At 36.9% G+C, this 54,474-nt stretch carries 55 protein-coding genes and 4 pseudogenes; 37 read left to right on the forward strand and 22 right to left on the reverse strand.

From position 1 onward, the window contains the following. Both AP75_RS14295 and AP75_RS10450 read left to right on the forward strand, forming a co-directional pair. Positions 1 to 231, forward strand: a pseudogene (locus AP75_RS14295) (hypothetical protein); the annotation flags it as partial. A 49-nt stretch (positions 232 to 280) separates the two neighbouring features. Then, positions 281 to 589, forward strand: a complete 309-nt coding sequence (locus tag AP75_RS10450) for a hypothetical protein (protein WP_143755858.1) — start codon at positions 281 to 283, stop codon at positions 587 to 589. Positions 590 to 603: 14 nt separating this feature from the next. On the opposite strand, the gene AP75_RS10455 is transcribed toward AP75_RS10450, so the two are convergent. Beyond that, complete coding sequence (locus tag AP75_RS10455) at positions 604 to 1,449, reverse strand: glycosyltransferase family 2 protein (RefSeq protein ID WP_088264595.1); 846 nt, start codon at positions 1,447 to 1,449, stop codon at positions 604 to 606. A gap of 63 nt (positions 1,450 to 1,512) precedes the next feature. Between AP75_RS10455 and AP75_RS10460 the strand changes: the two genes are divergently transcribed. The 4 genes from AP75_RS10460 to AP75_RS10475 are packed head-to-tail and all read left to right on the forward strand — an operon-like array spanning position 1,513 to position 5,538. Beyond that, the gene (locus AP75_RS10460; protein WP_031501489.1) at positions 1,513 to 2,631 is read left to right on the forward strand and encodes a glycosyltransferase; all 1,119 of its coding nucleotides are present in this window, start codon (positions 1,513 to 1,515) and stop codon (positions 2,629 to 2,631) included. 56 nt (positions 2,632 to 2,687) lie between these two features. Continuing rightward, positions 2,688 to 3,680: an SDR family oxidoreductase gene (locus tag AP75_RS10465; RefSeq protein WP_088264597.1), complete on the forward strand. Its 993-nt coding sequence runs from the start codon at positions 2,688 to 2,690 to the stop codon at positions 3,678 to 3,680. Positions 3,681 to 3,737: 57 nt separating this feature from the next. Then, positions 3,738 to 4,121 (forward strand): four helix bundle protein, encoded by a 384-nt coding sequence (locus AP75_RS10470; protein WP_242589804.1) that lies wholly within the window; start codon positions 3,738 to 3,740, stop codon positions 4,119 to 4,121. Continuing rightward, positions 4,105 to 5,538, forward strand: a complete 1,434-nt coding sequence (locus AP75_RS10475; RefSeq protein ID WP_088264599.1) for a nucleotide sugar dehydrogenase — start codon at positions 4,105 to 4,107, stop codon at positions 5,536 to 5,538. Before AP75_RS10470 ends, AP75_RS10475 begins: the two co-directional genes overlap by 17 nt. Position 5,539: 1 nt before the next feature. Here AP75_RS10475 and AP75_RS10480 read toward each other — a convergent pair whose 3' ends face one another. From AP75_RS10480 to AP75_RS10490, 3 genes are read right to left on the reverse strand one after another with little or no spacing between them, the layout of a single operon-like run. Then, positions 5,540 to 6,538 (reverse strand): glycosyltransferase, encoded by a 999-nt coding sequence (locus AP75_RS10480; RefSeq protein WP_088264601.1) that lies wholly within the window; start codon positions 6,536 to 6,538, stop codon positions 5,540 to 5,542. Between the two features lie 31 nt (positions 6,539 to 6,569). Then, the gene (locus AP75_RS10485; RefSeq protein ID WP_031501491.1) at positions 6,570 to 7,589 is read right to left on the reverse strand and encodes a glycosyltransferase family protein; all 1,020 of its coding nucleotides are present in this window, start codon (positions 7,587 to 7,589) and stop codon (positions 6,570 to 6,572) included. A 52-nt stretch (positions 7,590 to 7,641) separates the two neighbouring features. Next, positions 7,642 to 8,757, reverse strand: coding sequence for an acyltransferase family protein (locus tag AP75_RS10490; protein WP_088264603.1), 1,116 nt, complete (start codon positions 8,755 to 8,757; stop codon positions 7,642 to 7,644). A gap of 185 nt (positions 8,758 to 8,942) precedes the next feature. On the opposite strand from AP75_RS10490, the gene AP75_RS10495 reads away from it, so the two are divergent. From AP75_RS10495 to AP75_RS10515, 5 genes are all read left to right on the forward strand, one after another. After that, positions 8,943 to 9,509, forward strand: coding sequence for an acyltransferase (locus AP75_RS10495; RefSeq protein WP_088264605.1), 567 nt, complete (start codon positions 8,943 to 8,945; stop codon positions 9,507 to 9,509). 1 nt (position 9,510) lies between these two features. Continuing rightward, positions 9,511 to 10,497: a glycosyltransferase family 2 protein gene (locus AP75_RS10500; RefSeq protein ID WP_088264607.1), complete on the forward strand. Its 987-nt coding sequence runs from the start codon at positions 9,511 to 9,513 to the stop codon at positions 10,495 to 10,497. Positions 10,498 to 10,688: 191 nt separating this feature from the next. Continuing rightward, positions 10,689 to 11,678, forward strand: a complete 990-nt coding sequence (locus AP75_RS10505) for a glycosyltransferase family 2 protein (RefSeq protein WP_088264609.1) — start codon at positions 10,689 to 10,691, stop codon at positions 11,676 to 11,678. Then, a complete protein-coding gene (locus tag AP75_RS10510) occupies positions 11,675 to 12,847 on the forward strand; it encodes a glycosyltransferase (protein ID WP_088264611.1) in 1,173 nt (390 codons plus the stop codon). Before AP75_RS10505 ends, AP75_RS10510 begins: the two co-directional genes overlap by 4 nt. Then, positions 12,844 to 13,422: an acyltransferase gene (locus AP75_RS10515; RefSeq protein WP_031501503.1), complete on the forward strand. Its 579-nt coding sequence runs from the start codon at positions 12,844 to 12,846 to the stop codon at positions 13,420 to 13,422. Before AP75_RS10510 ends, AP75_RS10515 begins: the two co-directional genes overlap by 4 nt. Here AP75_RS10515 and AP75_RS10520 read toward each other — a convergent pair. Further along, entirely contained in the window at positions 13,406 to 13,708 is a 303-nt protein-coding gene (locus AP75_RS10520; RefSeq protein WP_031501504.1) for a DUF4298 domain-containing protein, read from the reverse strand. The genes AP75_RS10515 and AP75_RS10520 overlap by 17 nt on opposite strands. A 91-nt stretch (positions 13,709 to 13,799) precedes the next feature. On the opposite strand from AP75_RS10520, the pseudogene AP75_RS10525 reads away from it, so the two are divergent. Beyond that, a pseudogene (locus tag AP75_RS10525) lies at positions 13,800 to 14,171 on the forward strand (glycosyltransferase); the annotation flags it as partial. A 22-nt stretch (positions 14,172 to 14,193) separates the two neighbouring features. Here AP75_RS10525 and AP75_RS10530 read toward each other — a convergent pair. Beyond that, positions 14,194 to 14,436, reverse strand: a pseudogene (locus tag AP75_RS10530) (transposase); the annotation flags it as partial. 86 nt (positions 14,437 to 14,522) lie between these two features. Here AP75_RS10530 and AP75_RS14300 point away from each other — a divergent pair. Beyond that, positions 14,523 to 14,693, forward strand: coding sequence for a hypothetical protein (locus AP75_RS14300; RefSeq protein WP_158212063.1), 171 nt, complete (start codon positions 14,523 to 14,525; stop codon positions 14,691 to 14,693). A 7-nt stretch (positions 14,694 to 14,700) separates the two neighbouring features. Here AP75_RS14300 and AP75_RS10535 read toward each other — a convergent pair whose 3' ends face one another. Both AP75_RS10535 and AP75_RS10540 read right to left on the reverse strand, forming a co-directional pair. Continuing rightward, positions 14,701 to 15,039 carry a carboxypeptidase-like regulatory domain-containing protein gene (locus AP75_RS10535; protein ID WP_088264613.1) on the reverse strand — a complete coding sequence of 113 codons (339 nt, stop codon included), beginning with the start codon at positions 15,037 to 15,039 and terminating at the stop codon, positions 14,701 to 14,703. A 195-nt stretch (positions 15,040 to 15,234) separates the two neighbouring features. Beyond that, positions 15,235 to 17,019: an AMP-dependent synthetase/ligase gene (locus AP75_RS10540; RefSeq protein ID WP_088264615.1), complete on the reverse strand. Its 1,785-nt coding sequence runs from the start codon at positions 17,017 to 17,019 to the stop codon at positions 15,235 to 15,237. 240 nt (positions 17,020 to 17,259) lie between these two features. On the opposite strand from AP75_RS10540, the gene AP75_RS10545 reads away from it, so the two are divergent. The 4 genes from AP75_RS10545 (at position 17,260) to AP75_RS10560 (ending at position 20,682) form a co-directional block, all read left to right on the forward strand. Beyond that, complete coding sequence (locus tag AP75_RS10545; RefSeq protein WP_031502265.1) at positions 17,260 to 18,399, forward strand: acyl-CoA dehydrogenase; 1,140 nt, start codon at positions 17,260 to 17,262, stop codon at positions 18,397 to 18,399. 21 nt (positions 18,400 to 18,420) lie between these two features. Next, complete coding sequence (locus tag AP75_RS10550; protein ID WP_031502267.1) at positions 18,421 to 18,786, forward strand: hypothetical protein; 366 nt, start codon at positions 18,421 to 18,423, stop codon at positions 18,784 to 18,786. Positions 18,787 to 18,863: 77 nt separating this feature from the next. Then, entirely contained in the window at positions 18,864 to 19,922 is a 1,059-nt protein-coding gene (locus tag AP75_RS10555) for a DUF2891 domain-containing protein (protein WP_242589805.1), read from the forward strand. A gap of 19 nt (positions 19,923 to 19,941) precedes the next feature. Next, on the forward strand, positions 19,942 to 20,682 hold the full coding sequence (locus AP75_RS10560; protein WP_158212076.1) for an energy transducer TonB: 741 nt from the start codon (positions 19,942 to 19,944) through the stop codon (positions 20,680 to 20,682). Between the two features lie 50 nt (positions 20,683 to 20,732). On the opposite strand, the gene AP75_RS10565 is transcribed toward AP75_RS10560, so the two are convergent. Together AP75_RS10565 and AP75_RS10570 are read right to left on the reverse strand one after the other, a co-directional pair. Next, entirely contained in the window at positions 20,733 to 21,887 is a 1,155-nt protein-coding gene (locus AP75_RS10565; RefSeq protein WP_088264617.1) for a DUF4349 domain-containing protein, read from the reverse strand. Between the two features lie 156 nt (positions 21,888 to 22,043). Continuing rightward, positions 22,044 to 23,642 carry a peptide chain release factor 3 gene (locus AP75_RS10570; protein WP_031501910.1) on the reverse strand — a complete coding sequence of 533 codons (1,599 nt, stop codon included), beginning with the start codon at positions 23,640 to 23,642 and terminating at the stop codon, positions 22,044 to 22,046. 123 nt (positions 23,643 to 23,765) lie between these two features. Here AP75_RS10570 and AP75_RS10575 point away from each other — a divergent pair, with 123 nt between their 5' ends. The 5 genes from AP75_RS10575 (at position 23,766) to pheS (ending at position 26,860) form a co-directional block, all read left to right on the forward strand. Continuing rightward, positions 23,766 to 24,005 (forward strand): hypothetical protein, encoded by a 240-nt coding sequence (locus AP75_RS10575; RefSeq protein WP_031501911.1) that lies wholly within the window; start codon positions 23,766 to 23,768, stop codon positions 24,003 to 24,005. After that, complete coding sequence (locus AP75_RS10580; RefSeq protein WP_031501913.1) at positions 23,992 to 24,312, forward strand: type II toxin-antitoxin system PemK/MazF family toxin; 321 nt, start codon at positions 23,992 to 23,994, stop codon at positions 24,310 to 24,312. Before AP75_RS10575 ends, AP75_RS10580 begins: the two co-directional genes overlap by 14 nt. 4 nt (positions 24,313 to 24,316) lie before the next feature. After that, complete coding sequence (locus tag AP75_RS10585) at positions 24,317 to 25,150, forward strand: CPBP family intramembrane glutamic endopeptidase (protein ID WP_031501914.1); 834 nt, start codon at positions 24,317 to 24,319, stop codon at positions 25,148 to 25,150. Between the two features lie 18 nt (positions 25,151 to 25,168). Further along, the gene (rdgB, locus tag AP75_RS10590) at positions 25,169 to 25,744 is read left to right on the forward strand and encodes an RdgB/HAM1 family non-canonical purine NTP pyrophosphatase (RefSeq protein WP_088264619.1); all 576 of its coding nucleotides are present in this window, start codon (positions 25,169 to 25,171) and stop codon (positions 25,742 to 25,744) included. Positions 25,745 to 25,849: 105 nt separating this feature from the next. Next, a complete protein-coding gene (gene pheS, locus AP75_RS10595) occupies positions 25,850 to 26,860 on the forward strand; it encodes a phenylalanine--tRNA ligase subunit alpha (RefSeq protein WP_088264621.1) in 1,011 nt (336 codons plus the stop codon). Between the two features lie 101 nt (positions 26,861 to 26,961). Here pheS and AP75_RS10600 read toward each other — a convergent pair whose 3' ends face one another. Beyond that, positions 26,962 to 27,729 (reverse strand): DUF3108 domain-containing protein, encoded by a 768-nt coding sequence (locus AP75_RS10600; protein WP_031501510.1) that lies wholly within the window; start codon positions 27,727 to 27,729, stop codon positions 26,962 to 26,964. A 146-nt stretch (positions 27,730 to 27,875) separates the two neighbouring features. Between AP75_RS10600 and AP75_RS10605 the strand changes: the two genes are divergently transcribed. Then, positions 27,876 to 28,928 (forward strand): NAD(P)/FAD-dependent oxidoreductase, encoded by a 1,053-nt coding sequence (locus tag AP75_RS10605; RefSeq protein ID WP_088264623.1) that lies wholly within the window; start codon positions 27,876 to 27,878, stop codon positions 28,926 to 28,928. Positions 28,929 to 28,945: 17 nt separating this feature from the next. Further along, positions 28,946 to 29,278, forward strand: a complete 333-nt coding sequence (locus AP75_RS10610) for a 2Fe-2S iron-sulfur cluster-binding protein (protein WP_031501511.1) — start codon at positions 28,946 to 28,948, stop codon at positions 29,276 to 29,278. A 100-nt stretch (positions 29,279 to 29,378) separates the two neighbouring features. On the opposite strand, the gene AP75_RS14105 is transcribed toward AP75_RS10610, so the two are convergent. From AP75_RS14105 to AP75_RS10620, 3 genes are all read right to left on the reverse strand, one after another. Then, positions 29,379 to 29,468 (reverse strand): DUF4256 domain-containing protein, encoded by a 90-nt coding sequence (locus AP75_RS14105; protein WP_394335374.1) that lies wholly within the window; start codon positions 29,466 to 29,468, stop codon positions 29,379 to 29,381. Next, on the reverse strand, positions 29,465 to 30,907 hold the full coding sequence (locus AP75_RS10615; RefSeq protein ID WP_088264625.1) for an aminoacyl-histidine dipeptidase: 1,443 nt from the start codon (positions 30,905 to 30,907) through the stop codon (positions 29,465 to 29,467). Before AP75_RS10615 ends, AP75_RS14105 begins: the two co-directional genes overlap by 4 nt. A gap of 139 nt (positions 30,908 to 31,046) precedes the next feature. Beyond that, the gene (locus AP75_RS10620; protein ID WP_088264627.1) at positions 31,047 to 31,652 is read right to left on the reverse strand and encodes an LURP-one-related/scramblase family protein; all 606 of its coding nucleotides are present in this window, start codon (positions 31,650 to 31,652) and stop codon (positions 31,047 to 31,049) included. Between the two features lie 73 nt (positions 31,653 to 31,725). Between AP75_RS10620 and recR the strand changes: the two genes are divergently transcribed. The 5 genes from recR to AP75_RS10645 all read left to right on the forward strand — a co-directional run bounded on the left by recR (position 31,726) and on the right by AP75_RS10645 (position 35,914). Beyond that, positions 31,726 to 32,337, forward strand: coding sequence for a recombination mediator RecR (gene recR, locus AP75_RS10625; protein ID WP_031501512.1), 612 nt, complete (start codon positions 31,726 to 31,728; stop codon positions 32,335 to 32,337). Between the two features lie 80 nt (positions 32,338 to 32,417). Continuing rightward, positions 32,418 to 33,197, forward strand: a complete 780-nt coding sequence (locus AP75_RS10630; protein WP_221404536.1) for a glycosyltransferase family 2 protein — start codon at positions 32,418 to 32,420, stop codon at positions 33,195 to 33,197. Continuing rightward, positions 33,194 to 33,748, forward strand: coding sequence for an acyltransferase (locus AP75_RS10635; RefSeq protein WP_031501516.1), 555 nt, complete (start codon positions 33,194 to 33,196; stop codon positions 33,746 to 33,748). Before AP75_RS10630 ends, AP75_RS10635 begins: the two co-directional genes overlap by 4 nt. Position 33,749: 1 nt before the next feature. Beyond that, entirely contained in the window at positions 33,750 to 34,886 is a 1,137-nt protein-coding gene (locus AP75_RS10640; protein WP_088264629.1) for an NAD-dependent epimerase/dehydratase family protein, read from the forward strand. Then, the gene (locus AP75_RS10645) at positions 34,883 to 35,914 is read left to right on the forward strand and encodes a CgeB family protein (protein ID WP_031501313.1); all 1,032 of its coding nucleotides are present in this window, start codon (positions 34,883 to 34,885) and stop codon (positions 35,912 to 35,914) included. The genes AP75_RS10640 and AP75_RS10645 overlap by 4 nt, the downstream gene beginning before the upstream one ends. Positions 35,915 to 35,975: 61 nt before the next feature. Here the strand turns inward: AP75_RS10645 and secG are convergent, their stop codons facing one another. Further along, positions 35,976 to 36,329, reverse strand: a complete 354-nt coding sequence (gene secG / locus AP75_RS10650; RefSeq protein WP_031501312.1) for a preprotein translocase subunit SecG — start codon at positions 36,327 to 36,329, stop codon at positions 35,976 to 35,978. Between the two features lie 192 nt (positions 36,330 to 36,521). Here secG and AP75_RS10655 point away from each other — a divergent pair, with 192 nt between their 5' ends. The 5 genes from AP75_RS10655 to AP75_RS10675 all read left to right on the forward strand — a co-directional run bounded on the left by AP75_RS10655 (position 36,522) and on the right by AP75_RS10675 (position 44,838). Continuing rightward, on the forward strand, positions 36,522 to 38,366 hold the full coding sequence (locus AP75_RS10655) for a PAS domain-containing sensor histidine kinase (protein WP_088264631.1): 1,845 nt from the start codon (positions 36,522 to 36,524) through the stop codon (positions 38,364 to 38,366). Between the two features lie 13 nt (positions 38,367 to 38,379). After that, positions 38,380 to 38,745 (forward strand): response regulator transcription factor, encoded by a 366-nt coding sequence (locus AP75_RS10660; RefSeq protein WP_031504745.1) that lies wholly within the window; start codon positions 38,380 to 38,382, stop codon positions 38,743 to 38,745. A gap of 266 nt (positions 38,746 to 39,011) precedes the next feature. Continuing rightward, the gene (locus AP75_RS10665) at positions 39,012 to 39,446 is read left to right on the forward strand and encodes a cold-shock protein (protein ID WP_031504747.1); all 435 of its coding nucleotides are present in this window, start codon (positions 39,012 to 39,014) and stop codon (positions 39,444 to 39,446) included. A gap of 159 nt (positions 39,447 to 39,605) precedes the next feature. Further along, complete coding sequence (locus tag AP75_RS10670; RefSeq protein ID WP_088264633.1) at positions 39,606 to 41,933, forward strand: ATP-dependent helicase; 2,328 nt, start codon at positions 39,606 to 39,608, stop codon at positions 41,931 to 41,933. Between the two features lie 190 nt (positions 41,934 to 42,123). After that, positions 42,124 to 44,838 (forward strand): TonB-dependent receptor plug domain-containing protein, encoded by a 2,715-nt coding sequence (locus AP75_RS10675; protein ID WP_031502983.1) that lies wholly within the window; start codon positions 42,124 to 42,126, stop codon positions 44,836 to 44,838. Positions 44,839 to 44,902: 64 nt separating this feature from the next. Here AP75_RS10675 and AP75_RS10680 read toward each other — a convergent pair whose 3' ends face one another. Genes AP75_RS10680 through AP75_RS10690 form a run of 3 tightly spaced genes read right to left on the reverse strand, consistent with a single transcriptional unit; the run spans position 44,903 to position 46,573 of the window. Then, positions 44,903 to 45,286, reverse strand: coding sequence for a DUF3037 domain-containing protein (locus tag AP75_RS10680; protein ID WP_031502981.1), 384 nt, complete (start codon positions 45,284 to 45,286; stop codon positions 44,903 to 44,905). Next, positions 45,273 to 46,049 (reverse strand): HipA family kinase, encoded by a 777-nt coding sequence (locus tag AP75_RS10685; protein ID WP_088264635.1) that lies wholly within the window; start codon positions 46,047 to 46,049, stop codon positions 45,273 to 45,275. Before AP75_RS10685 ends, AP75_RS10680 begins: the two co-directional genes overlap by 14 nt. Before the next feature lie 50 nt (positions 46,050 to 46,099). Then, positions 46,100 to 46,573: a 23S rRNA (pseudouridine(1915)-N(3))-methyltransferase RlmH gene (locus tag AP75_RS10690; protein ID WP_031502979.1), complete on the reverse strand. Its 474-nt coding sequence runs from the start codon at positions 46,571 to 46,573 to the stop codon at positions 46,100 to 46,102. Between the two features lie 30 nt (positions 46,574 to 46,603). Here AP75_RS10690 and AP75_RS10695 point away from each other — a divergent pair, with 30 nt between their 5' ends. Beyond that, the gene (locus AP75_RS10695) at positions 46,604 to 47,605 is read left to right on the forward strand and encodes a YihY/virulence factor BrkB family protein (protein WP_088264637.1); all 1,002 of its coding nucleotides are present in this window, start codon (positions 46,604 to 46,606) and stop codon (positions 47,603 to 47,605) included. Positions 47,606 to 47,607: 2 nt separating this feature from the next. Here AP75_RS10695 and nhaA read toward each other — a convergent pair whose 3' ends face one another. After that, positions 47,608 to 48,780, reverse strand: a complete 1,173-nt coding sequence (gene nhaA, locus AP75_RS10700; protein ID WP_088264639.1) for a Na+/H+ antiporter NhaA — start codon at positions 48,778 to 48,780, stop codon at positions 47,608 to 47,610. Positions 48,781 to 48,796: 16 nt separating this feature from the next. Next, entirely contained in the window at positions 48,797 to 51,001 is a 2,205-nt protein-coding gene (locus tag AP75_RS10705) for a RelA/SpoT family protein (protein ID WP_088264641.1), read from the reverse strand. Positions 51,002 to 51,193: 192 nt separating this feature from the next. Here AP75_RS10705 and dacB point away from each other — a divergent pair, with 192 nt between their 5' ends. Both dacB and AP75_RS10715 read left to right on the forward strand, forming a co-directional pair. Beyond that, positions 51,194 to 52,567, forward strand: coding sequence for a D-alanyl-D-alanine carboxypeptidase/D-alanyl-D-alanine endopeptidase (dacB, locus tag AP75_RS10710; RefSeq protein WP_088264643.1), 1,374 nt, complete (start codon positions 51,194 to 51,196; stop codon positions 52,565 to 52,567). 12 nt (positions 52,568 to 52,579) lie between these two features. Continuing rightward, positions 52,580 to 53,743: a sensor histidine kinase gene (locus tag AP75_RS10715; protein ID WP_088264645.1), complete on the forward strand. Its 1,164-nt coding sequence runs from the start codon at positions 52,580 to 52,582 to the stop codon at positions 53,741 to 53,743. Positions 53,744 to 53,823: 80 nt separating this feature from the next. Here the strand turns inward: AP75_RS10715 and AP75_RS10720 are convergent, their stop codons facing one another. Together AP75_RS10720 and AP75_RS14305 are read right to left on the reverse strand one after the other, a co-directional pair. Next, positions 53,824 to 54,267, reverse strand: a complete 444-nt coding sequence (locus AP75_RS10720) for a DUF1801 domain-containing protein (protein ID WP_221404537.1) — start codon at positions 54,265 to 54,267, stop codon at positions 53,824 to 53,826. Then, positions 54,254 to 54,474 (reverse strand): annotated as a pseudogene (locus AP75_RS14305) (hypothetical protein); the annotation flags it as partial. The pseudogene AP75_RS14305 and the gene AP75_RS10720, both read right to left, overlap by 14 nt.

Raw genomic sequence — 54,474 nt, forward strand, 5'->3', positions numbered from 1 at the left:
GCAATAGAACCTATCATCGGACATTTAAAAACCGATTTTAGGCTGGCAAAAAATTACTTCATGGGAGAAACGGGACCACAAATCAATGCATTACTAGCTGCAACCGCTTGGAACATGAAGAAAATGATGGAACTACTGAAACAGAAAATTATTTTCTTATTTTATAAGATACAAATTATGCTGTTTTCTAATCCTGTTTTTAAATATAAATTAAATAGTGGGTTTTGTTAAGGAACGACTAGATAACAATGATGGATCTATAAAAAAAATATCGGCCGACATGGAATACCAGGAATACCTTAATTTAGTCGAAGATTCAAAAACACTGGTGGACATTAAACCAAGCTATCAAAATGGGCTATCTTTCAGAATCTTTGAAGCACTTGGCTATGAGAAAAAAATCATAACCAACAATAGCTATGTAAAAGAGTTTAACTTTTACAATCCAGATAATATTTTTGTAACCGATTTTGAGAATTTCACTGGACTAAACGAGTTCCTTGAAAAACCCTACTCACCAATTGATGAAAAAATAGTCTATGAATACAGTTTAGAAAATTGGCTTCACAAACTTTTTTCAGATATTTAAAACTATCTTTTATATCAATCTCTATATCTGAAAACTTTATTCAGAAAAATCTGCAAAGTAAGTTCAGGGTTTATCAAAAACATTTTTTTCACCCAGGAAATCTTAGCATTTTTTGCAAATGCCCAATAATTTTTGGCTGCCACTAGCCTTTCCTTTCTCGTTTCTAAATAACTGGTCTGGTCAGCAAAAAGTAGGGCGGAATAGGAAGGACTTTGAAGCATCCTTTGCCAGCTATTGGCTGTAAGGCCATCTTCCAAATATTCTCCAAAAGACAATATATGATCTGTAAAAAGAAGATTATACCTACTCCCAATCCGGCGGTGTACTAACGATTCTCTGCAAAATTTTTCACCGTGAACTTCCGGAAAAGGATATTTTCGGAAAATTTCTGTTCTATAAACAAACTGCATCTCCATTTTTCCAAAGGTATTATGGAAACTTCTTGTAGTAGCAATCCATTCCCTACCCTTATATCTAACTTCATCGGTCTCGGTTCCACGTAAAAACGTGAACCCGGCAAGATTTTTCGTTATTTTGGGAAGGATGTTTTCAAGGATATGCTCCACACATTTCTCTGCAAGCCAGTCATCACTGTCCAATACAAAAAAAAAATCCCCTTTCGCCATTTTCAAACCCTGATTAACGGCTATGTGTTTTCCTCCATTTTCCTGTTTATGGTAACGGATGGGGAACATATTTGTTGCAAATGCCTCTACTACCTCGGCGGTATTATCTGTAGAGCCATCATCTACAATCAACCATTCAAAATCATGACGGCTTTGTTTTCTGAGAGATAAATACACCTCTTTCAACAAAGGTGCCCTATTGTATGTGGGAGTAAAAATAGTGATGGGATACATTTCCTTACAAAGATAATTATTTTTACTTTACAACTAAAATTCCTACTTTTAACAAAAATATAGATGAAGAAAAAAATACTATTCGAATTAGATTTTAAAAACTGGGCTTTTTATTATCTTACTAAAGCATGGGCTGAAGAACTTCGAGAAGAATATGATTTTTATTATTTCACCAATGACAAGTATCGTGTTAAACCTCTTAAAAACATCAGTTCTCAATATTATAAGCTTTATAATTTCCTGAGAAACATCCAATATAACTTTCTTAAAAAGTTCAGCCGGGTCAACCATACACTACAATTCATCCATCCAAGCAAAAAATTCTCATACCCCAAGCACACTCATCCGTACATATATAATTTTGGGGGTGACGAAAAACCGATAGACGACAAACCTGAAGAATTCGATTATCTATTTTCCATGGCCTATTTCTTCCAATATATTGCCGAGCACCCCTTTAAAGGAAAAAAAAATATCGTTGGTATTTTCAACGACTGTTATCCACATCTAGGACCAGAAAAGGATTTAAAAGACAGAACTTTTGTAAACGGCCTCACACGTGAAGAATTTTTCAACAAATATATCAAACACTATGATTACCTTCTAGTAGCCAATAAAAATCTGGAGAACGCATACCTCCCTCTTACGGATAAGGTGCAATACTGCCTCGGCATTTATAAACAAAATGAATTTGGAAAAATACGCGAAGAGCACAATACCTTTACATTGGGATGGACAGGTAACCCAAACCGTTCCGTAAAAGGATTTTATGAAGTCATTGTACCCGCTGTAGAAAAGGTTAAAGCTACCGGAAGAAATATCCATTTGAAAACCGCATTTAATTTCAGCTATGAAGACATGATTACTTTCTATAATGACGTAGACCTAGCCGTAATCGCTTCGGATGGAGATGGGGCACCAACTATGTTTTGTGAAGCTTCATTGTGCGGCATCCCTTCAATCTCTACCCGGATTGGCCTCCCCTCAATGGTTATACAAGATCGTGTAAATGGTCATTTCATTAACCGTGATATTGACGAAATGGCAGATGCAATTATTTACCTATTTGACAACCCTGATGTAATTAAAAAATATGCGTCCCGTATTAAGGAAGACTACCTAAACATTCTGGATAATAAAATACAAATATTAAACTTCAAAAAAATACTTGAAAGAGCTTAATTACACAGCACAAAACTTTCAAAAAATACACATCTTTTTAATCCCTATCTTCTCTGATGGAAAAATTTAAAACTCAACTACAAAACAAAAACATCCTCATAACAGGCGGCGCTGGATTCATCGGCTCAAATCTTTGTGAAACCTTAATTCAATTAGGTACAAAAGTGACTTGCCTGGATAATTTCGCCACCGGATTCATGAAAAATTTAGATGCAGTAATTGACAATCCGAATTTTACACTTATCGAAGGCGACATCCGTGATTTGGAAACATGTAAAAAAGCGTGTGAAAACCAGGAGTTTGTACTTCATGAAGCCGCGCTTGGTTCCGTGCCGCGCTCCCTTAACGACCCTATTACCAGCAACGAGGTGAATGTGAGCGGATTTCTGAATATGCTGGTAGCCGCCAGGGATGCCGGTGTAAAAAGGCTGGTTTACGCTGCAAGTTCTTCCACCTACGGCGACCATGAAGCCCTTCCCAAAATTGAAGAACGCATCGGCAAACCACTTTCTCCCTACGCCATCACCAAATATGTGAATGAACTTTATGCCGATGTTTTTAAGCGGACTTATGATTTTGACACTATCGGGTTGAGGTATTTCAATGTATTTGGAAGGAAGCAAAATCCGGATGGTGCATATGCGGCGGTGATTCCCAAATTTGTGCAGCAACTGATGAAGTACGAATCACCAACCATCAACGGGGCAGGCGATTATTCCCGGGATTTTACCTACATCGACAATGTGATTCAGATGAATTTGCTGGCCTTAACCACCGAAAATCCGGACGCTCTGAATCAGGTCTACAACACCGCTGTAGGCGACCGCACAACCATTAAACAAATGGCTGAACTTTTAAAAGAATACCTCGCTCAGTACGATGACAAAATTGCCGATATAGAAATTCTGCACGGTCCTACCCGCGTAGGCGATATTCCGCATTCCCTGGCATCCATTGAAAAAGCACAGAAAAACCTTGGCTACCAACCAACGCACATCTTCGCCGATGGCCTTAAAGAAGCCGTGGAGTGGTACTGGGGGAATTTGTAAATAGTGATTAGTGGTTTGTGGTTGGAGCATATAGAGAATGAGATAAAAAGTTATTTTGTGGCAGATAAAATTTTGAGTTTTCGGGAGATGGAGGTTTGGCAAAATGCCATGAATTTAGTAGATATTATCTACGCCATCACTAAAAATTTTCCCAAAGAAGAAATATTTGTCCTCACCTCTCAAATTCGCAGATGTGCTATCTCCATTCCATCCAACATTGCCGAGGGATTTCAGCGAAAAAACACCAGGGAATTTATTCATTTTTGTTATATTTCCCAAGGCTCTTTAAGTGAACTGGAAACTCAACTCGAAATTGCCAAGAGACAACAATACCTTTCTGACACAGAAGAAATCAATAACATAATTGTGATGATTAGGAAACAATTGTTTTCGTTAATCAAAAAATTAAAACTCAGAATTGAAAATGAACATAGAAAATAAATACCAACCACAAAGCGACAATCACAAATCTTCAAACAAGAACCACCAACCGCTAGCCACTAAGCACCGCATAACGGTCATCGGCCTAGGCTACGTCGGTTTGCCTTTGGCGAGATTGTTTGCTACAAAATTTCCCGTGGTAGGTTTTGACATCAATGAAAACAGAATCGCTGAACTGAAACAGGGACACGACAGTACCCTGGAGGTTTCCGATGAACTTTTGAAAAGCGTCCTGATTTCAGATGAAGATCAAAAAGACGAAAACACAAAAACACAAAAAAACGGACTAAAAGTCAGCAATGAGTTGAAGGATATTTCCGATTCCAACATCTACATCATCACCGTTCCGACACCCGTTGACAAAAACAACCGCCCTGATTTGACACCACTTTACAAAGCCAGCGAAACGGTGGGTAAAGTGCTGAAAAGAGGTGACATTGTGATTTATGAATCTACCGTATATCCCGGAGTAACAGAAGAAGAATGTGTGCCGGTTCTGGAGAAAGTTTCAGGTTTAAAATTCAATGAAGATTTCTTTGCCGGCTATTCACCGGAACGCATTAATCCGGGCGATAAAGAACATACGGTAGAGAAAATTCTGAAGGTTACCGCCGGTTCTACGCCGGAAGTCGGGAAAATTGTAGATGATCTATACCAATCGGTGATTACGGCAGGGACGCATCTCGCACCAACCATAAAAGTTGCCGAAGCCGCCAAGGTGATTGAAAATTCCCAACGCGACATCAATATCGCCTTTGTTAATGAACTGGCAAAAATTTTTAATTTAATGGGAATCAACACCCATGATGTGCTAAAAGCGGCGGGTACCAAATGGAACTTTTTGCCTTTTAAACCCGGCTTGGTTGGCGGGCACTGCATTGGGGTTGACCCGTATTATCTCGCACAGAAAGCGCAGGAATTTGGCTATCATCCCGAGATTATTTTGGCGGGGCGCCGACTGAATGATTCCATGGGGAAATATGTTGCGGAGCAGGTGGTAAAGGCAATGATTAAAAAGAACCTCAATGTTAACGGCGCTGAAGTGTTGATGTTGGGAATTACCTTTAAAGAAAACTGCCCGGATGTGCGCAATACCAAAATTGTAGATGTCATCGCTGCTCTGGAAGATTTTGGCGTAAAAGTGACGACTTACGACCCGTGGGCAAATCCTGCGGAGGTGCAGCATGAATACGGCATCACCAGCCACCAGTCTTTAGAACCGGGATTTGAGAGACGAGATTTGAGAGACGAAACACACAACCACCAACCACAATACACCAATCACAAATACGATGCTGTAGTATTAGGTGTGGCACATAAAGAGTTTCTATATTTGGATTTCGATGCTCTTCTTAAAGAAAACGCAGTGCTGTATGATGTGAAGGGGATGCTGAAACAGGAGTGCGAGCGGCTTTAAACTACTGCTCAAAACGCCATTTAAAAAGTTTAAAACCAAAACCGACCGGCAGGCTATTATACAAAGCCTGCTTTTTTGTGTCTTTAGAGAATGAACCGGAAAAAAAATCCTTTAGCCTCAATGAAGATAAAGTTTTGTAATTTTTATAACTCTCCTTCCACAGCTCTTCGTTTTTCTGGGCTTTCCAGTTCATCTGAAGGGTAAGGCTTTTAAAAGCTGTGAGGTATTTCAATATCTGCTGTTTTCGCACAGGGTTTTGTTCAGTTTTATAGGCTTTATCAATATGCTGCCCGATAGTGAACCAGTTGTCGAAGTTTCTTTTACCACGGTTGTGAATCACAGATTTCGGATGCAAAAAATAAGTGTAGGTAATTCCTTTATGAACCGCGATTTTATTCATTTTCAAAACTGAATGAAAAGTCCACAACTCGTCTTGAGCAAATAATCCTGGAATAAAATACAGTTTTTCTTTCCTTAGGTACTCGACATCAAATAGCTTATTAACAGCATAAGTTACGAGTTTTCCATCAGAAAATTCTTTGAAAATCAATTCGTTGCCCTCCAGCAATTCATAATCGGTTGTGATGGTGATACAGATATTCTTTTCTCCCGTATCCGATTTCTCGCACTCCAGTTGGGACATGGTCATCTCAGCACCCGTATTTTCTGAAATTCCTACTAAAGTTGCAATGCAGTCTTCAGTAATGGTATCATCACTGTCAAGGAAGAAGAGGTATTTGCCCGACGCAGTATCAATTCCCTTATTTCTTACAACAGAAAGCCCGGAATTTTGTTCCAGATGCAGGATGCGCCAGTTGACAAGGCCGTTTTCCAAAATATATTTTTCAGCAAACTCTACGGAACGGTCGGGAGTCTGGTCATTAATGAGGATAACTTCTATATTAGGATATGTTTGCGAGCGAACAGAGTCTAAACAACGTTCCAGAAATTCTTCGCATTTAAAGATAGGTATCGAAATAGTAACTAGTGGTGAGCGCATTAAAATTTCTCTTATACGTTTTAGTTAATAATTAATCTACAATACATCCAAGATTTTGGTACTGTTTTTTAAACTGCGTTGCCCAGTTTTTCCATTGTTCAGGTTTTGCTCTTGGGTGTGGATTTTCAGTTAGTTTCTTTATAAAATAATCATCTGAATAATCTTTGGGGAAATTCTCGAAAACATCAAAATGATTGTTAAACCAGGCTTCATTCATAATATAATTGAAGCGGTTCACATCAAAATCATGACCGTATTTGTGGTAGGAATTGGTGGCAGAAGATTTAAAAGTGGTTTTCATACATTCCTCTTCAAGAAGCCCGGTGAGATATTTGTTCTTTATGTTTTTACGGTAATGTAAACTCGCATTGATAAGTTGCCGTTTTTCATCAACTTTTTGATCGATGTTTTCCCAAAGTTTCAGCCAGTAGTCTTTTCGGTACATCCCCATCAGAATGGAAATTAAATCGTAATACTTGCCGATTGTGTAATTATCTACCACTTTCAGTTTATAGAGCAGTGAGAAGAATTTGAAATGATTGTAAAAAAAAGCTTCTGACAGTTTTTTCGGAAAAGTGAGAAGTTTCAGTTCCGGATAAATTAAATTTTCACTACCACAGGTTTCTTTCTTCCCATTGGGGATTCTGCCAAGATTTCCCAGTTTCAACAAATCGGTATTTTTAGAAATCATAGCTTGTTGAAGATTTAAAAGATTAACTTTTTTTGTAAACCAAACATCGTCTTCTGTAATGATAAGATAAGACGTAGAATTTTCAACGGCTTTTTTCCACATTTGTACGGGAATTTTAAAACCGTCTATTTCCTTTCCGCTTTGCAGGTTTTCTTCAATCGCCCTGTTTTTCTGCTGATATTGTGAAGAATGCACGATTTCTACTTCAGGATATTTTATCTGAATTTTTTTCAAATAGTTTTCGGGAGTGCCGTCATCCAGAACTTTTATTTTGGAAAAACCTTCACAAAAACGGTAAATGCTTGCTAAACACCTGTCGAGGTAATAAGGCCTGTTAAATGATTTGATAAGAACTTCCATGATTTATTTTATATACTTTCTGAGAAATTTTGTAGTTGGGACTTCGAAAAATTTATACTGAAGAAATGCCCAAAAAATAGACACAATCCAAAAAGCTATGAAATAAAAAAAAGCCCAGATAGCGCCATTTAAGGTCAAAACCGTAGTGTTCCAACAGAAGTTTTCTTTGGGAATCCCAGAAACCAAATGTATGCCCAAGGGAATCCTGTACAATACTGTTTACAAGATATAATGAATAGGATATAAGACTGATATAAATAACAGGTTTATAAATTCCGCTGGAAATGCGTTTTATAGAATTAAGATAAGGCAGATACAGCATAACATTGATTGAAATAAGTGTGAAAGCTCCAAGACATGAAAACTGTGCATAATCTTCACGGTAATATTGTAAGCCTGAAATGTAGATTAATAAAGTTAAGAACGCAGCCAAAACCAAAAACCATGTTTTATAGCGCTCCCAAAATTCTCTGTGGTAATAGAAAATATAAGCAGCGAGGACGCCATAAATAATGGTATCAAAACGATAAATTAAAGAATAACGGATGATTTCAAAAACTGAAGCGCCAAATCTTTCTTTTATACAGAACATCGCCCGGGCAATATTAGAAAAAAGAATAATGAAAAGAATGGAAAGCAGAACCGTTTTATTCTTTGAGAGCAGACGCAGCCGGTGTATGACGAAAATAAGCAGAGCTGTAATGATATAGAACCATTCTTCAATAGCGAGGCTCCACGACCAGCCATAAAAATCCTGCTGTTTGTGTGTTAAATTCTGGGTGAATAGGAAGTATTTATACAGCTGAACATCACTTTTAGGCGGAAAAAAAACAATGAGCAGTAGCAGAAAGAAAAAATAATTAGGAAGGGTTCTGCTCCATCGCTTATTCCAGAAACGCCACAATTCTTTCGTAGAAAAATCAGTTTTTTCGAGAACACCTATCAGTATTCTTCCAATGAGGAAACCACTCAGTACAAAAAAAATACCGACCCCATCAAACAGAAAAGATTTATAAACAGAAATCCATTTTTTAGGGATGTACTGCCCGCTGTGAGTTAGCAAAACAAAAACAATGGCAAACATACGAAGGACGTCTAACCCAAATACTCTGTTTTCATCTATTTCGAGACTGAAATAATTTTTAAAAACATTGCGGTAATTTTTCATAGTATTTTCTGAATAATTAACTCAAACTGCTAAAAGTTGTGCTTAAGGTTTATTGTCCGAAGAAATTTTAAATACATCTTTTTTTGCAAAAATACAGATTTGAAATCCAAATTAATTTACTGCTGCTTTAAAAACTTTACAATTAAACTATTGTGTGTAATTTTGCGAAAAACAAATCAATCTTAATGAAATCTTTATTGTCTTACTTTTTCAAAAAAACCGATGCGTTGCGGAATATTGCGTTTCGCGAATTCAATATGAAGCTCCTTAAGCAGAATTCTGCCAGTACAATTGCCCCAGGCTTCAGGCTGGGTTCAAACAATACCTTTGACATATCTCCCAAAGCCATTTTCGAGCTGCAGGATAACACAACCATCAATCACCATAACTTTATTACGGTAAAAGACAATGCGGTTTTATCCGTGGGCAAAAACACCTATATTACCCGGGCGACAATCTCGTGTCTGGATCGGATAGAAATCGGTGAAAACTGCATCCTGGGCGAAGGTCTCAAAATTTTCGACCATAACCACAAATACACCACCGAACCTTTCTCCGTTGCCAAAACAGATTTTAATACCGCTCCCATAAAAATAGGCAACAACGTTTGGACGGGGGCTAACTGCATCATCCTGAAAGGTGTAACCATCGGGAACAATGTGATTTTGGGTGCAGGCTGCGTTATTTATAAAGATGTGCCGGATAATACCATTGTAATGAATAAACAGGAATTAATTTACAAAAATTTGTAGAATGAAAGAATCTCTTGTTTCTATCATCATCCCTGCATACAATGAAGAAAATTTTTTGGAGGAAACCTTAAAATCTGTTTATTCGCAGACTTATGAAAACTGGGAATGCCTCATTATTGATGACGGCTCTAAAGATAAGACGGCAGAAATTTCAAAAAGCTGGTGCGATAAGGACAAAAGATTTCAATATATCTACAAAGAAAATGGTGGCGTTTCTTCAGCAAGAAATTTAGGAATTGAAAAGTCTAAAGGAGAGTTTATTTGCTTTGTAGATGCCGATGACTGGATTGAAGAAAACTATATAAAAGATTATTTACTGCATTATTCAAATGAAACGACTTTATTAATACAGGATTTTTATAAGGATATAGCCGGAAATGTGGAACTTTCGCAAAATTATAAAAACGAAACCCTCCTACTACCTGAAAACATGGTAAAGTTTCTATCAAACTATTTATACACACAGGGTTTTCCTGTAAATAAATTTTATAGCTCTAATATCATTAAAATGAATGGCTTAAAATTCAAAGAGCATTTGTCCTTTTGTGAGGATGAATTGTTCTATTTTGAATATCTTCAGTATATGGCTGCTATTCAATTTCTTCCCAACGCCAATTATCATTATAGAATTATTGCGGACTCTCTGAGCAACAGCAAAGATTTTAAAAGAACTTTTTCTTATATGAAGGAAGTTTTTAAGGGCTATCCTTTTTTTGAAAAAAACTGTCCCGATAAAAAATTTATTGAAAACTATATAAATCAAAGAAAATCTGCAGTTTTTAATTTATGTTTTAAAAATGCAATTTACCAAAACAATTATACAAGACCACAGCGTATTGAGTTTTTGGCAGAAATAAGACCTTATGTAAAAAAATTCACGCCATTTAATCAGAAGCTGACACACAAAATAGATTACCTTCTCCTCCGGCTTGGATTTTATACTTTATTGGATGAGTTTATTATAAGAAGAACAAAAGCACAAGGATGAATAACATAGAATCAACTTAAAGACAATCATGAAAACAGATATCCTGATAAAATCTTTTAATCGTCTTTTTGGGAAAATTCATAAACAATTTTTAATAATGCCACAGAAGCATGGCATATAATGTTTTCAAATGTAGTTTTTATCCGAATATCAAAAGAAAACAATTATTTTAATCAAGAGCGAGACACCTAATGAAAAATCCTAAAATTTCTGTCATCCTTTCTGCATACAACGCAGAAGCATACATATCAGAAGCGGTGGAATCCGTTCTTAATCAAACATTCAGTGATTTTGAATTCATCATTTTTGAAGACCGCTCAACTGATAGAACATTGGAAATTTTAAAAAAATACAGCGCTAAAGACTCAAGAATTGTACTGATTGAAAAAACTGAAAATAAAGGCTTTGCCGGATTTGTTGAAAATCTGAATTCAGGAATTGAAAATGCAAAAGGGAAATACATTGCAAGAATGGATGCCGACGACACCTGCCACCTAGAAAGATTTCAAAAACAATGGATGTTTTTAGAACAGCATCCGGAAATTTTTATGGTAGGCTCTTCTCTTTCTCTTATGAGCGAAAATGGCACAAAAACCGGCGAACTTATTGCTAAAGACAATCATAAGGTTATTGAATGTAAATTCAATATGGAAAACGCCTTATTCCATCCGGTAATTATGTTCCGTAACAACAGCGCTGTCCGTTATCGGGATAAAATGTATTCTACCGAAGATTTTGATTTTTACCTGCAGCATCTGTCTCAAGGTGCCAAATTTGCGAATCTTCCGGATAAACTTTTGGATTACAGGCTAATCAGCAGCTCCATTTCAAGAACCGGAAACCGTTTGGTAAAAATGCTTTTTCTGGAACAGGCAAAACTTTTTTTTGTGGAAAGAAAGAAATTAGGCAAAGATAATTACGATGATTTTATGCCTGATGATTTCCGGGAAATCCTTAATCCAGACAAAATGCAGCCTGAAAAAACACTGCTTTTCGCATTGGATACCGCTTTGCTCTACGGTTTAACGGATGAAGCTAAGCTTATTTACAGGAAATTAAATTCAGGATACCACTACAAAAACTTTTCTAAAAAACTACTTTTAAATCAGAAATACGGTAAAATCTACTCCTTTTTCTTGATGAAAAAAAGAGCGAAATACGGACTTATTACACAAGCATGATGAAACCAAAAACCAAACTCCTCTTCCGCCACCGCTCCATGGAAATGGGCGGCGTGGAGAAAGTAATGCTGAGCCTGCTCAATAATCTGGACAGGGAAAAATTCGACATGACCGTGTTGCTGAATCTCAATCAGGGCGAACTGCGAAACGAAATACCAAAACATGTAAGAAAAATTGCAGTAGCAAAGGGCAAAGAAGACATGAGCCCGCAAAGATTAAAACAGAAGGCACAACTTGTCATGCGGAGACTGGCACTGGCCTACTTTCGAAAAAATAGAAATAAAGAAGAAGCAAAACTCTTTAATAATGAAAAATTTAATGTAGAAATTGCAATGGATTGGCGGGATTTTGAGGCGGTACTCAGTTCGCCTTATCATTATTCAAAAAAAATAGGCTGGTTCCATTCCGAAATTCAGGTACCCAAACTTCAACCCGTGGTACCCATGATCTTGAAAAGTTTCCCAAAATTCGACCACATCGTATATTGCTCTCAACGCACCAAAGATTTAATGCACAAGCACTATCCTAACCTGAATTATCCGCCGGAAAGTGTAATCATCAACGCTATTCCGATTGAAGAAATTAAGAAAAAATCGGAAGAAAATATTTCTGATTTCACAAAATCGGAGGTTCCGGCTTTTGTTTCCGTGGGCAGACTTCATACCCGAAAAGGCTTTCATAAACTCATGGACGCACATCACCGGCTTTTGAAAGAAGGTTTCAAACACTCGGTGGTGATTATTGGCGACGGAGAAGAGCTTCCCAACCTCCTGGCTCAGCAGAAAAAGCTTGACGTTGAAGAAACTTTTATCCTTGCCGGCAACAAAATGAATCCGTACCCTTACATTAAAAATGCCGATTTCTTTATTATGCCATCCGAATCCGAAGCCTGGCCTCTCGTTATTTCAGAAGCACTCATTCTGCAGAAACCTATTATTGCGACGCGTGTTGGGGATGTGGAACTGATGATTGAGGACGGCAAAACCGGCCACCTGATCCGTTACGACGCGTCAGAAATTTATGAGGCGATGAAGAAATTCTTAACCGACAAAACTTTCGTTCAAAATATCAAAGAAAACCTGATTTACATCGATAATCAATTCGATAATCAAAAAATATTTAATGAAGTTGAAGAAATCATTCTTAATTTAGTAAAAACGAAATCATGAATTTCCTTTACAGAATTATTCTGAAAACCGAAGATCTTGTTCGCCGGACTCGTGACAAAGCTTATATCGAAATATGTAAGTCCCGTGGTTTAAAGGTGGGCAAAGACGTAATTTTTATTGAAGCGCCAAAATTCGGCTCAGAACCTTTTTTAATAGAAATTGGTGACCGCACAAAAATTACCGCAAACTGTACTTTCATCAATCATGACGGAGCAATGTACGTGATTCGCTCGATGGAAAAATATCAGGATGCAAGAAATTTCGGGCGCATAAAAATCGGTAAAAACTGCTTCGTGGGAAATAACTGCACCATCCTGCCGGGAGTGAAAATGGGCGACAACTGTATTTTAGGAGCCGGCTCAGTTTTAAATTCATCGATGCCGGACAATAGTGTTTTTGCAGGTGTACCGGCGAGATTTATCTGTACAGTTGAAGAATATGGCGACAAAGCTTTGAAAAACAATACGATGTATCCCCGGGAATTGGAACAAAACCGAAAAGCACTCGAAGATTATCTCCAAAAAAATCTTCCGCACACCTACAAACCTGTGAAAAATTCTACTCCACGCCCTTAACGCCAATTTTCAACATTCTTATCGACAGTTCGCGGAAATCTCCCAACGTATTGTAAGCCGCATCTTCACTCAAAACACCGTGCGGGAAACCGACTGGAAATTTATTTTCGTTCGCCGCTTCGAAATCTTTGCTCCATTCTTCGCTGTAGTAATAACTATAAAGTTTTTGGTAATTGGGTAGGTTCTCTTCCCATTTTTTCAATAGATTTTCCATTTCCTTGATCAACTGGTCGGTTTGGTTCAAGGCATTTTCCATCTCGGTGATTCTTTCAAGATCAATTTCCATTTCCATTAAAATTTGCTGCAAAAATAAAAATTTAAAAAAGACTAAACGTATATTTGATGAAAATTAAGTTTGCAAAGACGGTTTCCTTAGCATGAAAAAAAAGAAAATCCTCGTCCGAATCGGTTCTCTGCGTCATGGCGGCGCCGAAAAAGTGCTGGTTACTTTTTTGAAAAATCTTCCACCGGATTTGTATGATATTGATCTTTTGCTGAATCTCTATTCCGGGAAATATTTGGTCGACGTTCCGGATTTTGTGAATGTTTTATACTTGAACAAAGGTGAAATGATTACCACGAACCGACTTCAGGATCTTCCTAAAAAAGCTTACAGAAAGATATTTCAAGGAATTTTAAAGAAATTTCCTTCGATTTTGTATTCTAAAATTTTAAAAGGAAAAAAATACGATATCGAGTTTGCTGCGATTCATGGTTTTCGTGACGAAATTTTAAATTCTCCATTAAAAAATTATGTATATCCGTTTTTACTCATATCGCTGTAATATTAGCAATAATGAGCCTTTCGAAAAGTTTGTCACCAAAATATCTTCGGTTTAGCTTATAGATAAACTCGTTGAGATATAGTTGAAGGTACTTTCTTTTGATTTTATGATAATTTCCTAATAGATTTCTTTTGGCGTTACTGATGGTAATATGAACCCATTTTAAGGTTTCATTGGTGGTTTCTTTATCAGATTTTTCCGTGATGTGTAGCTCAACAAAAGCAGACAAAGCGCAAAAAATTTAGAACCAGAGCGGCAATAGAACCTATCATCGGACATTTAAAAACCGATTTTAGGCTGGCAAAAAATTACTTCATGGGAGAAACGGGACCACAAATCAATGCATTACTAGCTGCAACCGCTTGGAACATGAAGAAAATGATGGAACTACTGAAACAGAAAATTATTTTCTTATTTTATAAGATACAAATTATGCTGTTTTCTAATCCTGTTTTTAAATATAAATTAAATAGTGGGTTTTGTTAAGGAACGACTATTTATATTTCTTTGGATTAATGCTTACAGGTTTAATGTTTATTGCCCTTTCTCTCAAGATAATTTCTCTGTTAGATTTAATAAAATCATTGACTTTGATTTCATACGGAATAAATTCGCTAACATAAACCTTTAAGTTGGCGTTTTTGTCAATATTTGAAAAATCAATTTGGAAATTCCCATTCTCATCTGTCAAATCACCAATTTCAGTATTTTCAATTCCAACTCTTGCACGTTGTATTGGCTTCTCAGCTTCATTTATTATTTTTCCCGAAATTAATTGTGAAAAATTAATTGTGAAAATCGACAATGTTAATAGAATTAAAATTTTCTTCATTTTTGAGAGTATTTTTTTTAAATGGCAGTCACACTCAAATTTACACATCTTCCTTAAATTCCCAAATATTTTCAAAAAAGAAAATCAAAATCCAACGAACCATTATCCCTAATTCTCACTTGCTTGTACTTTGTCTTCGCAAAAAGCGGATATTTGCATAAAAAAACACGGTCGAAACCGTGTTTTTATTATTGTTTACGCCTCCTGATCGTGGTCGTACATTTTGTTGTAGAGGTCGATGAATCTTTCTTTCACTGCTTTACGCTTCAGTTTTAGCGTTGGCGTGAGGATTCCCGTCTCAATGGACCAAACTTCCGGTGTGAGTTGGAAACGTTTGATTCGTTCCCAATTTCCTAGTTTGGAGTTCAGGTAATCGATTTCTTTGCCTATTCTTTCTTTTAGTTCAGGGCTTTTCGCGATTTCCTCAGGCGTTGTTCCTACGTTGATTTGTTTTCGCTCTGCCCAATGTTGCACGAAATTGAAATCCGGCTGAATGAGTGCGCATGGCATTTTTTCACCATCACCAACGACCATGATCTGCTCGATGAATTTCGATGCTTTTGCTTGGTTTTCAATAGCTTGCGGAGCGATGTACTTACCACCGGAAGTTTTGAACATTTCTTTCTTACGATCGGTGATATGCAAATAACCTTCTTCATCGATATGTCCGATGTCGCCGGTTTTGAAGAAGCCTTCTTCGGTGAATACTTCTTTGGTCATTTCTTCATTTTTAAAATAACCTTTGAATACAGAAGGTCCTTTCACGGTGATTTCACCATCTTCCTGAATTTTCACTTGGAGATTATCCAAAACATGACCCACGGTTCCTACTTTGATTTTCCCGAAACTGTTTACCGAGATTACCGGTGAAGTTTCCGTTAATCCGTAACCTTCCAGAATTGGGATTCCTGCGTTTTGGAACATTTTGTTCAAACGCGGTTGGAGCGCTGCAGAACCAGAAACCAAAGTGATAATGTTTCCACCCAAACCTTCTCTCCATTTTGAAAATACCAGTTTGTCTGCGATGATTTCTTTTAAACCTGAAGGTTTTCCGATCTCTTTTTTCGCTTTGTTAACGCCGAGTGCCCAAAGGAAAATTTTCGTTTTCAGACCGCCTGCGCTGGTTCCTTTGTCATAGATTTTATCATATACTTTTTCAATCAATCGAGGTACAACGCTCATGATGTGTGGTTTAACCTCCTTGATGTTGTCGCCCATTTTTTCAATGCTTTCTGCAAAATACACCGAATAGCCATTGTATTGATATAGGTAAAACAACATTCTTTCGAAAATATGGCAAATCGGTAAGAAACTCAGGATTCGGATATCTTTATAATCAATACCTTTGATGCGTGGAATTCTTGGGTCGGAAGCCAAGACATTTGAAACGATATTTTGATGAGAAAGCATTACTCCTTTTGGCCGTCCTGTTGTTCCCGAGGTATATATTATTGTTGCCAAATCTTCAGCATTAATGCTGTTGGATAAATCCTCAACTTCATTTTGGGTAGCATCATCATTACCTAAATCCAGGATTTCGTTCCAGTTTGCAGCTCCTTCAACTTTATCAAAAGTGAATATTCCCTTCAAACTTGGTACATTGCTCTTGATTTTTTGTACTTTTTCCAGCAGTTCGCGGTCGGAAACAAAACAATACTGAACTTCAGCATTGTTGAAAATAAATTCGTAATCTTCTGGTGAAATGGTAGGGTAAACCGGAACGGAAACTGCACCGATTTGCGAAATTCCCAAATCCATCACAGCCCATTCTGTACGGGAAGCAGTAGTGATTAATGCAATTTTATCTCCGGGTTTAATGCCCAATTTCAGTAATCCTCGGGATATTTTATCACCAAGATTATTAAATTCTTTGGTTGAGGTTTTCTCCCATTCTCCGTGGTATTTGGTGATGAACATATCCTCTTGCGGATATTTTTCTAATGCATAATGTGCAAAGTCAAAAATTCGTTTTATCGACATAGTAATTTTTTATAAAAGATATTCTAATGTAAACACAATTTAATATTGGGTTCTGGTAAAAATATCATTTTTATTTTAAACAGCAAAAACAATTTTTTTTGACCTTTTTTTTGAAAAAATATGTGAAGTTTAACTCTATAAAAAGTAATTTTTTATGAATATTTTAAAGGTGATATCATTTTAATTTTCAAAATTTTTAGAAAAATTGTAGCTTTACGGACAAACAATTTTAATATTATTATGGACTTTAATTTATCCGAAGAACAATTGATGATTCAGCAAGCAGCAAGAGATTTTGCACAAAACGAACTTTTGCCCGGCGTAATAGAAAGAGACAAAGAACAGAAATTTCCGTATGAGCAAGTGAAGAAGATGGGAGAATTGGGATTTTTGGGAATGATGGTAGATCCTAAATATGGCGGCGCCGGAATGGACAGTGTTTCTTATGTTTTGGCATTGGAAGAAATCGCTAAAGTAGATGCTTCAGCTGCCGTGATCATGTCGGTAAACAATTCTTTGGTGTGTGCCGGATTGGAAAAATTCTGCAATGAAGAACAGAAAATGAAATATCTGAAACCTTTGGCAAGCGGCGAAGTGATTGGGGCATTTGCACTTTCGGAGCCGGAAGCGGGTTCGGATGCTACTTCCCAAAAAACTACTGCTGTTGATATGGGCGACCATTATATCCTTAACGGCACCAAAAACTGGATTACCAACGGCGGAAATGCAACTTATTATGTCGTAATCGCACAAACTGATCCAGAGAAGAAACATAAAGGAATCAATGCTTTCATCGTAGAAAGAAGTTGGGACGGTTTCGAAATCGGACCCAAAGAAGATAAACTGGGAATCCGCGGAAGTGATACACATTCTTTATTATTCACCGATGTGAAAGTTCCTAAAGAAAACAGAATCGGGGAAGATGGTTTCGGTTTCAATTTCGCAATGGCGGTTTTGAATGGTGGTAGAATCGGGATTGCTTCTCAAGCTTTAGGAATTGCTTCCGGAGCGTATGAATTGGCTTTGAAATATGCTAAAACCAGAAAAGCTTTCAGAACGGAAATCATTAATCACCAAGCGATTGCATTCAAATTAGCAGATATGGCAACCCAAATTACCGCTGCGAGAATGCTTTGCTACAAAGCTGCAACCGAAAAAGATGAAGGAAAAGACATCTCGGAAATCGGTGCAATGGCAAAACTTTACGCTTCGCAAGTTGCGATGGATACCACGATTGAAGCCGTACAAATCCACGGTGGATACGGTTATGTGAAGGAATATCATGTGGAAAGAATGATGCGTGATGCGAAAATCACCCAGATTTACGAAGGAACTTCTGAAATTCAGAAAATTGTAATCTCCAGAAGTATCGCTAAATAATTCAAACTAAATAAATTCGCTATGAAATACGTGTGGATGTCTCTTATTGCAATACTTTTGGTTTTGGCAGGTGTTTTTTATTACCGGTATTATTTCGTTTTCGGTGAAGGCGTAAAATCTGGAGTATTAAATTATGCCGTGAAAAAAGGCAATATTTTCAAAACTTATGAAGGAAAACTGATTCAGCAAGGCTTCGGAGCCAATCCGAGAACCGGGAATTTAACCAGCTACGAATTCGAATTTTCTGTTGAAGATGATGCTATTTTCAAACAACTCGAAATCAACAACGGGAAAACCTTCGATTTGCATTACAAAGAATATCACGGAGTGCTTCCTTGGCGGGGAAATACCACTTATATCGTCGATAGAGTAGTGAATATGAAATAAAGAAAAGCGTTCCGATTGTGGAGGGCTTTTTTTGTTTAAATTTTAGTTATTTTTTATACATTTATTCAATGAAAAAAATGAGTCTTTTAGCCGTTTTGTTTTCCTTGAGTTTTTCAGCGCAAGTTCGCTCGCTTACTGATGAAATTGCGTTTCAATTATCCGAAAAACCTGTGCATTGCATCAATCAAGAATATCCTAATAAAACAGCGCATGTTATTAATAATGAGATCGATGTGAAATTGACTCCAAAAGAGTTGCACCCAAGTTTTTATGGCTGTTTTGATTGGCATTCATCGGTTCACGGACATTGGATGCTCATCAAATTACTGAAAGACAAACCTTTTCTCAAGAATCGAGATGAAATTCTAAACATTCTCGATAATTCTTTTCAACCTGAGAAAATAAAATCCGAAGCAGAATATTTCAGCAAATATCAAGTTGCAAAAGGTTTTGAGAGAACTTATGGTTGGGCTTGGTTGCTTCAATTAGATGCGGAATTAGCAAATTGGGACCATGCAAAAGCGAAAATTTGGCATCAAAATTTAAAGCCATTAACCAATGAAATCGTAAAACTCTGGAAAGAATATTTGCCAAAACAAACGTATCCTAACAGAACAGGAGTTCATCCGAACACAGCATTTGCGCTAAGTTTTGCCATAGATTGGGCAAGATCTGTTGGCGAAAAAGATTTTGAAAATCAACTGATCGAAAAAGCCAAATATTTCTATTTAAAAGACGAAAAAACGCCAGCTTATTTAGAACCAGACGGAAGCGATTTCTTTTCACCAAGTTTAGAAATTGCAGATTTGATGACCAGAATTCTTCCACAAAATGAATATGTAAAATGGTTCAATAAATTCTACGAAAAGAGAAGTATAGAAAATATTTCTCAACTTCCAATAATTTCGGATATTAATGATTATCAAACGGTTCATTTAGTTGGTTTAAGTTTTACCAGAAGTTGGTGCATGAAAAATATTGCTCAAGTTTTACCTAAAAATCACCGATACAAAAAAAAATTTGAGGAAACTTCAACCAAGTTTTTAGAAAATGCTTTACCATTAGTTTTTAAAGGGAATTATGGTGGAGATCATTGGTTGGCGAGTTTTGCGGTGTATGCTTTGAGTAATAAATAATAAAAATTTTATGATAATTATGAAAACAAAGAAACTATTCTCTATTTTTTTATTTTTCACAGCATTTTTAAATGCTCAAATTCTAGATGAATTTCCAAAAAATCAAGAATTTTACAAAGGTGGATTACAAGAATTATACAAAGATATCAACACCATTGCTTCTTTGAAAAAACTTTCTTCTTGTGATAAAAAAGAAATTTATCAAGCGAAATTATTATTGACCAAGGAAGCCAAAATAAAATTTATCACCGATTTTGACTCTGTCAACATCAATAAAAATAAATGTGCGTACGATTTCACTTTAGATGTTTTGAGAGAACTGAAACTTAGTGACAAGTGGATTCCTGCAAAAATAAAAGATCAAAATTTTGATTCAGTTGTTAGATTATTTTTTGTTCCTAATCATTTGCTGGATAAATACACAGAAAATTACACTCCTGAAAAACTTTATATTCCTATTACTTACAAAGGTGGAAAAAAAGTGATGGACAAGGATATTCATGATAATTTCATGTCTATTTTTAACGATTATCATGTTAATGGAAACCTTTTTTTAGAATTTGTAGTTGATGAAAATGGTGAAATTATCAACCCTATTGTTTCACCCAAAATAGATAATGAATCATTTAACAAAGATATCGTTCGCTCCATCAATAGAACAAAAGGAAAATGGAATTCTGCTATATTAGATGGCGTTCCTGTAAAATCTAGAATTACTATACCTCTAAATTTTTCAACATCTTTCTATGAAAAATACTAAAAAGGCTGTTCAAAAAATGAACAGCCTATTTTCTATATCTCAATTTTCCATTATTCTTTCGGCATGTATTTAGAAATATCGTCACCGTTTTTATTTTCCTCAGCATTGGTTGGTTCAGTGTTTTGAGGCGTTTCTGCTGATGGTTTTAAGGCCTCTGCCGCTTTTATTTTTTCTCTTTCTAAAGCCAATTGTCTTTGGAATTCTTCTTCGCGTTTTTTGTTATTTCTTTTCGCAATAAAATACCAAAGCCCCACAGCAATTAGGATAATGGGCCAGAAAGGAAGTAGAAAAAGCATCGCATCTCCCAATACGTTGAAACCTTTCATAAAAGCCCCGCTTAAACTGTTAGGATCTTCCTCAACTTTCTCCTTGGCAAAGGCAGTTCCGGAAATATTTTCGTTTTGCACTAAAGTAATTTCGACGTCGCACATTTGCGAAGCGATCCGATCATTACCTTCAGTTTCGGTACTTTTCGATTTCACATCGCCCAATTGCGAGGAAACGTCAGAAACCAAGCTATCAAAATACTGAAGCGGAACTTTTACCGTAGTATATTCTCGCATAATTCCTTCGTTTTGAGTAAAATTTTCCGAAACCAAATCGGCGTTGTTTTCCCTGATTTTTTGTTTTAATAAAGCTTTTGCCTCGTCCAGATTTTCCACCTGAATTTCCAATTTCGCAGTTTTTACCAAAGGCGGATTTACCTTTTTTGGAACTGCTGTCACCGAATTATTTTGATTTTGTGAAGGCGGATTTGGCGCAGGATTTTCCGCAACTTTCGGTTGAGATTTGGTTTGTTGAAGGATTTTGTCGGCGGTTTTCGTTAGAACAGAAATCACATTTCCACCTTTTTCCAAAGACCGATTTGCGGAATCCAAAGTTTTCACCACTTCGGTTCCTACTTTCACATTTTTGGTAATTTTTTCAATCTCTTTGTTGATGGAATCGATCTGCCAACTTCCGGATTTTATGGTGCTGTCGATCGATTTTTTTTGCTTTTCAATTTCCGGAATGATGACTTTTTTGGCAATTCCGTCGGAATCGTTGATGGTTTTCGAGATCGAATCCAAAGTTTTGATGCCATCGTTGGCTTTCGTCAACAAACTGTCGGCTTGTTTGATGCTGTCGGTGGTTTGCTGAATCGTATTTATATCACAAGAAACCAAAGCAACTGCAAGGAAAATGGCAAGAAATATTTTCTTCATGGTTGATTTTAAATTAAAAACTGTGGAGTAGAATCAAATAGTATTCCTTAAAAATGTTGAAAATGCTTAATTGGTTATAAGTGAGTATTTTGCAAAATATTTTACAACGTATTTTACAAAAAAAATCTTCAGATAAACTGAAGATTTAAGTATTGATTATTGATTCTTTCTAAATTCACTGATGAAATGGAGTTTCACATTTGGGAACTTTTCTTGAGTCATGTGGATTGTAAATGATGAATCTGCCAAAAATACCAATTGTCCGTATTTGTCTCTCGCCATAAAACGTTGCTTCAATCTCGCAAATTCTTTGAATTCTTCGGATTTTTCGTCGGCTTCAATCCAACAAGCTTTGTGGATGGAAAGCGGTTCGTAGTTGCATTTCGCGCCATATTCGTGCTCCAAACGGTATTGGATCACTTCATATTGCAGTGCGCCCACCGTTCCGATAATTTTTCGGTTGTTCATTTCGAGGGTGAAAAGCTGCGCGACACCTTCGTCCATCAATTGATCGATTCCTTTCGCAAGTTGTTTTGCTTTCAATGGATCATCATTGTTGATATATCGGAAATGTTCCGGTGAAAAACTCGGAATTCCTTTGAAGTTGATTTTTTCTCCGGCAGTTAAAGTATCTCCAATTCTGAAATTTCCGGTATCGTGAAGTCCGACAATATCTCCCGGGAAACTCTCGTCCACTACTTCTTTTTTATCGGCAAAGAAGGCGTTCGGAGAAGAGAATTTCATTTTCTTGTTCTCTCTTACCAACAGATAATTTTCATTTCTTTTAAAAGTTCCGGAAACGATTTTCACGAAAGCCAATCGGTCGCGGTGTTTCGGGTCCATATTCGCATGAATTTTGAAAACAAATCCCGTGAAATCTTTTTCTTCCGGTTTTACCAATCGGGTTTCGCTTTCTTTTGGCTGTGGTTTCGGCGCGATATCGATGAAGGCATCCAATAGTTCACGAACTCCGAAATTATTCAAAGCAGAACCAAAGAAAACTGGTTGCAAATCGCCTTTCATATAATCTTCGCGGTTAAATTCCGGATAAACCGATTGCACCAATTCGAGTTCTTCTCTTAAAGTTGCTGCAGCTTTTGCTCCGATAACTTCATCGATTGTCGTGTCATTGATGTCATCAAATTTAATCGCCTCACCCACTTTTTGTTTTTTCTCTTCTAAAAACAGTTGAATATTATTTTCCCAGATGTTATAAATCCCTTGGAAATCGCCTCCCATCCCAATTGGCAAAGAAAGCGGACAAACCGTTAATCCTAGTTTTTGTTCCACTTCATCCAAAAGGTCAAATGCATCTTTTCCTTCACGATCGAGTTTATTGATGAAAACGAGCATCGGAATGTTTCGCATTCTACAAACCTGAACGAGTTTTTCGGTTTGTTCCTCGACCCCTTTTGCAACGTCGATAACCACGATTACCGAATCTACTGCAGTTAAAGTTCTGTAGGTATCTTCTGCAAAATCTTTGTGACCGGGCGTATCGAGAATGTTGATTTTATGATTTCGGTATTCAAAAGCCAAAACCGAAGTCGCCACGGAGATTCCTCTCTGTCTTTCGATTTCCATGAAATCGGAGGTTGCTCCTTTTTTAATTTTATTTGATTTTACGGCACCTGCTTCCTGAATTGCGCCTCCGAAAAGAAGGAGTTTTTCCGTTAAGGTCGTTTTACCGGCATCCGGGTGCGAGATGATCCCGAAGGTTTTTCGTCTTTCTATTTCTTTGATGAGTTCTGACATAATTGTATTTGAATGTGCAAAAATCGTGTTTTTTTATGGAAAATGAAAACGAAGTTTGGTAAGTTGAAAAGTTACGCCACTTTTTCTGAGAATTGATTTATATTTGTTGAAAAATATACAGCAATGGATAAGTCTGCCATTATTGAAAAAACCATAAACATCATCAATAAGCTTCCTAATCGCAAAGCAGAAGAAATTTCAGATTTTGCGGATTTTCTTTTGATGAAATATGAAGAAAACTTATTGAAAGATGGTATCGCTGAACTTGTAGAACAAAGCAAAGCTTATGATTTTCTGGATGAGGACGAAATAACCTATTCCGTTTCGGATATTAAAATAAAATATGGAAATGAGGAAAGGTGATATTGTTCTTATCCCTTTTCCTTTTACGGATTTGTCAGGTAGTAAATTGCGTCCTGCTGTGGTTTTATATGCCAATGATTTAGATGTGACCGTTTCTTTCATAACCTCCAATATAAGATGGAAAAATAAGTTTGATTTAGTTTTAAAAAAATCAAATAGCAATGGTCTTAAAGTTGATTCTATTTTGAAAACTTCGAAAATAGCAACGCTAGATAAAGATTTAGTTGCAGGAAAATTAGGAGCCTTATCAGCTTATGAAATTAGTGAAATGAACAAAGAAATGAAAAAAATGCTTCAATTAAAATAGGAAAATGAAAGAAAATTACTCTCAAAAAAAATACATTTTCAACTGGAAAGGCGCGTTTGCATTGGTCGCAGGAATGATTGCTGGAACCTCCTTAATCGCGGTTCTTAATGTTTTTTCGATGATGATATTTAAAAATAATTTTCAATATCAGGATTTTTATTTAATGGTGATCAATGCAGCGGGATTTTTGGGTGCAATTTTCGCTTTCGATTATTTTGTGGCGAGACCGCAAACCGGCAGAAAACTCAATTTCAACTTTTCGCCGACCAATTTTGGAACATATCTTTTGGTTTTCCCGATGATGCTCGGGATGATGTTGATCGCCGAATGTATCACCGCACAAATTCCTATTAGCGGACCATTTTTCGGAGAATATTACGCCTATTTTTCGAAAATGATGGAGCAAATGACCAATGATAAAGCCACCATGATTGTGATGGCGGTGATTATGGCTCCCATTTTTGAGGAAATCGTTTTCCGTGGAATTATTCAGAAAGGACTCATCAATAAAGGCACAAAACCCGTTACTGCGATTGCAATTTCAGCCGTGGTTTTTGGGCTTGTACATGGCAATCCGTGGCAGTTTGTAGGCGCGGTTTTGTTGGGAAGTGTTTTGGGATTTGTTTATTATAAAACCAAATCGTTGCTTTTGCCGATTTTGTTGCATGCTTTCAATAATTTATGTTCCTCGATTCTCATTTTTTATGGAAATACCGAAAGTTTTGCCGATGCTTTCAAAGTTTCCGAATGGATTATTTTGTTCGTAGGAATCGTTTTATTTGCCGTTTTTTATTATTTATTTACCCGAAAATACAGAGTACATTATTCTGAAATTTAATTATACGAATTGATATTTATGAGCCAGGAAATCCTTATTGCAACGCATAATCAGCATAAAAAAGAAGAAATTCAGCAGATTTTAGGAAACGATTTCAGCGTCACTTCATTAGCCGATTACGATTTGCACGATGAAATTGTAGAAGATGGAAATACCTTTCACGAAAATGCTTTAATCAAAGCAAAATATTGTTTCGAAAAAACCGGGAAACCAAGCTTGGGAGACGATTCCGGATTGGTGGTTGAAGCTTTGGAAGGAAGACCTGGGATTTACTCCGCTCGTTATGCCGGAAACCATGATTTTGCAAAAAATATGGCGAAAGTGCTGGATGAAATGAAAGATGAGAACAACCGGAAAGCTTATTTCGTTACTGTGATGTGTCTTGTTGATGGCGATGGAACTCATTATTTTGAAGGCCGAGTTTATGGGAATTTAACCCGGGAAATTCGTGGTGAAAAAGGGTTTGGTTATGATCCGATTTTTATTCCCGATCATCATGAAATCACCTTTGCAGAGATGAAACCGGAAGATAAAAACGCAATCAGCCACAGAAAAAAAGCCATTGAACTGTTTCTCGATTTTCTAAAGCAGTAGCATTTTATTCCATTAAAAAAAAGGGTATTTGCAGAATTTACCTGTGATTTTACGCTTAAATTTACATTGAAAAATTGTATTTTTGCAGCTTACTAAATATTAAAGATGTTAGAAAAGATTGATGAATTATTGGTTGAGGTTGGCAATTTCAGCACGACGAATAAAGATGATATTGAGCAATTCCGAATTAAATACAATGGCAAAAAAGGAATCTTAAATGATATTTTTGCCCAATTTAAGAATGTTCCCAACGATCAGAAAAAACAATTCGGGCAAAAAATCAACACGCTGAAACAGGCAGTCGAGGCAAAACTTGATTCCCTGAAAAATGCATCTTCATCTAACCTCATTCTTGAAAAAGAAGATTTAACGAGACCTGGATTTCCCGCTGATCTCGGTACGCGCCATCCGATTAATTTGGTGAAAAATAAAATCATCGAGATTTTTAAATCTATAGGTTTTGCAGTGGCCGACGGTCCGGAAATCGAAGATGATTGGCATAATTTCACTGCGCTAAACCTTCCGGAATATCATCCGGCGAGGGATATGCAAGATACTTTCTTCATCGAAACCAATCCCGATGTTTTGCTGAGAACACACACTTCATCCGTGCAAATTCGACATATGGAAGAAAACCAACCACCAATGCGGATTCTTTCGCCTGGTAGAGTGTTCAGAAATGAAGCTATTTCTTCTCGTTCGCATTGTATTTTCCATCAAATTGAAGGTTTATACATTGATGAAAATGTGAGTTTTGCAGACTTAAAACAAACGATTCAGTTTTTTACCACCGAACTTTTCGGGAAATCGAAAATCCGTATGAGACCTTCCTATTTCCCTTTCACAGAGCCAAGTGCGGAAGTGGATGTGTATTGGGGACTGAATTCCGAAACCGATTACCGAATAACCAAAGGAACTGGCTGGCTGGAAATTATGGGTTGCGGAATGGTGGATCCTGCGGTTTTGAAAAACGTCAATATCGATGCGGATAAATATTCCGGTTACGCTTTTGGGATGGGAATTGAGAGAATCGTGATGTTGCTTTATCAAATGAGCGATATCCGAATGTTTTTTGAAAATGATAAGAGAATGTTGGAGCAGTTTAAATCGCTTTAATTGTTCTTTAAAAAAATTATAAAGACCGTTTCAATAGTATTGAAACGGTCTTTTTTTATAATTTTCTTTTGCGAATATCTTTTTGCAAAAGGATTTTAAGTTTATTTGCTAAAATTCAGTGGATACTTCACATTTTTATACGAATCGATGCTGGCTTTCAAAGAGCCAACTGCGAGTTCAGCTTTTATCGCTAAAGGAACTAGGTTTTTGTCGTTGCTCACCCACATTGTTACGCCTTCTTTATCCTTGAAAACTCGGCCACTCATGACTTGAGGAACAATTTTCAAAGCATTGATAGTTCCGAATTTTGTTTTAATATTTTCACTTCCTACAATTTTAATCTGGAAAGGAAACATTTCATCATCGATCCACACGTTCAGTTTTTTTACACTTCCAATCTTCAGTTCAGTCGGCTCCAAACTTCTTAAATAATAAAACGCCGAAAGCATATCCTGAATTCCTTTAACAGAGTTTACCACGCGGGAAGTATTTTTTTCTTTATCCGTTAAAATTAAAGTGTGGTTGTTATGATTAAAACTGGTTTCGAAGTGTTGGGTATAAGTTCCTTCCTGTACATTCCTCACATAAAAACTTGGTAAACCGGTGTTATAATTGATGTAACTTTCGTAGTAATCTTCCACTTTAAAGAAAGCGCGAACAGCACCGGTAGTTTTCCCATAACCTTTCACATAGAAATGCGGTTGACCTTTGTAGGTGGTTTTTAAGGTGGTTAAAGTTGCGGTTCCGGCATTCAAAAGTCCGTAGTGAATTCTATAATTTAAATATTCGCCAGATTGGATGTTATCGAGCTTTTGAGAGAATCCCAAAGCAAAAATCATCATACTGAAAGCGATTAACAATTTTTTCATAGTCTTTCGTTTTGCAAAAAATTTGCCACAAATATAAAACATTGATTTGGAAGCAATTTAAAATGACATTTGTCACTCTTATGTAATTCGCTGTTCTTTTATTTTTCTTAAATTTGTGGCACAAAAATTTCTTAAAAAAATCATCAATGATTACAACCGATTTATTAATAATAGGAGCTGGGCCAACCGGGCTTTTCGCAGTTTTTGAAGCAGGTCTGCTGAAAATGAAATGCCATCTTATCGATGCTTTGCCACAACCAGGTGGACAGCTGACAGAGCTTTACCCGAAAAAACCTATTTTTGATATTCCAGGTTTTCCATCAGTGAATGCAGGAGAATTGATCGATAATTTAATGGAGCAAATTAAGCAGTTCCAACCGGGCTTTACCTTGGGCGAAACCGCTCAAACTTTAAATAAACTTGAAGATGGAACTTTCGAAGTGGTAACCAACAAAGGTACCGTTCACCACGCAAAAGCTGTAGCAATTGCAGGAGGATTGGGAACTTTTGAACCTAGAAAACCGACCATCGAAAACATCGCTGATTACGAAGAAAAAGGGGTGGAATATTTCATTAAAGAACCTGAACATTTCCGAAATAAAAAAGTGGTGATCGCAGGTGGTGGTGATTCTGCTTTGGATTGGAGCATTTTCTTGGACGATGTTGCAAGTGAAGTAACTTTGGTTCACCGAAGAAACGAATTCCGTGGTGCTTTGGATTCTGTTGAAAAAGTTCAGGCTCTGAAGGATCAAGGAAAAATAAAGTTGGTGACTCCAGCTGAAGTGACTGGAATTAAGGGTGAAGGAAAAGTTACCGCAATTACTTTGGAAAAAGAAGGCGAGACATTCGATGTGGAAACCGATTATTTCATTCCGCTTTTCGGGCTTACTCCAAAATTGGGAGATATTGCAAATTGGGGCTTAGAAATTGAGAAAAATGCCATCGTTGTGAACAATGCATTGGATTATCAAACCAATATTCCAGGAATTTATGCGATTGGCGATATCAATACTTATCCAGGAAAATTGAAACTGATTTTATGTGGTTTCCATGAAGCTACTTTAATGTGCCAAAGCGTTTACAATATGCTGAATCCGGGTAAAAAATATGTTTTAAAATATACAACAGTAAGTGGAGTAGATGGTTTTGATGGAAGCCGAAAAGAAGCGGAAAAAGCTGTTGTGAAAAAGATTGATTAAATACTAGAATCAAAAAAATGCAGGATATTCAATTAAAAATTACCGACCGAAACGGCCAAACTCACGAAGTTATTGCGCCAACCGATATGTCCATGAATTTAATGGAAGTGATGCGTTCCTACGAATTGGCGGAAGAAGGTACCATCGGGGTTTGTGGCGGAATGGCGATGTGCGCTTCTTGTCAGGTCTATGTAATTAATGGTGCCGAAAAATTGGAAGAAATGGGCGCTGAAGAAGATGCAATGCTTGCTGAAGCGTTTCACGTTCAAGATAATTCCAGATTGGGTTGCCAAATCCAAATCACCGAAAAGATCGATGGATTGGAAGTTCAAATCGCGCCTTATCCATAGAAAATAATTACTTTTTTAAATAACAAAATCCCGAAACTCTATGTTACGGGATTTTTATTTTTAATGATGTACTTTTTTATCCGTTAAGTTTTCCTCGAAATCAGCGAGCAGCGTAATAAGATTCTGCTCCGTTGGGATAAATAAAAACGGTTGCATAACGGAAATCTCCGAAAATTGCGCTAGACCTTATTTTTTAGGAATTTCCTTTAGAATTTCTTTCAAAAATGCCCAAAATTTTTGTGTAGATGGAATATTTGCTTTTTCTTCAGGTGAGTGTGCTCCACGAATCGTCGGTCCGAAACTTACCATTTCCATTTCAGGATAGTTAGCACCGATAATTCCGCATTCCAAACCTGCGTGACAAGCGACTACGTGCGGTTTTGAGCCGAAATCTCTTTCGTAAATTTTCTCCATGATTTTTACTATTTCCGAACCTGGTTTTGGTTTCCAACCCGGATACGAACCGCTGAATTCTACCTCAAAACCTGCCAATTCGAAAACGGATTTCAATTGTTCTGCAACAGCAAATTTTGTAGAATCAACCGATGATCTGGAAAGATTTAAAATTTTTAATGTACCATCTTTCAGCTCGACACGAGCGATATTATTGGAAGTTTCTACCAAATCAGCTACATCCGGAGACATTCGGTAAACACCGTTGTGAGCGGATTTTAATGCTAAAATTATTTTTTTGGAATCTTCCTCAGAAATAGCTTTTTCTGTGGTACTGAAATTTTCAATATTTATTTGCAGATCTTTTTCAACATTTGCAAATTCTTCGAGGATTGAAGCTTTCAAAATATTGGCATTATCGATGAATTCTACTTCATTTCTCACCGAAAATACAGCATTTGCTTCGCGTGGAATCGCATTTCGCAAACCGCCACCATCAATGGATATGAGCTGAATGTTTTGGTTGTAAACACCGGTGTACAACAATCTTCCTAGGATTACGTTTGCATTTCCGAAACCTTTATGGATGTCCATTCCGGAATGTCCACCTTGCAAACCTTTGATTTCAATTTTCACGATTTGTCCTTTCGCATCTTCCAAATTGTAGTTTTGGGAAGCTGTTACGTCGATTCCACCAGCACAACCGATATCGATTTCGTCATCTTCTTCGGTGTCTAAATTAAGAAGTATTTCACCAGATAATTGTCCGGGTTTTAAGCCAATTGCACCGGTCATTCCGGTTTCTTCATCAATAGTGAAAAGTGCTTCCAGAGCGGGATGTGGAATATCCGAACTTTCCAAAACCGACATGATTGCGGCAACTCCCAAACCGTTATCAGCGCCCAAAGTTGTTCCTTTTGCTTTTAACCAATCACCATCTACTTCCATTTGGATTCCTTGGGTTTCGAAATCGAAAAGAACATCATTGTTTTTTTGGCAAACCATATCGAGGTGAGATTGCATCACGATTGCTTTTCGGTCTTCCATTCCCGGAGTTGCAGGTTTTTTGATGATAACGTTTCCTACTTCGTCAACGGTAGTTTCCAAACCAAGATTTTCACCAAAATTTTTAATGAATTCAATTACTTTTTCTTCTTTTTTGGAAGGTCTAGGTATTGCGTTTAATGCAGCAAAATTTTTCCAGACTATTTGAGGTTCTATCTGCGTAATTTCCATTATAAATAATATTTTCCTCAAATTTAAGAATAAAAAAATGCCTGAAAAAAAGTCAGGCAATTATTTATTGAATTTAAAAAAAATGGAGGTTTTGGAAAATTTTATTTTTAAATATCACTCATAGGTTTATTTTTGAAATTTATCCTCGTTCTCTTTCCAAAAGAACCATCATTAATAAAGATAAAACCACTAGTGATTCGTCTTCATCGTCGATATCGATTAACCGATCGAGTTGAAATCTTCGTCCAAACAATGACGGCATTTTCTTGAGGCGGAAATATTCTTTTCCTGCGGAATCTTTCACCGTGTACGATGGATTCAGGAAATATCCGGTAAACATCCCAACAATGGGAATTTCTCCAATAAAACCATCCAAAACTTTCACCCAAGCATTGTCTTCGCTGATTTGGAATTTTAATGCGTTATTTTCGTCCAAAACATCGTAGTATGATTTCCACAAAGAACGCATTCCCTTTCTTGCTAATCTTCCGAAATTTTTCCCGTTTTCTAAATCGGTTATCGAGTAGGAAGCATTAAAATCGATCCATTGGTTAGCTTGAATTCGGAAAAGTTCCCGAGAACGGGTTTCGTCATTGAAAATAATGACATCTTCTTTTAATTTAAACATTTTCTGGCGAACGTATGCCACATAATTTCCGTTTTTATCGGTGATATTGAAATCGCTAGAAAGGGTGGTAATTTTAAATTTGAAATCGAGAGGATAATTTAAATTTTGAAGAATCATAAAGCTATTTTCACCAAAGATAATAAAAGGAGTGAAACTTGCACCTTGAGGTTTTAAATTTTATTTTTGTGGAATGGATTATCCGAGCAAAGTATTAGCAAAAGCAGTAGAAGAAATTTCGGGATTGCCCGGAATCGGAAAAAAATCGGCGTTGAGATTGGCATTGCATCTGCTGAAACAGCCGGAAAGTCAAGCAATTGCTTTGGGAGATGCGCTGAATAAACTCGTTACCGAAATAAAGTATTGCAAAGATTGTCATAATTTCTCCGATGTGGAGATTTGTGAAATCTGCGCCAACCCGAAAAGAAATGAAGAAATCCTCTGCATCGTAGAAGATGTGAGAGATGTGATGGCGATTGAAAATACCGGAAAATACAGAGGAAAATATTTGGTTTTGGGCGGCAAAATTTCGCCGATGGAAGGTATTGGTCCGCATCAACTTCACATTTCTTCGATTGAAAAAAAACTGGAAAGTGGGGAAGTTAAAGAGCTGATTTTCGCACTGAGTGCGACGATGGAAGGCGATACGACGGCTTATTACATTTATAAAAAATTCAAAAATTTTGAGGTTAATTTTTCTACCATCGCTCGCGGAATATCGGTGGGAGATGAGCTGGAATATGCGGATGAAATTTCATTGGGCAGATCGATTCAGAACCGGTTGCCTTACAACGAAAAAGATTAATTTCCCACACAAAATTTATATTTTAGATTGATCGTAAATGGTAGTTTTTAATTTTTAAACAAATTTCAATGGTGATTTCTGTGATAATTCCCGTTTATAATGCCGAAGAAAGCATCGAAAAATGTCTTGATTCGATTAAAAATCAAACGTGGAAAGGCGAGTTTGAAATCATTGTCATTAATGATGGTTCCGCAGATCGAAGTGCAGAAATTCTTGAAAATTACCGAAAAAAAAATCCAGAAATGCCAATTCAATTGATTAATCAGGAAAACGGCGGTGTTTCCAAAGCTAGGAATACAGGACTGAAAATCGCAAAAGGAGATTACATTGCTTTGCTCGATTCCGATGACGAATGGCTTCCGGAAAAAACCGAAAAACAGATGAAATATCTTGTAAATCAGAATTTTGGGGTGGATTTTCTTGCTTCTTTATGGAATGATGAAAAAGTGAGTTTTCCGTATGTGATTGGTAGTAGTGGTTTGGTTATCATTAGTTTAAATAAATTATTGTTTAAAATTACCGGGCAAACTTCTACGGCAATTTTCAAAAGGAAAATTCTTGAAAATACCGGTTTTTTTGACGAAAGACAAAGATATTCTGAAGATGCCAATTATTGGATGAGAATCAGCGAAAACAATTCGATGTTTCTACTTCCTGAAAAACTTGTAATCGCAGGAAATGGCAAAAAATCTTTCGGGTTTTCGGGACTTTCTGCAAATTTAAAAGAAATGGAGAAAGGTATCCAGAAAAATATTTCGGAAATGTATCGAAATAAACGGATCAATTTGTTGGGATATATTTTTTATTTTGTATTTTCCAAATTAAAATATATTGTGAGGCCAATAAGAGCAAAACTATGATGGATAAAATACTTTGGGGAATCAGAGCGTTGTGTTATGCGCCTTTTTTTGGCAAATTTGGGATGCCTTCATATCTTGGGAAACCTATTTTCCTGAAAGGAATCCGGAATATTTTTATTGGAAAAAAAGTGAGAATTCTTCCGCACCTAAGAATGGAAACCCAAGACGGAGGAACCATCGAAATAGAAGATGATGTGGTGATTTCTCAGAATGTGCACATTACTTCCGCTGGTCAACTAAAAATAGGGAAGCGTTCGCTGATTTTAGCCAATGTTTTCATCACCAATATCGATCATGATTACACCGAAATTGGAAAACATGTTGTAAAACAAAAAATTACCGTTAAAAAAACAACCATCGGAGAAAATTGTTTTATAGGAATGGGCGCCGCAATTATGCCCGGAACCGTGTTGGGAAAACAATGCGTTGTAGGTGCTAATTCGGTTGTGAAAGGAACTTTTCCTGATTATTGTGTCATCGTAGGTTCGCCTGCGAAAATCGTAAAAAAGTATAACCAGCAAACCCAAATCTGGGAAAGAATAAGTGGGTAAATTGAAAAATATATTAATTACCGGTGGAGCCGGGTTCATCGGAAGTTCACTTGCACTGAAATTAATCAATCGTGGATATTCAGTGACCGTTTTAGACTGTCTTTCCGAACAAATCCATAGCGCAAATCCTGAAAAGAATTCACCGCTTTACCAACGTATTTTAGGTAAAGTAAAATTCATTAAAGGGGATGTTTCGAATAGGATTGACCTCGAAAAATCCATAGAAAACCAAGATGCCATTATACACTTGGCGGCAGAAACTGGAACCGGTCAGTCGATGTATGAAATCGAAAGATATAATAAGGTAAATGTTTCGGGAACAGCGCTTATTCTTGATGTTTTGGTTAATAAAAAAAACCGCGTCAAGAAGTTTGTTTTAGCATCTTCTAGAGCGGTTTATGGCGAAGGTAAATACCAGGATTCATCTGCGAAGATTGTGTATCCTAGCAACCGAAGAACGGATTTTATGGAAAAAGGAATCTTCGAAATGAATGATGAAAAAGGTGAAATCATGAAGCCACTTCCTACTTCTGAAGATTCTAAACTTCATCCAACTTCGTTTTACGGACTCACAAAGCTGCAGCAGGAACAAATGGTAAAACTCGTTTGTCCAACGATAGCAGTCGATTATATGATTCTGCGTTACCAAAATGTGTATGGAGTTGGGCAATCGCTTGTCAATCCCTATACTGGTATTTTGTCGATATTTTCTTCGCAAATTTTAAGTGGAAAAGACATCAATATTTTTGAAGATGGTTTGCCGACCAGAGATTTTATCAATATTGATGATACCGTAGAAGCTACGATAAGAAGTTTGGAAATGGATGCCGCAAATAACCAAATCATCAATGTAGGAACCGGAATTGCAACTACCGTAAAATCTGTGGCGGAAAATCTTGTAGAAAAATATCAGAAAGATGTGGTTGTTTCGGTTACTGGAAATTTCAGGATTGGCGACATCCGACATAACTTTGCGGATATTTCATTAATGAAAAACCTCTTGAATTATCAACCTAAAGTAAGTTTTTCGCAAGGAATGCAAGATTTCACCGAATGGGTTTTAAAACAGCCGGTTTTGGAAAATGATTTTGAAGCTTCATTGCAAGAAATGAAACAAAAAGGTTTCCTGAAAACATGAATCTGAAAGGAAAAAAAATATTGTTTATTTCTGCCCATTTTTTCGGTTATGAAAAAGCGATTATCGAACGATTGAAAAAATGGGGAGCTGAAGTAGATTTTTATAACGAAAGACCATCGGATTCTCTTTTGTCTAAAGGAATTATCCGCGTAAATAGCGGTTGGTATCAGCGAAGAATAAACCGCTATTATCGCAAAATTTTGGTGGAAATTTCAAAAAAAAAATATGATTTTTTCTTATTAATAAAAGGTGAAAGCATTCCGTTTTTCTTTCTTGAAGCTTTTCGAGAAAAGAATCCGTTGGCTGAGAAAATTTTCTATTCCTACGACGCAGTTGACGAATATCCAAAATTTCAAAAACTCTATCCGTTTTTCGATAAAAATTTCACTTTTGAACCACGTGATGCTAAACGTTTCGGTCTGCATTTTCGGCCTTTGTTTTTTATTGATGATTACAAAAATATCCGAGAAATAAAAGAACAAAAGTATGATATAACCTTTATCGGAACTGCGCATACCGACCGTTACGCAATCGGTGAAAAGGTTCGGGAAATTGCGGAGCGACATCATTTGAAAACGTTTTTTTATTACTATGCTCCCGGAAGAACTGCATTTTTGTTGAAGTGGTTATTCGATCGGCATTTGCAACATTTTGACATCAAAAAACTTAGTTTTACCAAACTGAAACACGCAGAAATTGCTGAAATTTATAGCCAATCTTTTTCCGTTTTGGATATTAATAAACCTTTTCAAAATGGTTTAACAATTCGAACATTTGAAGCATTGGCATCCGGAAAAAAAATTCTCACAACAAATTCAGATATTAAGAATTATCCTTTTTTTTCGGAGGAAAATGTGATGATTCTGGATCGGAGAAATTTGAAAATCAATAAAGACTTTTTTGAAACCCAATTTTCTGAAATCGATGATGAAATATTATCCAAAATGTCTTTGGATAGCTGGATTGAGTGTTTGTTTCTGCATCATCAGGATCATTATTGGGGAATTAAAGAGCGAAACTTTGAATAAAATCAAAAAAAAAACGGATTAGAATTACTAAGCCGTTTTGTTTGTTGTGTAAAGCGTAATGCTAATTTCCTGCTGGAGCCGGAGTATTTACCGGTGCAGTTGCAGGGCTGTTTGTAGCAGGCGCTGTTTGTGGAGCTGGAGCTTCTGTTTTTACCGGAGCAGTTGGAACCGTGTTGCTAGGTTTCCCAGTAAGAATAACACTTAGTAAAATAAGAATTATAATTGCGCTTCCTAAAGTCCAAGTCGCTTTTTCCATGAAATCATTGGTACGTTGTACTCCAAACTGAGCAGATGAGGTTCCACCGAAAGTTCCGGATAAACCTCCACCTTTTGGGTTTTGTGCCATGATGATGATGATTAGTAAGATACTCGCAATCATGATCAGAATCATGAATAATGTAAATATTGTGCTCATTTTTTGTTCGAAGTTTAAGAAGTGCAAATATAATTAATATTTTCAAATATAAAACATTAAAGTAGGTCTATTTTCGTTAGCAGCAAATGTCATCCAGTAACTATTATTTATGAAAAGAAATTTTATAATTATTTCTTATCGGACATAGGATATTAGTGGTCATCAGCCTATTTTTTTTATAAATTAGCAATTATGAAAAATTTTCTTCAGCACCAAGTGAGTTTTGAATCTTTAACTACACTTTTTGGTCAAGCACCGATCGCATTAGCAATGTTGATGGGAGAAAATCAGGTGGTAGAAATTGCCAACCAGCAGATCCTGGATTTATGGGGTAAAAGCGAGTCCGTTATTGGGTTGCCACTACTGGAAGCACCTCCCGAAATTAAGGATCAAGAGTTTCCCAAGATTTTGCAGGAAGTTTATCGATCAGGAAAGCCCTATAAAGGAAACAATATGCTGGCTAAATTAGAGAAAAATGGTATTTTGACTGATTGCTATTTCGATTTTCTGTACTCACCAATTTTTAATGATGAAAAAATTATTGGAGTCAGTGTGGTTGCTACAGAAGTTACTGATAAGGTTCTTTCTGAGAAGAAATTATGGGAAAGTGAACTCCGTTTCAAGGAACTAGTAGAATCTTCGGATTATTCCACGGCCATTTATAAAGGAGAAGATTTAATTATCGAATTTGCCAATGATCAAATGATTAGAACTTGGGGAAAAGACAAAACGGTAATTGGTAAGACCTTACAGAATGCTTTGCCGGAACTTCAGGGGCAACCATTTATTGATATTCTAAAAAACGTTTACAGAACAGGAATACCCTATTTCTCACAGGAAGATCGTGTAGATTTATTCGTGGATGGGGTTCTACAAACTTTCTATTACAATTTTTCCTACAAACCAATGCGTGATGTCGATGGAAAGGTATATGCAATCATTAATGTAGCCGTAAATGTAACAGAATTGATCAATGCTAGGAAAATAGCAGAATCCGCCGAAGATGAATACCGAAATTTTGCCAACGCAATGCCACATATGGTTTGGAGTGCAGGTCCTACCGGGAAATTAGATTATGGAAATGCTAATCTGTTGAGATTGCTTAATTTAACGATTGATGAAATCGACAAATTTGATTTTACTAAAATCGTTCACCCGGATGATTTGCCTAGCGTTGCGAAAATTTGGCGAGATATTTCGGAGGATCCAAAACAATTCGAGTTGGAGTACAGAATGTTCGACCGCGAAAAGAATGAATATATATGGTATCTTACCACGGGAACTCCATTTTTCAAAGATGGTGAATTTTGCAAATGGATTGGAACCAGTACCGATATTACTGAATTTAAAAATCTAGTGAAACAGAAAGATACATTTCTGGGAATCGCTAGTCATGAACTAAAAACACCCTTGACTTCCCTAAAATTGTATGCCCAAGTTTTGGAACGAATGCTCAGAAAAACCGGCGATGAAAAAAATGCTGATTTCGCTAAAAAAATGGATTTGCAAGTTGTGAAACTCACTTCGTTAATCGGAGATTTATTGGATGTAACGAAAATTAATTCAGGAAAAATTCATCTTAATCAAAGCAGCTTTGATTTTGAAAAAGTGGTTTTGGAAACTGCGGAAGAATTGCAAATGTCCACAATACACAAAATAGAAATTTACACAGAAAAAGGAGGTACAGTTTTTGCTGATAGAGAAAGGATAGGGCAAGTGATTACCAATTTGATAGCAAATGCCATAAAATATTCACCCCATGCCGATCGAATAATTGTAGAAACTCAACATCAAGAAAATAAAGTAATTTTTACAGTAAAAGACTTTGGAATTGGAATGCCGGAAGACAAAAAAGACCGTGTTTTCGAGCAATACTATCGGGTAAGTGGCGATGAGGAAAGCACATTTCCGGGATTAGGATTGGGATTGTATATCGCCGCACAAATCGTGGAACGCTCTGGCGGGAAAATTTGGGTCAATAGTGTTCTAGGTAAAGGTTCAACGTTTTCATTCTCGCTGCCCCTATCACAAAGTTAAATATTCAAAAAAAATGAACTCAAAAAAGATTGTAATTGTAGATGATGATGTAGCCATTTTGGATTCCTTGGGAATTATGCTCGATTTTGAAGGCTTTGAAGTCAATGCTTTCGAGCGAGGATCCGAGATTTTCACTTATGTAGAATCTGTCTCTAAACCAGACATTATTCTTCTCGATATGTGGCTTTCCGGCGAAGATGGCAGAGATATTTGCAAAAAATTAAAAGAAAATGAAACCACGAAAAATATTCCGGTGGTGATTATGTCTGCAAGTAGAGGACTGGAACAAACCGCGCTTCAGTCCGGAGCCAATGCATTCATCGCAAAGCCTTTTGAAATTGATGAAGTAATGGATCAACTCAATAAACTTACGACTTGATTTTTTTAAATTAATTAAGTCAAGCTCAAATCGGGTTATATAATCTCATCGATTGTCAAATAAAAATTGTATCTTTGCACTATAATTTATAAAAGGCTGCTGCCTTTGCTTACTCTATTACCGTTTAGAATTCTACATTTTTCTTACTCAGTTATCGTTTTTTCGCAGTTGCTTTTATACATTATCACCCGCAGATTTTTCGGTAAGCAGGTGCCAATGATACAACCGAATAGCAACTAAAACAAACTTAAATACGATAATAATATATGGCAGATTCTTTCTCAAAAAAAGAAAACTTCAAGAAAAAGCTTCAAAAACAAAAGGAGAAAAACCTTAAGCGTGAAGAACGCAAAACCAATAACAATAAGGGAAAAGGTTTAGAGGAAATGTTTCTTTATGTCGATGAAAACGGGCAACTTACAGAAACCCGTCCCCATGATCAAAACCGCGAAGGAATTAATCTCGATGATATTCAACTCGGTGCAGCTCCGATTCCTGTGGAAGACAAAATCCAATCCGGAATCATCACTTTCCTTAGCGATAAAGGTTACGGCTTCATCACTGAAGACAGCACGAAAGACAATATTTTCTTTCACGAAAACAACTGTGCACACCCTGTGAAAAAAGGAAACAAAGTTTCTTTCGATAAAGAACGTTCCCCGAAAGGTTTTTCCGCGGTGAATATTCAACTCATCAAATAATTATTGTGAAAACAATAATCAAAATAATTCTCATTGAAAGCTCCATATTTGGAGCTTTTTTGGGATTTTGATTAAAATAATTTAACAGTTCGGACGCAGATCTTCACTTTGACTTCCGTATATATTTCACTAAATTTGTGACCCAAAATTTTTGTTCTAATGGATTATTTGAAAGGTTTAAATGAAGCACAATATCAAGCCGTAACCACCCTGGAAGGTCCGCTAATGGTACTCGCAGGCGCAGGTTCCGGCAAAACCCGTGTACTCACCATGCGGATCGCCCATTTAATCACCAATCTCGTTGATCCATTTAATATTCTTGCGCTTACCTTTACCAACAAAGCAGCTAAAGAAATGAAAGAGCGTATTGGAAAAGTGGTCGGACAAAGTGAAGCGAAATCTCTTTGGATGGGAACTTTTCACTCGGTTTTTGCAAGGATTCTTAGAAGTGAAGCGCACTTATTGGGTTTTCCGTCAAATTTTACGATTTACGATTCTCAAGATTCGCTAAACGTCATCAGAAAAGTGTTGAAAGATAACAATATCGATGCGGATTTATACAAACCGAAAAAAGTTCAAGCCAGAATTTCCAATTACAAAAACAATCTCATCACGGTGAAAGCCTATTTCGGAAATCCCGAACTCATCGAAAATGATGAACGTGCGAACATGAAACATATGGGATTGATTTATCAAAAATATGTGGAAGCTTGTTTTAAAAACGGCGCGATGGATTTTGATGATTTGCTCTTAAGAACAAACGAGTTACTCACCAGATTTCCGGAGGTTTTGGCGAAATATCAGGATCGTTTCCGGTACATTTTGGTCGATGAGTATCAGGATACCAACCATTCGCAGTATTTGATTGTAAAAGCTTTGGCTTCAAAATTTGAAAATATTTGTGTGGTGGGCGATGATGCACAATCCATTTACTCATTCCGAGGTGCGAATATTTATAATATTTTAAACTTTAAAAAAGATTATCCGGACGCGGTTACGGTTTCGCTGGAACAAAATTACCGATCCACGCAAAATATTGTAAATGCTGCTAATGTGGTGATTTCTAAAAACGTTCAGCAGTTTAAGAAAAATGTATTCAGTGAGAACGAAGAAGGAGATAAAATTAAAGTTTATCGTGCTCTTTCTGATGCGGACGAAGCAAGTTTTGTGGCTTCGAATATTTGGGAAAAACACAATTCCGAGCAAAGAAAATTTACCGATTTTGCGATATTGTACCGTACCAATTCTCAAACTCGTGCTTTCGAAGATGCGTTGAGAAGAAAAAATATTCCTTATAAAGTATACGGTGGACTTTCCTTTTATCAAAGAAAAGAAGTAAAGGATTTAATTGCCTATCTACGAATTTTGATTAATGAAAATGATGGTGAAGCGCTGTCGCGAATCATTAATTATCCTGCTCGAGGAATCGGGGAAACTACTCAGAATAAATTAGTGGTTTTTGCGGATTCGCAGAATGTTTCTGTGTCTTCAGTTTTGGATAATTTAGGAATTTATGCCCCACAATTGGGATTAAACAACGGAATTTTAACTAAACTTTCAGATTTCTGGTCGATGATTAAAGCTTTTCAAGTAATGCTGAAAACCGAAAATGCTTATAATGTAGCGATGGAAGTTGCTAAACGAAGTGGTTTGATTAAATTTTTGAAAGACGATCAAACACCCGAAGGAATTTCACGAGTGGAAAATATTCAGGAATTGATGAATTCGATGCAGGGTTTCATCGAAGAGCAACAACAAATTGAAGATGGTGATCCATCATTATCCAATTTTCTAGAAAACATCGCGCTGTCAGCGGATACACAAACCGATAAAGACGAACAAGGAGATCAGGTTTCGCTGATGACGATTCACCTTTCGAAAGGTTTGGAATTTCCAGTGGTGCACCTTGTTGGTTTGGAAGAAAATCTTTTCCCTAGTTTCATGAGTTCATCGACTAGGGAAGAGCTTGAAGAGGAGCGAAGATTGTTTTATGTGGCTTTAACCAGAGCCGAAAAACAGGCATATTTCACTTATGCAGTTTCCAGGTTTCAGTGGGGAAAAATTACCGATGCGGAACCGTCGCGGTTTTTGAGTGAAATGGATGCTCAACATTTGGAATTTATAAATCCTGTTGCAGAAACTCGTTTTATCAATCGTTCCGGCTTAAAGTCCAGTATTTTTGATGATGAACCTGCCGAACCAAGATTTTTCAAAAAGAAAGAAGAAAAGAAAAGTATTCAAAGAAGTGAACCCTTGCCAGTTTCACAAAAATTAAAACCGGTTGCCACTGCTAGAATTACCAATCCTAGCGGAGCTTCTTCAGAAAATATCGAAGTTGGTGATCAAGTTCGGCATGACCGTTTTGGAGTGGGAGAAGTGCTTTTCCTTGATGGAACCGACCCTGATAATATAAAAGCGAAAGTAAAATTCCAGCATGAAGGCGAGAAAAATCTGATTCTTAAGTTTGCAAAATTGACAAAGATCTAATCTTGTAGGAAAAAGGAATTAGTTAATCTTCTGTAAATCAAACTTAAATGCAATTTTTTAAATAAAAAAGATATTGAAAACTCTTCAATATTTTTTTTATATTAAAAGTCTACTTATTTTGTAGACTAATTTAAATGATTTACTTTTGCAGATCGAAATTTGTAAAAAACATTAATTAATAAATCATTATATGAATAAAAGAAAAACTATTTTGTCGGCTTCGGTATTGTTTTTTCTAGCATCCAATGCCTATGCACAAACCGACAGCACTAGAGTGAGCAATGTAGAGGAAGTGGTTATTTTAGGATCCAGAAATGGAGCAAGATCCAAAATCGACAGTCCGGTTCCTGTAGATGTTTTCAACTTGAAGCAGGAATCCTTGGTATTGCCTCAAACGAATATTTCTGCAATTTTAAATTCAGTTGCGCCATCATTTACCTCAACGATTCAAACCAACGCCGATGGAACAGATCATTTGGATCCTGCTCAGTTGCGAGGTTTAGGACCTGATCAGGTTCTGGTTTTAGTAAACGGAAAAAGAAGACACACTTCTGCTTTGGTGAACGTCAATGGAAGTCCAGGTAGAGGAACAGTTGGTACAGATTTAAATGCGATTCCATCTTTTGCGATTCAAAAAATTGAAGTATTGAGAGATGGAGCTTCAGCGCAGTATGGCTCTGATGCAATTGCAGGAGTAATCAATTTAGCATTAAAGAACGATACCGGAAAGTTGGGTGGCCAGGTTTCTTACGGAGGAAATTTAACGCCAACAGCGAACGATCATACCGGAGATTTTGACGGACAAACCATCCAAGTTGACCTTAATTATGGTAATAAAATTGGGAAAAAAGGAGGTTTTTATAACCTAACCTGGGCATCCACTTTTAGAAATCCAACTTCAAGAGCCGGAACGGAAAGTGGCGCAATCTACAATGCTTACAACGCGATTGAGCAACGAGCATTAAATAATGGTGTAAATCTTTCTTCGCTCTATAGTAATATCAACAACACTGCAAACACGCAGCAAATCATTGATAATATTCACCAATATTCGCAACAGGTAAACTATTTTTCCCAGGAATTCCAGAATCAGATACAAAATGCCAATACAATTACTACTTTGCAAGGTCTATTAAAAGCGAATGTTACGGATCAGGAATTGTCTTACCGTGGTTTGAACCGAAAAGATTTCAATATGCAAGTTGGGCAATCCAAGCTCAATAACCATCAGTTTTTTGCTAATATCGAAATGCCAATAAGTGATACTTGGAAGGTGTACACTTTTGGAGGTTTCAGTTTAAGAAATGGAACTTCCGGTGGGTTTTACAGACGACCAAATCAAAGCAGAACCTTTACCGGGATTTATCCTAATGGTTACTTACCGGAGATCGGAACCAATATTTTGGACCTTTCGCTTGCGGCGGGAATTAAGGGAAAATGGAATGGTTGGAACATAGATTTAAGCAATACATTTGGCCAAAACTCATTTGATTATACCATTAAAAATACCGGAAATACTTCATTACGATTTGCCTCACCAAATGAATTTGATGCAGGTGGACTGAAGTTTTCTCAGAACACCGTTAATTTAGATTTTTCTAAGAATTATGATGTTCTAGAAGGTTTTAATGCTGCATTCGGAGCGGAACATCGTTTTGAAAACTTTCTTATTACTGCTGGTGAAGAAGCATCTTATACCGCTTATGACATCTACGGAAACCCGCAAACAGCATCCACGCCAAACAACATAAAACCAACCGACTTTTTTGGTAATTTGCTTCCAGGCAATTCGCAGGTATTTGGAGGTTTCCGTCCGGAAAATGCAGTGGATAAAAACCGTCAATCTGTTGCTGGTTATGTCGATTTGGAGATGAATTTCACCAATTGGCTTTTGGTAAATGCCGCTGCGAGATATGAAAATTATTCAGATTTTGGCTCTACTTTTAATTATAAAATAGCTTCACGAGTGAAGTTGGCCGATAATTTCAACTTTAGATTTGCAGGTTCTACCGGTTTCCGAGCGCCTTCCATTCATCAAATTTATTATAATGTAACATCAACTTTGTTTAGTGATGGGGTTTTGAAAGAAGTTGGCACTTTCAGCAACGATTCGCAAATCGCGCATTTATTGGGAATTCCGAAGTTGAAAGAAGAAAGTTCCAAATCTGCGAGTGTTGGGTTTACCTATAAAATACCGTCGGCAAATCTTACTTTTACGGCTGATGGATTTTTTACAAGGATCGACAACCGAATTATTCTTACAGGCCAGTTCCCAAGATCGGTTGCTCCTGAATTGTTTGATCAATCCGGTGTGAATTCCGCTCAATTCTTTACCAATGGTATCGATACTGAAACAAAAGGTTTGGATGTGGTAATTTCTCATCACTCACGATTTTCTGAGGCGAAACTCGACAATAATTTTGCCATAAACCTCAACAGAACCAAGAGAGTGGGGGATATTCATTCTTCCGGCGCTTTACAAGCAGCTAATTTAGAGAATGTGTACTTTTCAGAAGCATCCAGGATTTATCTAGAAGAAGCGGTGCCAAAAGTTAAGGCGAGTTTATCGCACAGTTTCACTTGGAAAGACGCTACTTTTTATCTTAGAAATACCTATTTCGGAAAAGTTACCAGTCCGGATATTATTGATGCAAATGGCGATGGAGTGGTATCTTTGAATGAACATCAAACGATTACCGATAAAATCGTTACCGATATTTCTGTCGCGTATCAACTGAATAAAAACCTTAGTATCACGCTAGGTACGAACAATTTATTTGATGTTTATCCGACGAAAAATCTTCCTGCTTCGTCAAATAATGATCAATTCGTTTATTCCAGGTCAACATCACAATTTGGTCAGAACGGAAGATATGTATTTTCAAGGCTGAACTTTAGCTTCTAGATAAAGTTTCAATTAAAAAACGGATTCAATTATATTGAGTCCGTTTTTTTATAATTAAAGATTTCTACTTCACCAATTCTTCAAATAAACGGTTAAAAGTTGCATCTAAATCCTTTGTTTTCCCAGGATGTGGCCGTGAGGTCTGAATCACCGAACTTCTCACGGCAGTCAGCCAGCGGAATCTTTCGGGAATATCCATAGTTCCTATTTCACCACCGGCTTTTTCGCCATTTGCAACATTTTTGAAGTTTTCCAGATTTTTTTTAATATCTTCAAAATCCAATTTGGAATGCATTAACTCAAATTTTTTCGGGCACAAATGAAATTCCATTCGGATGTATTTTTCCTTTTTAGAAAACAATACGAGACCGATATTGAAAAATTCTTCTCTCTCAACCATCGGAACAAGTCTTATTACCGCGTATTCGTAAATTTTATCCTCTTGCATTTTTGGCTTCGTTTAAAAATATTTCAGAATTTTCTAATCTGGTTTTCAGGAAATTAAAATAAATTTCTCGTATTTCTTCTGGCGATTCATCGGCGTCGTTCCATTTTAACCATTCTTCAGGGATTAAATTTACAATTGCCCGGAAAACATCATCATTCAAAACTGATTTTGCAAAGGCATCAGCTTTGTCCAGTTCCGAAGCCTGAGAAAGCAGAACGTGATCTTTTACATATTTGAAAGGTGTTTTCGCTGCGGACTCGAAGTTTTGCCAAGAATGGTGGAAATAAAATGATGCCCCGTTATCGATCACCCACAATTCTTTGTGCCAAAGCAAAAGATTGGTATTTTTGAACGTACGATCGATATTGGTGATGAATGCATCCAGCCATACAATTTTCGATGCCAGTAGCGGATCTATTTTTACGGATGCATCGTAAGCAATTGCTCCGGAAAGGAAATGTAAACCCAAATTTAATCCTTCGGAAAACTTTAGCAAATCCTGAATTTCTTCGTCGGCTTCCGTTCTTCCGAAGTCCACATCAAGGTTCGCAAAAACCAATTCTGGAATTTTCAAACCCAGAACTTCTGTAATTTTGCCACCTAAAAGTTCGGAGATCAGCATTTTAACTCCATGACCAGCACCACGGAATTTTAAAACATATTTAAAATCATCATCAGCTTCCGCCAAAGCAGGCAACGAACCACCTTCGCGGAGTGGAAGAATGTAGCGCATCACCGTAACAGTTCTAAGAGATAAATCCATAAAATCAAAAATACACAAAAAAAGGGAAGTATCGGTTTTGGGATAGCAAATTAGTCGTTGTGATAAGGTTTTCCTTGAAGAATTTGATCGGCACGATAGATTTGTTCAACAAAAAAGAGACGAATCATTTGATGGGTGAAAGTCATTTTCGATAAAGACATTTTCTCGTTTGCCCGTTGATAAATTTCCTCCGAAAAACCATAAGCGCCACCGATAAAGAAAGAAATCCTTTTTACAGAAGCATTCATCCAAGTGTCGATTTTTGAGGCAAATTCTCGGCTGGTAAACTGTTTTCCTTTCTCGTCCAGCAAAATGATGTAATCGGAATTTTCGGTTTGATTGAGGAACAGTTTTGCTTCTTCTTTTTTGAGAAGATCGGGCGAAAGATATTTTGCATTTTTCACATCCGGGACTTCAGTGATTTCGAAATTCCAGTGTTTCGGGAGCCGATTTTGATAATATTTTACAAGCCCGCTGATTTCTTTATCGTCAGTTTTTCCCATGCAAACCAAATTAATTCTCATTTCTTATCTTTGTTCTGCAAATATAGATTAATGGGCATTAAAACTCCTCAATTCATTCTCAAAATTCGTGAATTTCTTGATAGTATTCATATCCCTTTTTTAGGCATTTCGCTATGGAAAATGTTTGAGATTTATGGGCAGGGCGTTTTCAAAATGCAAATTGGTAGAATTGCTGCGAGTATTTCGTGGAGTTTTTTCCTTAGTTTGTTTCCCTTTATTCTCTTTTTGCTGTCTTTATTACCCTATCTTCCGCATTACGACAAGCTTCAGTTCTATATTTTTGAGGTTTTAATGCACAATATTTTTCCTGCACATATTCAGAAAGATGTTTCCGGTTATATTCAAACTTTTATTCTTCCTAATATGAAGAATATCAGTAATTTAACCATTATTTTTGCATTGATTTTTGCGGTGAACGGAACGCATTCTTTGATCAATGGGTTTAATCTTAATACCAATCTTAGAAGAGGTGTTGTAAAGGAATATTTGGTAGCATTTGTAATTACCATTGCGTTTATTTTTCTCATTATCGCTTCGTTATTGGGGATTTATTATAGCGAAGTCGTCCTGAAACTCTTCACCCCTGAAATTAATATTTCCTGGTTGGTAGATAATATGTCGAAAATCATCGGATTTATCTCTTTTCCTATTTTCTATTTTATCTTGCTGGCTCTTTTTTATTGGGTGGGTTGCCTTAAAATTACTACGTTTAAACAAGCAATGCCGGGAGCGGTATTTACCACAGTTTTATTTGTGATTCTTACCTATATTTTCGCGATTTATGTTAAAGATTTTGCCAGATATAATGTTCTTTACGGATCGATTGGATCTATTATTTTGGTGATGGTTTGGGTGAATATCAATATCATTTTGATTCTTTTGGGCAACGAATTAAACATTGCTATTAAGAAAGTTCGAGTCGAAAAAATGATCGCGGATGAAGTAAAATTGAATGCACAATATTTTGATCCGAATATTTTGCCAGATATGGAAGAAGCCGACGAATCGCACACGATTACTGCCAAAAAATAGATTTACCGTAATCCTTTTCTTCTTTTGAAAGAGAAATTAAGCACGGCAAATCCTACAAGACCGGAGAGTAAAGATGCCACTAAAACGGCAAATTTAGCTTCGTCCTGAATCTCCGGAAATCCTTTAAATGAAAGCAAAGCGATGAAAATCGACATGGTAAAACCAATTCCTGCCAAAAGCCCGACTCCGATCATTTGAGACCAAGAACTTTTGTCTGGTAATGTGCTTATTTTCAGCTTGATAAAAATATAGGAAAATAAGTTGATGCCGATCACTTTACCTAAAAATAGTCCCAAAATAATTCCGTAACCGAAATTGCTGAAAAGTCCGTCTACCATTCCGTTTTTGAATGCAATATTGGTATTGGCAAGTGCAAAAATCGGCATAATGATAAAGTTAACCGGTAAGTGGAGTTTTTGCTCCAATTTTTCGAGCGGTGAAATTTCAGTCGTCGAAACATTAGTAGGAATCGCAAAAGCCAGCAAAACGCCTGCGATCGTCGCATGAATGCCGGAATGATGCATAAAATACCACAGAAAAACTCCCGGAATAAGATAGAAAATATGTTTTACGACATTTAATCTGTTCAAAATGATTAAAATAACAACCATCAAAGCGCTCAAACCTAAATAATCCCAATGAATTTGGTCGGTATAAAAAATGGCAATCACTACAATTGCGCCCAGATCATCAACAATAGCAAGTGCAGCAAGAAAAATCTTCAGAGATACCGGTACTTTTTTTCCCAACATCGAAATGATTGCCAATGAAAAAGCGATATCCGTTGCCATCGGAATTGCCCATCCTTTCGCAAAATCGGTTCCTTGATTGAAAAGGAAAAATATTAAAGCGGGAACCAGCATTCCACCAAGTGCAGCAACAATCGGCAATGAAGCATTCGAAAAACTGGAAAGTTCGCCTTCTACGATTTCGCGCTTTATTTCTAAACCGACAACCAGAAAGAATATCGCCATCAAACCATCATTAATCCAAATACTTACCGGATAATTTAGGTGGAAAATTTCAGTGCCTATTTTCGTGTCGAGCAGATTTTGAAAGGCATTGCCAAGTGATGAATTTGCGACCATCAAGGAAACGGCAACGCAGAATATAAGTAAAATACCTGAAGATTGTGAATTATGTAGAAATTTTTTGAAATATTGAGTAATAAGCATTAATTAATTTTTTTTGTTAAAGTCGTTTTACACGCGAAACCCCGTTGATATTTTTCAGTTGTTTGAAAGTTTCCTCTAATTGACTTCTGTTTTTCACTTCTAGATTGATGTTTCCCAAGAAAATACCGTTGTTGGATTCAATCGACATACTTTTCATATCCATGTTCATTGAATTACTGATCACCGCGGTGATATCGTTAATCATTCCCATTCTGTCTAAGCCCTCGATTTCAATTTTAATTCTGTTTTTGAAGCTTTCTTCATTCACCCATTTTGCGGGAAGAACTCGATAATCGTATTGTGCACGCAAGTTAATTGCATTCGGGCAATTATCGTTATGGACTTTTATCCCATCAGAAATGGTGATGAAACCAAAGATTTTATCACCCGGAATTACGGTACAACATTTCGCGAAACCGTAGTTCATTTTTTCTTCATCTTTCCCAAAAACAATCAAATCTAAATTGGTTTCCGGAGCTTCTTCGAAGGCCTCATTTTTGTTGGGAGATTTTCGGAAACGTTGCAAAATATTGCTGAAAAGGCTTTTCCCTTCAGAGTATTTTTTAATGTCGCCGATATCCAAACTACCATTTTGGAAACCTAAAAATAATTCCTGCGAAGATTTTAGGTTGAAGAATTTCTGCATTTTATTGATTTCCTCATCATTAAAATTCAATTTTGCGTGGCGCATTTTTCTTTGCAAAATTTCTTTTCCTTCTTCTACCAAATGATTTTTTTCAGAATTTAAAATCGCTTTAATCTTCGATTTGGCCTTTGAAGTGACCACGAAATCAAGCCAATCTGCTTTGGGTTTTTGGTTTTGTGATGACAGGATATCAACTTGATCACCGTTTTGCAAAACATAAGAAATAGGAACCAGTTTTCCGTTTACTTTCGCGCCGAGACATTTGGTCCCCAAATCGGAATGCACTGAAAATGCAAAATCTAAAGCAGTAGAACCTGTAGGAAGAATCTTTATTTCCCCTTTTGGCGTGAAAACAAAAACCTCTTTGGAGTACAGATTCAGTTTGATATTATCTAAAAGTTCCGTAGTACTCAGCGATTGTTGGTTTTCTAGAACTTCGCGGATTTCGGTAACCCAAGTTTCGAAGTTTTTCTCGTCGCTGTTTTGTCGGAATCCTTCTTTGTACTTATAGTGAGCCGCCACACCTTTTTCGGCAATATCGTCCATTCTTTCGGACCGGATTTGTACTTCAATCCACTTTTTATCAGGTCCTAAAACGGTAAGGTGTAAACTTTCGTATCCGGTCGATCGAGGTTGGGTAATCCAGTCGCGCATTCGCTGAGGATTGCTGTGATAAAGGTCTGTTACGATGGAATAGATTTTCCAGGCAAGGAATTTTTCGTTTTTAGCATCCGAACGGTAAATAATTCGAATTGCATAGTTGTCATATACTTCATCAAAGGTTACGCCCTGTTTCAGCATTTTCCTGTAAATCGATGAAATGGCTTTTGCGCGGCCTTTTATCGAGAAGCTTAATCCCTCATTGATCAACTGTTCAGAAACTTCTTTCTTAAATTCTTCGATGTATTTTTCTCTGCTTTCTTTCGCGAGTTCCAATCTTTCGACGATATCAAAATAGACATCAGGATTGTTGAATTTTAAAGACAAATCCTCCAATTCCGATTTGATGCTATAAAGTCCCAAACGATGGGCAAGTGGCGCATAAATGTAAACGGTTTCCGAAGCGATTTTCTTTTGTTTTTCAGGCGTCATGCTTTCCAAGGTTCGCATATTGTGGAGCCGGTCTGCAATTTTAATTAAAATAACGCGGAAATCTTCGGAAAGGGTAAGCAAAAGTTTACGGTAATTTTCCGACTGAATGGAGATGTTCTGATGGTTCATCACCGAAATTTTGGTGAGACCGTTCACGATATCAGCGATTTTTTTGCCGAATATTTTTTTGAGGTCTTCGTAGGTGTATTCAGAATCTTCGATTACATCGTGGAGCAGAGCACAAGCGATAGAAGTTGCACCTAAACCGATTTCGTTGGCCACAATTTTCGCCACTTCAATTGGGTGATAAATATAGGGTTCGCCGGTTTTTCTACGCTGATCTTTGTGGGCATCCAAAGCAATATCGAACGCTTTTCGGATCAGTTTGTTTTGTTCCTCATCCAAAGTGCGGTACGTATTGGAAATCAAATCCTTGTAGCGAGCGAGGATTTCCTTGTTTTCTTGTTCTAAATCGTAAACCATCTTCAAAAAATCGTTATTTACACGAAAATACGAAATTTATATGAATTTATTGCCATGAAATTGATTAAATCAAGGAATGAAAGATCGTTTTGTTCATCTTTCATAAAAGTGAAAAGGCAGTTTCTATAAAATGTGGATTCTGTGGCACTTTCCGAAGATATTATTCGTTATATTTGAAAATAAAAAAGAAGAATGAACAAATCTTTTCCCATCCTGCTTCTGAGTTCAACCCTTTTTTTTGCTCAGAATATCGCTCAGAAATTGGAGGTTGCTACCAAATCTTTACTCAGTTCGGCTCCCGCTTATTCGGCGAATTTGTCGTTGTATGTTGCCGATGAATCCGGGAATTTTATTTATGAATACAACGGAAATCAGGGACTTTCTACGGCTTCTACCCAGAAGATTTTCACGGCTGCTGCGGTTTTAGAAACTTTAGGAAAGGATTATCAATATACCACAACCGCTTCTTACACAGGGAATTTATCGTCCGGAAATCTCATTGGAAATCTTTACATCAACTCCAACGGAGATCCTACTTTGGGAAGTTGGCGCTACGAAAATTATCGTCCTGAAAATTTTAAAGCAAAATTAATTGAAGCCATAAAGGCAAAAGGAATTACCAAAATTTCGGGTGATTTGATCATTGACGATACTTATTTTGATTTCCAGAAGGTTCCTGGTGGATGGCCTTGGAACGATATGGGAAACTATTACGGAGCCGGAGTTTGGGGCGTGAATTGGCGAGAAAATCAGTTTGATATCAATATGAACGGTAAACAAATGAAAAGTCTAAACATTGATTTGCCGAATGTAAAATGGATAAACGATGTGAAAACCGGCGGAAGTTCTGATCAAAGTTTGGTGTACACTGCGCCGTATTCCGAAGTCGCACTAATCACCGGAACGCTTCCTGCAAAAGCAATTACGGTTTCCGGAGCGAATCCCAATCCACCACTTTCTTTGGGGAGCGAAATTCAGAAATGGTTGAAGGAATCGGGAATTGAATGGAATGGAACTATCACTTCGGTTTCTGTTGAGAAAATCAAGGGGAAAACCATTCCGAATGCGCCTTCAAATAACGTGATTTTAGAATATAAATCGCCGACTTTAGACAAAATGGTTTATTGGTTTATGAGGAAAAGCATCAACTTTTATGGGGAGACTTTCATTAAAACTTTAGGAAAAGCAAAGAAAAATGAAGGAAGTTTCGATGCAGGAATTTCTTATCTGAAAGAATTTTGGAAAAGCAAAGGCATTAATCCTGCGATGATTAATTTCGCTGATGGAAGCGGGCTTTCTCCACAAAATTATGTTTCCGCCAGAGCCGAAGTGCAATCTTTGCTTTGGAGCCGCAAACAGCCGTGGTTTAATGAGTTTTTTGATGGTTTCCCTACACAAGGCAACGGCATGAAAATGAAAAGCGGAACGATGAAAAACACGAAATCCTTTGCAGGCTATCATACCTCCAAAGATGGGAAAAAGTATGTATTCGCCATTATCATCAACAATTATCAGGGTTCTAATATCAGTGATGCTTTATACAAAGTCCTAAATGTTCTGAAATAATCAGCAATTTCAATGAAACGAAGAAGTTTTTTTTCTAAAATCAACAACTGGGTTATTTATATTTTGCTCACCGCGGCAATTGGCGGGGTCGTGATTGCGTCTGTGATTTTGATTGATTTTTTAAGAAAAGAAGAAATCAAGCGGATCGGACTTTTTGCAACCGCAATGAAATACCAACAAGAAGCGCAGATCATCGAAGATCCGATGACGCTGGATTTGTTATTAAAAATCAATGAAACGAACAATACAATTCCGGTAATCGTGACCGACAAAAACAAAAAACCTATAGGTTTACAAAAAAATATTCCGGAAAATATTCTAGATGATGACGCTAAAATGCGTTCCTTACTCAGAAAAATGGAAAGCTCCTACGAACCTATCGAGTTGCAAATGCCCGATGGAAACAACCAATATGTGTATTACATGAACTCCGATGTGCTGAATAATCTTCGGTACACGCCGTATATTTTGGGTTTGTTGGTGATTGCCTATATTTCGTTTTCTTTTTGGTTTCTGAGGACGATTAAAAAAACCGATGAAGGCTATGTTTGGGCTGGTTTGGCTAAAGAAACCGCTCACCAAATCGGAACGCCACTTTCTTCAATGATCGGCTGGATCGAGATTCTCCGCATGGAGAACGAAAATAGCGAAGGGGTAAAAGAAATTGAAAACGACATCAACCGGTTGAAAACCATTTCCGAAAGATTTTCCAAAATCGGCTCGGTTCCGGAGTTGAACGATTTGAATATTAATGAAACCTTACAGCAGAATTTCGATTATCTGAAATCCAGAATATCTACCAAAGTTCGGTTCATGCTCATTCTTCCTAAACAAAACATCCTAATTCCTCACAACCGAATTTTGTTGAGTTGGGTGATTGAAAATATCGTGAAAAATGCTGTAGACGCCATGAAAGGGGAAGGTAAATTGGAAATAGAACTCTTCGAAAAGCATAAAAATATTGTAATCGATTTCAAAGATTCCGGTTCGGGAATGACGGCTTTTCAGGTAAGAAACGCTTTCAAAGCAGGATATTCTACCAAAAGCCGAGGGTGGGGTCTAGGTTTGTCTTTGGCAAAAAGGGTAATCAAAGAATACCACAACGGCGACAGCCGAATTGCGCAAACCGAAGTAGGCAAGGGAACCACTTTCCGGATTATGATGAAAAATCCGTAAGGTTTTTTTCGGAGTTTTGTTTATCAACGTTTGATTTGTTGGAGCAGGTTCTCATTTTATCGTCGCGCGCTCCGCGAAATTTATTTTTTAAACTTACTTTCGTACAGATCAATCCACTGTTGTACACTCATTTTGGTCATTAATTCTCCAATGAGTTCGTACGGAATTTCTTCCAATTTTTTAAATCGGATGCAGCTTTTGCCTATATCCAATTTTTGTTTGCTGTGTATGGGAAATTCCGCTACAAACCAATCCAAAAGTTCAGGGTTAGAATAAATCCCCATGTGATAGAAATTAATCGAGTTTTTTTGCGAAGCAATATAGGCAAAAGGCAATGGCTCGGCAGGTTTACAATGATAACCAGCAGGATAGATTCGATGCGGAACTACATAGCCCAACATTCCGTAACTCATAGCCGCTTCAAATCCTTCGGGTAGATTTTTCAGGATCGTTTTATGCAATGCATTGAAGGCGTCTGCTCTTTCGGGAGGCACGTTATTTAGTCGTTCCTTAACAAAACCCACTATTTAATTTATATTTAAAAACAGGATTAGAAAACAGCATAATTTGTATCTTATAAAATAAGAAAATAATTTTCTGTTTCAGTAGTTCCATCATTTTCTTCATGTTCCAAGCGGTTGCAGCTAGTAATGCATTGATTTGTGGTCCCGTTTCTCCCATGAAGTAATTTTTTGCCAGCCTAAAATCGGTTTTTAAATGTCCGATGATAG

It is taken from the genome of Kaistella haifensis DSM 19056 (genome assembly GCF_000735695.2).
Taxonomy (GTDB): Bacteria; Bacteroidota; Bacteroidia; order Flavobacteriales; family Weeksellaceae; genus Kaistella; species Kaistella haifensis.

Coding starts and splice junctions, on each gene's coding strand:
- AP75_RS10450 (WP_143755858.1), top strand. CDS start 281: ATGGAATACCAGGAATACCTTAATTTAGTCGAAGATTCAAAAACACTG.
- AP75_RS10455 (WP_088264595.1), bottom strand. CDS start 1,449: ATGTATCCCATCACTATTTTTACTCCCACATACAATAGGGCACCTTTG.
- AP75_RS10460 (WP_031501489.1), top strand. CDS start 1,513: ATGAAGAAAAAAATACTATTCGAATTAGATTTTAAAAACTGGGCTTTT.
- AP75_RS10465 (WP_088264597.1), top strand. CDS start 2,688: ATGGAAAAATTTAAAACTCAACTACAAAACAAAAACATCCTCATAACA.
- AP75_RS10475 (WP_088264599.1), top strand. CDS start 4,105: ATGAACATAGAAAATAAATACCAACCACAAAGCGACAATCACAAATCT.
- AP75_RS10480 (WP_088264601.1), bottom strand. CDS start 6,538: ATGCGCTCACCACTAGTTACTATTTCGATACCTATCTTTAAATGCGAA.
- AP75_RS10485 (WP_031501491.1), bottom strand. CDS start 7,589: ATGGAAGTTCTTATCAAATCATTTAACAGGCCTTATTACCTCGACAGG.
- AP75_RS10490 (WP_088264603.1), bottom strand. CDS start 8,757: ATGAAAAATTACCGCAATGTTTTTAAAAATTATTTCAGTCTCGAAATA.
- AP75_RS10495 (WP_088264605.1), top strand. CDS start 8,943: ATGAAATCTTTATTGTCTTACTTTTTCAAAAAAACCGATGCGTTGCGG.
- AP75_RS10500 (WP_088264607.1), top strand. CDS start 9,511: ATGAAAGAATCTCTTGTTTCTATCATCATCCCTGCATACAATGAAGAA.
- AP75_RS10505 (WP_088264609.1), top strand. CDS start 10,689: ATGAAAAATCCTAAAATTTCTGTCATCCTTTCTGCATACAACGCAGAA.
- AP75_RS10510 (WP_088264611.1), top strand. CDS start 11,675: ATGATGAAACCAAAAACCAAACTCCTCTTCCGCCACCGCTCCATGGAA.
- AP75_RS10515 (WP_031501503.1), top strand. CDS start 12,844: ATGAATTTCCTTTACAGAATTATTCTGAAAACCGAAGATCTTGTTCGC.
- AP75_RS10520 (WP_031501504.1), bottom strand. CDS start 13,708: ATGGAAATTGATCTTGAAAGAATCACCGAGATGGAAAATGCCTTGAAC.
- AP75_RS14300 (WP_158212063.1), top strand. CDS start 14,523: ATGGGAGAAACGGGACCACAAATCAATGCATTACTAGCTGCAACCGCT.
- AP75_RS10535 (WP_088264613.1), bottom strand. CDS start 15,039: ATGAAGAAAATTTTAATTCTATTAACATTGTCGATTTTCACAATTAAT.
- AP75_RS10540 (WP_088264615.1), bottom strand. CDS start 17,019: ATGTCGATAAAACGAATTTTTGACTTTGCACATTATGCATTAGAAAAA.
- AP75_RS10545 (WP_031502265.1), top strand. CDS start 17,260: ATGGACTTTAATTTATCCGAAGAACAATTGATGATTCAGCAAGCAGCA.
- AP75_RS10550 (WP_031502267.1), top strand. CDS start 18,421: ATGAAATACGTGTGGATGTCTCTTATTGCAATACTTTTGGTTTTGGCA.
- AP75_RS10555 (WP_242589805.1), top strand. CDS start 18,864: ATGAGTCTTTTAGCCGTTTTGTTTTCCTTGAGTTTTTCAGCGCAAGTT.
- AP75_RS10560 (WP_158212076.1), top strand. CDS start 19,942: ATGAAAACAAAGAAACTATTCTCTATTTTTTTATTTTTCACAGCATTT.
- AP75_RS10565 (WP_088264617.1), bottom strand. CDS start 21,887: ATGAAGAAAATATTTCTTGCCATTTTCCTTGCAGTTGCTTTGGTTTCT.
- AP75_RS10570 (WP_031501910.1), bottom strand. CDS start 23,642: ATGTCAGAACTCATCAAAGAAATAGAAAGACGAAAAACCTTCGGGATC.
- AP75_RS10575 (WP_031501911.1), top strand. CDS start 23,766: ATGGATAAGTCTGCCATTATTGAAAAAACCATAAACATCATCAATAAG.
- AP75_RS10580 (WP_031501913.1), top strand. CDS start 23,992: ATGAGGAAAGGTGATATTGTTCTTATCCCTTTTCCTTTTACGGATTTG.
- AP75_RS10585 (WP_031501914.1), top strand. CDS start 24,317: ATGAAAGAAAATTACTCTCAAAAAAAATACATTTTCAACTGGAAAGGC.
- rdgB (WP_088264619.1), top strand. CDS start 25,169: ATGAGCCAGGAAATCCTTATTGCAACGCATAATCAGCATAAAAAAGAA.
- pheS (WP_088264621.1), top strand. CDS start 25,850: ATGTTAGAAAAGATTGATGAATTATTGGTTGAGGTTGGCAATTTCAGC.
- AP75_RS10600 (WP_031501510.1), bottom strand. CDS start 27,729: ATGAAAAAATTGTTAATCGCTTTCAGTATGATGATTTTTGCTTTGGGA.
- AP75_RS10605 (WP_088264623.1), top strand. CDS start 27,876: ATGATTACAACCGATTTATTAATAATAGGAGCTGGGCCAACCGGGCTT.
- AP75_RS10610 (WP_031501511.1), top strand. CDS start 28,946: ATGCAGGATATTCAATTAAAAATTACCGACCGAAACGGCCAAACTCAC.
- AP75_RS10615 (WP_088264625.1), bottom strand. CDS start 30,907: ATGGAAATTACGCAGATAGAACCTCAAATAGTCTGGAAAAATTTTGCT.
- AP75_RS10620 (WP_088264627.1), bottom strand. CDS start 31,652: ATGATTCTTCAAAATTTAAATTATCCTCTCGATTTCAAATTTAAAATT.
- recR (WP_031501512.1), top strand. CDS start 31,726: ATGGATTATCCGAGCAAAGTATTAGCAAAAGCAGTAGAAGAAATTTCG.
- AP75_RS10635 (WP_031501516.1), top strand. CDS start 33,194: ATGATGGATAAAATACTTTGGGGAATCAGAGCGTTGTGTTATGCGCCT.
- AP75_RS10645 (WP_031501313.1), top strand. CDS start 34,883: ATGAATCTGAAAGGAAAAAAAATATTGTTTATTTCTGCCCATTTTTTC.
- secG (WP_031501312.1), bottom strand. CDS start 36,329: ATGAGCACAATATTTACATTATTCATGATTCTGATCATGATTGCGAGT.
- AP75_RS10655 (WP_088264631.1), top strand. CDS start 36,522: ATGAAAAATTTTCTTCAGCACCAAGTGAGTTTTGAATCTTTAACTACA.
- AP75_RS10660 (WP_031504745.1), top strand. CDS start 38,380: ATGAACTCAAAAAAGATTGTAATTGTAGATGATGATGTAGCCATTTTG.
- AP75_RS10665 (WP_031504747.1), top strand. CDS start 39,012: ATGGCAGATTCTTTCTCAAAAAAAGAAAACTTCAAGAAAAAGCTTCAA.
- AP75_RS10670 (WP_088264633.1), top strand. CDS start 39,606: ATGGATTATTTGAAAGGTTTAAATGAAGCACAATATCAAGCCGTAACC.
- AP75_RS10675 (WP_031502983.1), top strand. CDS start 42,124: ATGAATAAAAGAAAAACTATTTTGTCGGCTTCGGTATTGTTTTTTCTA.
- AP75_RS10680 (WP_031502981.1), bottom strand. CDS start 45,286: ATGCAAGAGGATAAAATTTACGAATACGCGGTAATAAGACTTGTTCCG.
- AP75_RS10685 (WP_088264635.1), bottom strand. CDS start 46,049: ATGGATTTATCTCTTAGAACTGTTACGGTGATGCGCTACATTCTTCCA.
- AP75_RS10690 (WP_031502979.1), bottom strand. CDS start 46,573: ATGAGAATTAATTTGGTTTGCATGGGAAAAACTGACGATAAAGAAATC.
- AP75_RS10695 (WP_088264637.1), top strand. CDS start 46,604: ATGGGCATTAAAACTCCTCAATTCATTCTCAAAATTCGTGAATTTCTT.
- nhaA (WP_088264639.1), bottom strand. CDS start 48,780: ATGCTTATTACTCAATATTTCAAAAAATTTCTACATAATTCACAATCT.
- AP75_RS10705 (WP_088264641.1), bottom strand. CDS start 51,001: ATGGTTTACGATTTAGAACAAGAAAACAAGGAAATCCTCGCTCGCTAC.
- dacB (WP_088264643.1), top strand. CDS start 51,194: ATGAACAAATCTTTTCCCATCCTGCTTCTGAGTTCAACCCTTTTTTTT.
- AP75_RS10715 (WP_088264645.1), top strand. CDS start 52,580: ATGAAACGAAGAAGTTTTTTTTCTAAAATCAACAACTGGGTTATTTAT.